Origin of the sequence: Neorhizobium sp. SHOUNA12A (assembly GCF_023006505.1) — a bacterium.
Classification (GTDB): Bacteria; Pseudomonadota; Alphaproteobacteria; order Rhizobiales; family Rhizobiaceae; genus Neorhizobium.
On record NZ_JALBGV010000020.1, the window covers coordinates 1 to 57,671 of the forward strand.

48 protein-coding genes, 1 tRNA gene, 1 pseudogene and 2 riboswitches (1 of these 52 running past the window's edge) are annotated in these 57,671 nt (G+C 61.9%); of the genes and pseudogenes, 19 read left to right on the forward strand and 31 right to left on the reverse strand.

The features are described 5' to 3' along the window. Window positions 1-127: 127 nt before the first annotated feature. Window positions 128-466: a P-II family nitrogen regulator gene (locus tag MOV63_RS11690; protein ID WP_007773854.1), complete on the reverse strand. Its 339-nt coding sequence runs from the start codon at window positions 464-466 to the stop codon at window positions 128-130. A gap of 223 nt (window positions 467-689) precedes the next feature. Next, complete coding sequence (tesB, locus tag MOV63_RS11695) at window positions 690-1,574, reverse strand: acyl-CoA thioesterase II (protein ID WP_247033921.1); 885 nt, start codon at window positions 1,572-1,574, stop codon at window positions 690-692. Window positions 1,575-1,658: 84 nt separating this feature from the next. On the opposite strand from tesB, the pseudogene MOV63_RS11700 reads away from it, so the two are divergent. After that, window positions 1,659-2,876 (forward strand): annotated as a pseudogene (locus MOV63_RS11700) (ubiquinone biosynthesis hydroxylase); the annotation flags it as partial. 209 nt (window positions 2,877-3,085) lie between these two features. On the opposite strand, the gene MOV63_RS11705 reads toward MOV63_RS11700, so the two are convergent. The 4 genes from MOV63_RS11705 to MOV63_RS11720 all read right to left on the reverse strand — a co-directional run bounded on the left by MOV63_RS11705 (window position 3,086) and on the right by MOV63_RS11720 (window position 5,656). Next, on the reverse strand, window positions 3,086-3,274 hold the full coding sequence (locus MOV63_RS11705) for a Trm112 family protein (RefSeq protein WP_038546737.1): 189 nt from the start codon (window positions 3,272-3,274) through the stop codon (window positions 3,086-3,088). 11 nt (window positions 3,275-3,285) lie between these two features. Beyond that, window positions 3,286-3,963, reverse strand: a complete 678-nt coding sequence (locus tag MOV63_RS11710) for an LON peptidase substrate-binding domain-containing protein (protein WP_247033923.1) — start codon at window positions 3,961-3,963, stop codon at window positions 3,286-3,288. Between the two features lie 150 nt (window positions 3,964-4,113). Then, complete coding sequence (trxA, locus tag MOV63_RS11715) at window positions 4,114-5,088, reverse strand: thioredoxin (protein ID WP_247033924.1); 975 nt, start codon at window positions 5,086-5,088, stop codon at window positions 4,114-4,116. 58 nt (window positions 5,089-5,146) lie between these two features. Next, a complete protein-coding gene (locus tag MOV63_RS11720) occupies window positions 5,147-5,656 on the reverse strand; it encodes a prolyl-tRNA synthetase associated domain-containing protein (RefSeq protein ID WP_038546745.1) in 510 nt (169 codons plus the stop codon). 319 nt (window positions 5,657-5,975) lie between these two features. Between MOV63_RS11720 and MOV63_RS11725 the strand changes: the two genes are divergently transcribed. From MOV63_RS11725 to MOV63_RS11745, 5 genes are all read left to right on the forward strand, one after another. Continuing rightward, window positions 5,976-6,434 carry a (2Fe-2S)-binding protein gene (locus MOV63_RS11725; RefSeq protein ID WP_247033925.1) on the forward strand — a complete coding sequence of 153 codons (459 nt, stop codon included), beginning with the start codon at window positions 5,976-5,978 and terminating at the stop codon, window positions 6,432-6,434. A gap of 3 nt (window positions 6,435-6,437) precedes the next feature. Next, window positions 6,438-8,591: a xanthine dehydrogenase family protein molybdopterin-binding subunit gene (locus MOV63_RS11730; RefSeq protein ID WP_247033926.1), complete on the forward strand. Its 2,154-nt coding sequence runs from the start codon at window positions 6,438-6,440 to the stop codon at window positions 8,589-8,591. A 13-nt stretch (window positions 8,592-8,604) separates the two neighbouring features. Continuing rightward, complete coding sequence (locus tag MOV63_RS11735; RefSeq protein WP_247033927.1) at window positions 8,605-9,258, forward strand: Isoquinoline 1-oxidoreductase subunit; 654 nt, start codon at window positions 8,605-8,607, stop codon at window positions 9,256-9,258. Between the two features lie 193 nt (window positions 9,259-9,451). Further along, window positions 9,452-9,526, forward strand: a tRNA-Gly gene (locus tag MOV63_RS11740). Between the two features lie 228 nt (window positions 9,527-9,754). Continuing rightward, window positions 9,755-11,560, forward strand: coding sequence for a PAS domain S-box protein (locus tag MOV63_RS11745; protein WP_247033928.1), 1,806 nt, complete (start codon window positions 9,755-9,757; stop codon window positions 11,558-11,560). Window positions 11,561-11,615: 55 nt separating this feature from the next. Here the strand turns inward: MOV63_RS11745 and MOV63_RS11750 are convergent, their stop codons facing one another. The 5 genes from MOV63_RS11750 to MOV63_RS11770 form a co-directional block, all read right to left on the reverse strand. Continuing rightward, on the reverse strand, window positions 11,616-13,742 hold the full coding sequence (locus tag MOV63_RS11750; RefSeq protein WP_247033930.1) for a methyl-accepting chemotaxis protein: 2,127 nt from the start codon (window positions 13,740-13,742) through the stop codon (window positions 11,616-11,618). Between the two features lie 289 nt (window positions 13,743-14,031). Further along, complete coding sequence (locus tag MOV63_RS11755; RefSeq protein WP_247033932.1) at window positions 14,032-15,054, reverse strand: aldose epimerase family protein; 1,023 nt, start codon at window positions 15,052-15,054, stop codon at window positions 14,032-14,034. An 83-nt stretch (window positions 15,055-15,137) separates the two neighbouring features. Then, window positions 15,138-16,316: a VWA domain-containing protein gene (locus MOV63_RS11760; protein WP_247033934.1), complete on the reverse strand. Its 1,179-nt coding sequence runs from the start codon at window positions 16,314-16,316 to the stop codon at window positions 15,138-15,140. Between the two features lie 12 nt (window positions 16,317-16,328). Next, entirely contained in the window at window positions 16,329-17,249 is a 921-nt protein-coding gene (gene metA, locus MOV63_RS11765; protein ID WP_247033936.1) for a homoserine O-succinyltransferase, read from the reverse strand. A gap of 58 nt (window positions 17,250-17,307) precedes the next feature. Continuing rightward, window positions 17,308-17,385: riboswitch (SAM riboswitch) on the reverse strand. A 53-nt stretch (window positions 17,386-17,438) separates the two neighbouring features. Continuing rightward, window positions 17,439-18,278 (reverse strand): MoxR family ATPase, encoded by an 840-nt coding sequence (locus tag MOV63_RS11770; RefSeq protein ID WP_247033938.1) that lies wholly within the window; start codon window positions 18,276-18,278, stop codon window positions 17,439-17,441. A 94-nt stretch (window positions 18,279-18,372) separates the two neighbouring features. Between MOV63_RS11770 and MOV63_RS11775 the strand changes: the two genes are divergently transcribed. The 6 genes from MOV63_RS11775 (at window position 18,373) to MOV63_RS11800 (ending at window position 25,042) form a co-directional block, all read left to right on the forward strand. After that, on the forward strand, window positions 18,373-19,029 hold the full coding sequence (locus tag MOV63_RS11775) for a thiamine diphosphokinase (RefSeq protein ID WP_247033977.1): 657 nt from the start codon (window positions 18,373-18,375) through the stop codon (window positions 19,027-19,029). 3 nt (window positions 19,030-19,032) lie between these two features. Continuing rightward, window positions 19,033-20,856 (forward strand): ABC-F family ATP-binding cassette domain-containing protein, encoded by a 1,824-nt coding sequence (locus MOV63_RS11780; RefSeq protein WP_247033940.1) that lies wholly within the window; start codon window positions 19,033-19,035, stop codon window positions 20,854-20,856. 159 nt (window positions 20,857-21,015) lie between these two features. Then, window positions 21,016-21,465: a response regulator gene (locus tag MOV63_RS11785; RefSeq protein WP_038546776.1), complete on the forward strand. Its 450-nt coding sequence runs from the start codon at window positions 21,016-21,018 to the stop codon at window positions 21,463-21,465. A gap of 95 nt (window positions 21,466-21,560) precedes the next feature. Beyond that, window positions 21,561-21,668: riboswitch (TPP riboswitch) on the forward strand. 39 nt (window positions 21,669-21,707) lie between these two features. Next, a complete protein-coding gene (gene thiB, locus MOV63_RS11790) occupies window positions 21,708-22,718 on the forward strand; it encodes a thiamine ABC transporter substrate binding subunit (protein WP_247033942.1) in 1,011 nt (336 codons plus the stop codon). A gap of 4 nt (window positions 22,719-22,722) precedes the next feature. Then, complete coding sequence (thiP, locus tag MOV63_RS11795) at window positions 22,723-24,342, forward strand: thiamine/thiamine pyrophosphate ABC transporter permease ThiP (RefSeq protein ID WP_247033944.1); 1,620 nt, start codon at window positions 22,723-22,725, stop codon at window positions 24,340-24,342. Beyond that, window positions 24,335-25,042 (forward strand): ATP-binding cassette domain-containing protein, encoded by a 708-nt coding sequence (locus MOV63_RS11800; RefSeq protein WP_247033946.1) that lies wholly within the window; start codon window positions 24,335-24,337, stop codon window positions 25,040-25,042. The genes thiP and MOV63_RS11800 overlap by 8 nt, the downstream gene beginning before the upstream one ends. Here MOV63_RS11800 and MOV63_RS11805 read toward each other — a convergent pair whose 3' ends face one another. Continuing rightward, window positions 25,043-26,458: an MATE family efflux transporter gene (locus MOV63_RS11805; RefSeq protein ID WP_247033947.1), complete on the reverse strand. Its 1,416-nt coding sequence runs from the start codon at window positions 26,456-26,458 to the stop codon at window positions 25,043-25,045. Continuing rightward, entirely contained in the window at window positions 26,455-26,967 is a 513-nt protein-coding gene (locus tag MOV63_RS11810; protein WP_247033948.1) for a helix-turn-helix domain-containing protein, read from the reverse strand. The genes MOV63_RS11805 and MOV63_RS11810 overlap by 4 nt, the downstream gene beginning before the upstream one ends. Before the next feature lie 324 nt (window positions 26,968-27,291). Here MOV63_RS11810 and MOV63_RS11815 point away from each other — a divergent pair, with 324 nt between their 5' ends. Further along, complete coding sequence (locus MOV63_RS11815) at window positions 27,292-28,806, forward strand: M48 family metalloprotease (protein WP_080719295.1); 1,515 nt, start codon at window positions 27,292-27,294, stop codon at window positions 28,804-28,806. 15 nt (window positions 28,807-28,821) lie between these two features. Here the strand turns inward: MOV63_RS11815 and MOV63_RS11820 are convergent, their stop codons facing one another. From MOV63_RS11820 to MOV63_RS11840, 5 genes are all read right to left on the reverse strand, one after another. Continuing rightward, complete coding sequence (locus tag MOV63_RS11820; RefSeq protein ID WP_007771992.1) at window positions 28,822-29,688, reverse strand: RNA polymerase factor sigma-32; 867 nt, start codon at window positions 29,686-29,688, stop codon at window positions 28,822-28,824. Window positions 29,689-29,993: 305 nt separating this feature from the next. Further along, window positions 29,994-30,566 (reverse strand): CarD family transcriptional regulator, encoded by a 573-nt coding sequence (locus MOV63_RS11825; RefSeq protein WP_038546790.1) that lies wholly within the window; start codon window positions 30,564-30,566, stop codon window positions 29,994-29,996. 386 nt (window positions 30,567-30,952) lie between these two features. Continuing rightward, window positions 30,953-31,291 (reverse strand): ferredoxin FdxA, encoded by a 339-nt coding sequence (gene fdxA / locus MOV63_RS11830; protein ID WP_038549803.1) that lies wholly within the window; start codon window positions 31,289-31,291, stop codon window positions 30,953-30,955. A 204-nt stretch (window positions 31,292-31,495) separates the two neighbouring features. After that, window positions 31,496-31,909, reverse strand: a complete 414-nt coding sequence (locus tag MOV63_RS11835) for an RNA-binding S4 domain-containing protein (protein WP_038546793.1) — start codon at window positions 31,907-31,909, stop codon at window positions 31,496-31,498. A gap of 5 nt (window positions 31,910-31,914) precedes the next feature. Next, window positions 31,915-35,136, reverse strand: a complete 3,222-nt coding sequence (locus tag MOV63_RS11840; protein ID WP_247033978.1) for a helicase-related protein — start codon at window positions 35,134-35,136, stop codon at window positions 31,915-31,917. A gap of 724 nt (window positions 35,137-35,860) precedes the next feature. On the opposite strand from MOV63_RS11840, the gene MOV63_RS11845 reads away from it, so the two are divergent. Both MOV63_RS11845 and MOV63_RS11850 read left to right on the forward strand, forming a co-directional pair. Continuing rightward, complete coding sequence (locus MOV63_RS11845) at window positions 35,861-36,016, forward strand: DUF3309 family protein (RefSeq protein WP_007775119.1); 156 nt, start codon at window positions 35,861-35,863, stop codon at window positions 36,014-36,016. 41 nt (window positions 36,017-36,057) lie between these two features. Further along, window positions 36,058-36,315: a YMGG-like glycine zipper-containing protein gene (locus tag MOV63_RS11850; protein ID WP_038546799.1), complete on the forward strand. Its 258-nt coding sequence runs from the start codon at window positions 36,058-36,060 to the stop codon at window positions 36,313-36,315. A 252-nt stretch (window positions 36,316-36,567) separates the two neighbouring features. Here MOV63_RS11850 and MOV63_RS11855 read toward each other — a convergent pair whose 3' ends face one another. Both MOV63_RS11855 and MOV63_RS11860 read right to left on the reverse strand, forming a co-directional pair. After that, on the reverse strand, window positions 36,568-37,296 hold the full coding sequence (locus MOV63_RS11855; protein ID WP_247033949.1) for a beta-ketoacyl-ACP reductase: 729 nt from the start codon (window positions 37,294-37,296) through the stop codon (window positions 36,568-36,570). A gap of 139 nt (window positions 37,297-37,435) precedes the next feature. Continuing rightward, window positions 37,436-38,617, reverse strand: coding sequence for an acetyl-CoA C-acetyltransferase (locus MOV63_RS11860; protein WP_247033950.1), 1,182 nt, complete (start codon window positions 38,615-38,617; stop codon window positions 37,436-37,438). A 260-nt stretch (window positions 38,618-38,877) separates the two neighbouring features. Here MOV63_RS11860 and phaR point away from each other — a divergent pair, with 260 nt between their 5' ends. Continuing rightward, window positions 38,878-39,453: a polyhydroxyalkanoate synthesis repressor PhaR gene (gene phaR, locus MOV63_RS11865; protein WP_038546804.1), complete on the forward strand. Its 576-nt coding sequence runs from the start codon at window positions 38,878-38,880 to the stop codon at window positions 39,451-39,453. Window positions 39,454-39,468: 15 nt separating this feature from the next. On the opposite strand, the gene MOV63_RS11870 is transcribed toward phaR, so the two are convergent. The 4 genes from MOV63_RS11870 to mtgA form a co-directional block, all read right to left on the reverse strand. Further along, window positions 39,469-39,876, reverse strand: a complete 408-nt coding sequence (locus MOV63_RS11870) for a hypothetical protein (protein WP_038546806.1) — start codon at window positions 39,874-39,876, stop codon at window positions 39,469-39,471. Between the two features lie 138 nt (window positions 39,877-40,014). Then, on the reverse strand, window positions 40,015-40,200 hold the full coding sequence (rpmF, locus tag MOV63_RS11875) for a 50S ribosomal protein L32 (protein ID WP_038546808.1): 186 nt from the start codon (window positions 40,198-40,200) through the stop codon (window positions 40,015-40,017). Window positions 40,201-40,347: 147 nt separating this feature from the next. After that, on the reverse strand, window positions 40,348-40,995 hold the full coding sequence (locus MOV63_RS11880) for a glutathione S-transferase family protein (RefSeq protein ID WP_247033951.1): 648 nt from the start codon (window positions 40,993-40,995) through the stop codon (window positions 40,348-40,350). Window positions 40,996-41,067: 72 nt separating this feature from the next. Further along, complete coding sequence (gene mtgA / locus MOV63_RS11885; RefSeq protein WP_405029325.1) at window positions 41,068-41,814, reverse strand: monofunctional biosynthetic peptidoglycan transglycosylase; 747 nt, start codon at window positions 41,812-41,814, stop codon at window positions 41,068-41,070. A 130-nt stretch (window positions 41,815-41,944) separates the two neighbouring features. Between mtgA and MOV63_RS11890 the strand changes: the two genes are divergently transcribed. Both MOV63_RS11890 and MOV63_RS11895 read left to right on the forward strand, forming a co-directional pair. Continuing rightward, entirely contained in the window at window positions 41,945-42,859 is a 915-nt protein-coding gene (locus tag MOV63_RS11890) for a polyprenyl synthetase family protein (protein WP_247033952.1), read from the forward strand. 19 nt (window positions 42,860-42,878) lie between these two features. After that, window positions 42,879-43,520 (forward strand): LysE family translocator, encoded by a 642-nt coding sequence (locus MOV63_RS11895; protein WP_247033954.1) that lies wholly within the window; start codon window positions 42,879-42,881, stop codon window positions 43,518-43,520. A 28-nt stretch (window positions 43,521-43,548) separates the two neighbouring features. Here MOV63_RS11895 and MOV63_RS11900 read toward each other — a convergent pair whose 3' ends face one another. The 6 genes from MOV63_RS11900 to MOV63_RS11925 form a co-directional block, all read right to left on the reverse strand. Continuing rightward, complete coding sequence (locus tag MOV63_RS11900; RefSeq protein ID WP_247033956.1) at window positions 43,549-44,208, reverse strand: OmpA family protein; 660 nt, start codon at window positions 44,206-44,208, stop codon at window positions 43,549-43,551. Between the two features lie 164 nt (window positions 44,209-44,372). Continuing rightward, window positions 44,373-45,437 (reverse strand): histidinol-phosphate transaminase, encoded by a 1,065-nt coding sequence (gene hisC, locus MOV63_RS11905; RefSeq protein WP_247033958.1) that lies wholly within the window; start codon window positions 45,435-45,437, stop codon window positions 44,373-44,375. Window positions 45,438-45,440: 3 nt separating this feature from the next. Continuing rightward, a complete protein-coding gene (ispG, locus tag MOV63_RS11910; RefSeq protein ID WP_247033960.1) occupies window positions 45,441-46,691 on the reverse strand; it encodes a flavodoxin-dependent (E)-4-hydroxy-3-methylbut-2-enyl-diphosphate synthase in 1,251 nt (416 codons plus the stop codon). Between the two features lie 126 nt (window positions 46,692-46,817). After that, window positions 46,818-48,008 carry an MFS transporter gene (locus tag MOV63_RS11915; RefSeq protein ID WP_247033961.1) on the reverse strand — a complete coding sequence of 397 codons (1,191 nt, stop codon included), beginning with the start codon at window positions 48,006-48,008 and terminating at the stop codon, window positions 46,818-46,820. Window positions 48,009-48,248: 240 nt separating this feature from the next. Continuing rightward, a complete protein-coding gene (gene pyc, locus MOV63_RS11920; RefSeq protein WP_247033962.1) occupies window positions 48,249-51,710 on the reverse strand; it encodes a pyruvate carboxylase in 3,462 nt (1,153 codons plus the stop codon). 130 nt (window positions 51,711-51,840) lie between these two features. Then, entirely contained in the window at window positions 51,841-52,581 is a 741-nt protein-coding gene (locus MOV63_RS11925) for a LuxR family transcriptional regulator (RefSeq protein WP_038546828.1), read from the reverse strand. A 310-nt stretch (window positions 52,582-52,891) separates the two neighbouring features. Here MOV63_RS11925 and MOV63_RS11930 point away from each other — a divergent pair, with 310 nt between their 5' ends. Beyond that, window positions 52,892-54,661, forward strand: coding sequence for a glucan ABC transporter ATP-binding protein/ permease (locus MOV63_RS11930; protein WP_247033963.1), 1,770 nt, complete (start codon window positions 52,892-52,894; stop codon window positions 54,659-54,661). A 104-nt stretch (window positions 54,662-54,765) separates the two neighbouring features. On the opposite strand, the gene MOV63_RS11935 is transcribed toward MOV63_RS11930, so the two are convergent. Continuing rightward, window positions 54,766-57,671: the end of a GH36-type glycosyl hydrolase domain-containing protein gene (locus MOV63_RS11935; protein ID WP_247033964.1), read on the reverse strand. The gene runs 5,599 nt beyond the window's last position; only the last 2,906 of its 8,505 coding nucleotides appear in the window; its start codon lies off the right edge, out of view; its stop codon occupies window positions 54,766-54,768.

Genomic DNA, 57,671 nt, shown 5'->3' on the forward strand with positions numbered 1-57,671 from the left:
GGTGCGGCGGCCGTCTGCGCAAAAGCGACGGCGGGCGCAAGAAGCGCCGCGGCGGCGGCACCCACGCGTCCCAGAGTGGAAATCCTATTAAATTGCATAGCTAAAAAACTCCCCTGTCAACCGTGCTTCAAAGCGCTTCAGTGTTGGTTTCGCCGGTACGGATGCGCACGGCCTGCTCGATCGAATAGACGAAGATCTTGCCATCGCCGATCTGGCCGGTCTTGGCGGCCGAAGCGATCGCATCCACGGCCTTTTCGACGAGGTCGGAGGGGACTGCGATTTCGATCTTCAGTTTTGGCAGAAAACTTACGGCATATTCGGTACCGCGATAGATTTCGGTATGTCCCTTTTGGCGTCCGTAACCTTTGACTTCGGTTACGGTCAGGCCCTGGATACCGACAGCCGTGAGGGCTTCGCGCACCTCATCCAGCTTGAACGGCTTGATAATGGCCATCACGATTTTCATCTGGCTTTCCCATCCTTTGTTTGTCCTCGGCCAAGGCCGACTCTCCTCATCGACGTCAGATCATGACAGCGACTGGCCAGATACATTCAAGGGGCGTGCCAGTTTCGAGACACCCTACAAGTTATTGAAATGTAAAGAACTAAACAGCCGGTCTCAAAAAACGGGCATTTGGATGGCGCAATCACGTCCAAAACTTGTGCAAATTTGAAAAATTGCACAACTATTAATCATTTGCCTTTTTCCGAATCAATCCTTCCTGGGCCACCGAGGCGATCAGTGTGCCAGAACGGGTGTAAATGCTGCCGCGGGTCATTCCGCGGGCGCCGGAGGCGCTGGGACTGTCCTGCGTGTAGAGGAGCCAGTCGTCAAATGTGACGGGCCGATGAAACCACATCGCATGGTCGAGGCTCGCCGCCTGAAGTGTCGGATCGAAGATCGACGTGCCGTGCGGATAGAGCGATGCGTCGAGCAGCGTCATGTCGGAGAGATAGGCGAGCACGGCCGCCTGATAGTGACGGTCGGACGGCACCTGCCCGACGGTACGAACCCAGATGTCCTGCCGCGGTTCGAGCTTGTCCCTGGTGAGATAGTGCACGAGCGAGGTCGGGCGCACCTCTATCGGCCGCTCCCGGCTCCAGTAGCGACGCACATTCTCCGGCGCTTTCTTGAGGAAGAGTTCCTTGAACTCCTTTTCCCCCATCAGATCTTCCGCCTGCGTCACCGAAGGCATATCGATCTGGTGATCATAACCGCCCTCCTCCACCTGGAACGAGGCCGACATGGCGAAGATCGCCTTGCCGTGCTGCACCGCCACCGCCCGCCGAGTGGTGAAGCTTGACCCGTCGCGGATGCGCTCCACCTGATAGAGGATCGGAACGGAAGGATCGCCGGGACGCATGAAATAGGCATGCAGCGAATGCACGAAACGATCGGCCGCGACGGTCCGCTGGGTGGCCATCAGGGCCTGGGCGATCACTTGTCCGCCGAACACCCGCTGCCACCCGACATCGGGACTGGTGCCGCGATAGATGTTCTCCTCGAGCTTTTCGAGGTCGAGAGTCGCGATCAGCTGTTCCATGGCGGAGGGGGATTCGGTCTGGCGCGACATTATGACGAACTCCGGCGATAGGAAGCGGCTGTCGGATGATCTATATCCACCACATGATATTCTCAAGTCTCACGGGAGTTTAGGCAAATGCTGGACATGCTGGTTGTAGGAGGCGGTTATGTGGGTCTCGCCGCCGCTGTCGCGGTCAAGCAGGCAGCGCCGCATCTGCAGGTCGAGGTGATCGAGGCGGCTCCTGCCGGCGTCTGGGAAAAGGACGAGCGAGCCTCCGCCATCATCGCCGCCGCAACCCGCATGCTGGACGTCATCGGCGTCTGGAACGAGATTGCCGTGGACGCTCAGCCGATCAACCGGATGGTTGTCACCGACAGCCGCACGTCCGATCCGGTGCGCCCGGTCTTCCTCACCTTCGACGGCGAAATCGAGGAAGGCAGGCCGTTCGCCCATATGGTGCCGAACGTCGCCATGGTGCGGGCACTGCGCGGCGCCGCCGAACGCCTCGGGATTGCCATCCGCCACGGACTTTCCGCCACCGGCTTCCAGTCCGGCAGCACCCGCTGCACCGTGTCGCTCTCCGACGGTTCGGCCGTCGAAACCCGCCTTCTGGTCGCCTGCGACGGCGTGCGCTCCAAACTGCGCGACATGGCCGGCATCAAGACCGTCACCTGGGATTACGGCCAGTCGGGCATCGTCGCGACGGTTGCTCACGAGCGGCCGCATGAAGGTGTGGCGGAAGAACATTTCCTGCCGTCCGGCCCGTTTGCCATCCTGCCGCTCACCAACAACCGCTCCTCGCTCGTCTGGACGGAGCGCACGGACGAGGCCAACCGGCTGGTTGCCTCCGACGACCTGGTGTTCGAGGAGGAGCTGCAGCGCCGCTTCGGCCACAAGCTCGGCGAACTGACGGTGGTCGGCGACAAACGCGCCTTCCCGCTCGGCCTGACGCTTGCCCGCGCTTTCGTGGCGCCGCGCATTGCCCTTGCCGGCGATGCGGCGCACGGCATCCACCCGATTTCCGGCCAAGGCCTCAATCTCGGCTTCAAGGACGTCGCGGCGCTTGCCGAAACGGTGGTCGAAGCCGATCGTCTCGGCCTCGATATCGGCGCACTCAACGTGCTGGAGCGTTACCAGTCCTGGCGGCGTTTCGACACGTTCCGCATGGGTGTGACGACTGACGTGCTGAACCGGCTGTTCTCCAACGACATCACGCCCATCCGCATCGCCCGCGACTTCGGGTTGGGCATTGTCGAACGAATGCCGAAGCTGAAAAGCTTCTTCATCGACCAAGCGGCGGGAAAGAGCGGCGAAGACGGCCCGAAGCTGCTGGCGGGCGAGGCGATTTAAGCACGCGCCCACAGCCCCTCATCCCGCTGCCGCGACCTTCTCCCCGCAAGCGGGGCGAAGGGGTTATGCCGCGCCGGCCTCCTCAAGGAACGATCTTAAGCGGCTTGTGGCGACGTCGGAAACAGAGCGGGAAGTTCGCCGCGTTCCTCCTTCGCCCCGCAAGCGGGGAGAAGGTGCCGGCAGGCGGATGAGGGGCAACAGCCAGCCTGTTAGTCCTCGATCTTGCGCGCCTCGGAAATCAGCATGATCGGAATACCGTCACGGATCGGGTAGGCGAGCTGCGCCTTCTGGGAGATGAGCTCGTTGGTCTCTCGGTTGAAGGACAGCCGGCTCTTGGAGAGCGGGCAGACGAGCAGGTCGAGCAGTTTGGGATCGACCTTGCTGAGTTTCTCGTCCATGGACTTGGGCCTTACTGCAGGACAGTGTCGGAATCGCCAAAATCGCGCGCCAGCAGGATTTCCGTGATCGCGATCAGCGTTTCGGCGCGGGTCCGCAGGTCCGGCGCTTCGAGGAGAGCCTGTTTCTCCGCAGGTCCGAAGGGCGACATCATCGACAGGGAGTTGACGAGCGTGCGGTTGCCGGCGCGCTCGACGCTTTCCCAATCCGCCTCCAGCTTGTTGGCGTCGAGATAAGCGCGGAAGACGCGCAACAGTTCGGCGCGGTCGACCGTGCTCTCATCGTCCTCGGTGGAGAGGTCCGTCATCATCGGGGCGATCTTGAAGGTGCGATAGGGATGGCCGTGGCCCACCTCTTCGATGAGCCGGAACCGGCAGATGCCGCTGATGGAGGTGATGTACCGGCCATCGCCGGTTTCGGCAAACGATGTGATGCGGCCGATGCAGCCGACCGTCGAGAGCGGAGCATGCGGGCCTTCGGCCGACTCGCCGGATTCGAGCAGCGACGGCTGTACGATACCGATCAGCCGGTTACCTGCAAGCGCCGCGTCGAACATCGCAAGATAACGCGGCTCGAAGATGTTGAGCGGCAGCTGTCCGCCCGGCAGAAGCAATGCGCCGGTAAGAGGAAAGACAGGGACCGTTTCCGGCAGATCCTCGCGCTTCAGATATCTCGCATTTCCCACATGCATGGGTCCGATACCTCCCAGACAACCACCGGCTCAGACCAAAGATTCGCTGATTAAAGTAATGTGGGGCACCCACCGGAGAACGCAAGGCCAATCCTTGAGGATCGGCCTTGCTTGCGAACACAGGCCCGTGTTCACGAAAACGGGCTCTGTCTACGAAAACAGGATGGAGGACAGGCGGCGGCGGGCGGCGATCGTCGCCGGATCCTTCGGTCCCCAGACATCAAAGAACGCCAGGAGCTGACGGCGGGCACCGTCGTCGTCGAACGTGCGGTCCTTTCGCATGATCGTCAGCAGGTGCTCGGCGGCCTTGTCCCGTTCGCCCTGAACGTTGAGGATCTTGGCGAGCTTCAGGCGGGCGTCGTGGTCGTCCGGGTTGTCGTCGAGCTGGCGCTCGAGAGCCACCGGATCGCCGAGCTTACGGGCTTCCTCGATCTGCTCGATCTTCTTGGCGACCGCCTGGATCGCCGGATCCTTGGCAAGCTCTTCGGGGAGGGAGGCGAGCATCTGGCTGGCACGCGCCGTCTCGCCCGTGGCGATCAGGCACTGCATCATGCCGGCGGCAGCCTTGGCATTCTCCGGATCGGCCTGCAGGACGGCGCTGTAAAGCTGGGCCGCGTCCTGGATATCGCCAGCGACCATGAAGGCCTCCGCTTCGGCGAGCGCCCCTTCAATCTCGGCCGCATCTTCTGCGCCGGGAGGTCCGGCAAGCTTATCGATGAACTGGCGCACCTGGCTTTCCGGCACCGCGCCCATGAAACCGTCGACCGGGCGGCCGTCGACAAAGGCGATGACCGCCGGGATCGACTGGATACCGAGCTGGCCCGGGATCGACGGATGATCGTCGATATTCATCTTGACGAGCTTGACCCGGCCCTGGCCTTCGTTGACGACCTTTTCGAGAACCGGCGTCAGCTGCTTGCAGGGACCGCACCACGGCGCCCAGAAATCGACGAGAACCGGCTGGCGGCGCGATTCTTCGAGGACGTCTTTAGTGAAACCGGCCGTGCTCGTATCGGACACGTAACTCCCTGCAGGCGCCGACGTGGCGGGTGCCGCGCCAAAACTCGCCGAGGCGGTCATCTGTCCGCCGTAAGAACCGCCATAGGGGTTATTGCTGCCGCTCATGAATGTTCTCCCGGGAACGCTTTCGCATCTTTGCCATATAGGCTGCAAAGATCGTATGTCAGTCTGTCACTTTCAAGACAAGCGGCGGATGGCCGGTCGCTTCCAGAAAACGGATGAGATCGTCGCGCCCGATCGACGTGGTGGCATCGTTCGACAGCGGATGGCCGTTGATGATGTCGTGCTTCATCAGGTCTTCGTCGAGCACGAAGGTGACATTGCGTCCCGTATCGTTGAAGGCACCGAATACCGTCACCGAGCCAGGAACCACGCCGAGATAGTCCAGGAGCATTTCGGGCCGCCCGAACGAGACGCGGCTCGACGCTCCGATCACCTTGTGCACGGTCTTCAGGTCGACCGTCGCGCGTTCCTCGACCGTCAGGACGAAATACTGGTCCTTCTTGTCCTTCACGAACAGGTTCTTGGTGTGGCCGCCGGGGATCTCGTCACGCAGGCTTTCAGACTCGGCAACCGTGAAGACCGGCGGGTGCGTCTTGGTCGAATGCGCAATGTTCAGGCTGTCGAGGAAACGGAAAAGATCCTCGGCGGTTTTCGGCTCTGTCTCGGTCATGCTAATGGATTGGCTCTGTTGGCGGGCGGTTGAGACGCAACCATAACCACAATGTTGCCCTCGGCCAAGGGAAGCGCACACGATCTCGTGAAGCGCTTGACCCAGAATGATGGGCGACCATTTAAACAGACATGGAGAACCGGCCTCCGACTATTCGGTCGGCGGCCTGTAGCCAATTGATAAATAATAACTACTCCAGTTAACTCAAGTTTATTCCGCGCGGCTTTTCGCGCCTCTCGATACCGGCCCCGGCCAATAACTGCCGCTCAATCTCCAGTGCCGGCGCAGCGCCCGGCTTCTTAACGGAAAGGTCTGCCTCATGGTCACCTTCACGCTCAACGGACAGGAAAGAACGTTCGACGGCGACCCCGACACTCCGCTTCTCTGGGTCATCCGCGATTTCGAGAAGCTCACCGGCACCAAATACGGCTGCGGCGTCGCCCAGTGCGGCGCCTGCACGGTGCATCTCGATGGCACGCCGCGACGCTCCTGCGTAACCCCGATCTCGACGATCGAGGGTTCGGAGGTCGTCACGATCGAAGGCGTTTCCGGCACGGAAGCCGATGCGGTCAAGACCGCCTGGACCGGCCTCGACGTGCCGCAATGCGGCTACTGTCAGTCCGGACAGATCATGTCGGCGGTCGCCCTGCTGCAGATGGTGCCGAAGCCGACGGATGCCGATATCGACGGCGCTATGGCCGGAAATATCTGTCGATGCGCCACCTACCATCGCATCCGTGCGGCGATCCACAATGCCGCCAGTTCGATGGAGGGCTGAGCCATGACCATCCAGGACATCAACGCCACCCGCCGCGGTTTCCTTGCCGGCTCGGGCCTCGTCATCGGCGTCGCCATCGCGCCGAAGATGCTTTCCGCTGCACCGACCGGCGTGCATGCCGGCGGCGATCCGGCGCTGGCCCCGATGAATGCCTTCGTCAAGGTCGGCACCGACGACACGGTAACCGTGCTCGCCAAGCACATCGAATTCGGCCAGGGCCCGTTCACCGGCCTCGCGACGCTGGTCGCCGAAGAACTCGACGCCGACTGGAGCCAGATGCGCGCGGTCCACTCGCCGACCGACAACAAGGTCTATGCCAACCTGATGTTCGGCCTGCAGGGAACCGGCGGTTCGAGCTCCATCGCCAACTCCTATGAGCAGATGCGCAAGGCCGGCGCCACCGCACGGGCAATGCTGGTTGCGGCAGCCGCCGAGGACTGGAAGGTGCCTGCCTCCGAGATCACCGTCCAGAAAGGCCGAATCAAGCACACCGCTTCCGGCAGGGAGAGCGGTTTTGGCGCATTTGCCGAAAAGGCGGCCCGCCAGACGCCGCCCGCGGAGCCGAAACTCAAGGACCCTAGGGATTTCGTGCTGATCGGCACCGAACTGCCGAAACTCGACACCCATGGCAAGACCAACGGCACCGCGATCTTCACGCTCGACATCACGCCTGACAACCTGCTGATCGCCGTCGTTGCCCATCCGGAACATTTCGGTGCGACGGTGAAGAGCTTCAACGATACAGAAGCCCGCAAGGTGCAGGGTGTGGTCGACGTGAAACAGGTGCCGTCGGGCGTCGCCGTTTATGCGGACAACACGTTCGCCGCGCTCAAGGGCCGCGATGCGCTGAGCATCGAATGGGATCTCTCCAAGGCCGAGACCCGCTCGTCGGAGGAGCTCGCAGCCGACTACCGAAAGCTCTTCGGCGAAAAGGGGCTGGACGCGGCCAACAACGGCAATGTCGACGACGCCTTCAAGGCCTCCGGCCTGCAGACAGTGGAAGCCGAGATCGTCTTCCCATTCCTCGCGCATGCGCCGATGGAACCGCTCGACGCGGTTTTCATCAAGGCGGACGACGGATCGGTCGATATCTATAACGGCGCGCAGTTCCCGGGCATGGACCAGTCGGTCGCCGCCAAGATCCTCGGGCTCGACGAAACGAAGGTCAGGGTGAACACCCAGCTCGCCGGCGGCAGCTTCGGCCGCAAAGCGCAGTTCGGCTCGCCCTACATACAGGAAGCGGCAGCCGTCTATGCCGCAACGGATCGCAGCCGTCCCTTGAAGCACATGTGGACCCGCGAGGACGACATCCGCGGCGGTTATTACCGCCCGATGTATGCCCACAGGATGCGCGGCGCCATCAATGCGCAGGGCCAGATCACGGCCTGGGAACAGGTGATCGTCGGACAATCGATCATGGGCAAGGCCGATCTCGACGAGACCTCGGTCGAAGGCGCCTCCAACCTGCCCTACACGATCCCGAACCTGAAGGTCAGCGCCCACAACGTCCAGCTCTCCATCCCGCCGCTCTGGTGGCGGTCGGTCGGCCACACCCATACCGGCTTTGCAGTCGAGACCTTCGTGGATGAGCTGTTCCAGAAGATCGGCAAGGATCCGGTCGAGGGGCGTCTTGCGCTGCTCGGCGAAAAGCCACGCCATGCGGGCGTGCTGAAGAAGGCTGCCGAAATGGCGAACTGGGGCTCGCCTCTGCCGGAAGGCCGCGCCCGCGGCGTTGCGGTGGTCGAAAGCTTCAACACTTTCGTTGGCCAGATCGTCGAAATTTCGGTCGGGCCGGAAGGCGCACCGCGTGTCCACAAGGTCTGGTGTGCGGTCGATTGCGGCGTTGCCGTCAATCCGAACGTCATCAAGGCGCAGATGGAAGGCGGCATCGGCTACGGCCTCGGCGCAGTCCTCTTCGATGCGGTGACGCTCGCCAAGGGCGGCAAGATCGTGCAGTCGAACTTCCACGACTACCGGTCGATCCGCATCAACGAGATGCCGGATGTGGCGGTGGAGATCATCAAGTCGAGCGAAAAGCCGAGCGGCGTCGGCGAACCCGGCGTACCGCCCGTCGGCCCGGCGGTTGCCAATGCCTGGCGGCGCCTGACCGGCGCGCCGGTCCGGCAGCTGCCTATCGTCAACATCGTTTCGGCCTGAGGATCAAACCCCGATGAATTGGAAACTCGCTATCACCGGCGTCGCGACACTCTGTCTTTTCGTGGGCGCCGGCACGCTTCTGTCGCCCGCCTCTGTCGCCCAGGACGCCAAGATCGACGCCAAGACGCTGAAGCCCGCCGCTTCCTTCCAGTCGATCGCCAACGAGCGGGAACGCTCCGTGGCGCTCTTCCAGGAGGCGGGCAAGGTCATCCAGCACCCGCGCTGCGTCAACTGTCACCCGGCGACCGACCGGCCGCTGCAGGGCGTCAACATGCACCCGCACCAGCCGCCGGTCTTCCGCGGCGATGGCGGCATGGGCCTGCCCGGCATGCAGTGCACCACCTGCCACAGCGCGGAAAACACCCCGGTTGTCGGCCAGGCCGATACGATCAAGAGCATACCGGGCAATCCCGCCTGGCATCTGGCGCCGATCGAGATGGCCTGGGTCGGCAAGTCGCTCGCCCAGATCTGCCAGCAGATCAAGGACCCGGCCCGCAACGGCGGCAAGACCATGGATCAGATCGTCGAGCACATGGCGCATGACGAACTGGTCGGCTGGGGCTGGAAGCCGGGTGCAGGGCGCGAACCGGTGCCGGGCACGCAGGCCCAGTTCGGCGAGCTGATCAGCGCCTGGGTGAAGTCCGGAGCGGCCTGCCCGGCCTCCTGAGAATGAAGCGGCCGCCGGTTCCGGCCGGAACCGGCGGTTTGCAAGGGCTTTGACGGGATCGCAATTTTTCTTGGCGCCAATCGTCATTTCCCTGTTGCATTTGAAAAAGGACTGGGCCATATAGCGCCCGTCGCCGGCAACGAGCCACGACGCCACGGTCAAGCTTTACTACCACGGACCGATGGATTGATGAGCGGGTGTAGCTCAGTGGTAGAGCACAACCTTGCCAAGGTTGGGGTCGAGGGTTCGAATCCCTTCGCCCGCTCCAAATTCCCCTTTTTTGAGACTATACTCTACCAGCCCGGCCACAGGGTCGAGACGCTCGACAGCGTCGCCCCGTTCGCAAATGCAAAGCGGGCGCTTCCCCTCCATTACCCTTTCCCCATGAATTTAATGATTCTCGCATGTTCACCGAATGCGCGAGATGGCATATTGGCTGCAACCGCCCATGCGATATCGCACCAGCGATTCGGCGGTTGAATGGAGATGTGCCGTCATGGAATCTCGCCCACACCACCAGAAACTGAGCCAGAAAACCGCCGTTGAAACCATGCAACGGCTCGAGGGCATCGTCGCCTCTGCCATGGACGGGATCATCACCATCGATGACGAGCAACGGGTCATCCTGTTCAATCCGGCCGCCGAGCGCATGTTCGGCCTGCCGGCCAACGAGGCACTTGGTCAGCACATCTCCCGTTTCATGCCGGAACGCCATCGCCCGACCCATGCGGCACATATTCATCGTTTCACCGAAACCGGCGTGACCACCCGCCAGATGGGATCGCTCGGTGCGATCAGCGGTCTGCGCGCCGACGGCGAGGAATTTCCGATCGAGGCGTCGATCTCGCAGGTCGAGATCGGCGGCGAGCGCCTGGCCACCGTTATCCTGCGCGACATCACCGAGCGAAAGGCCGCCGAGGATGCTCTGCTGGAAAGCCGGCGGCGCATGGAGGGGATTGTGGAATCGGCGATGGACGCGCTGATCACCGTCGACGGGGGTCAGCGGATCGTGCTGTTCAACCCGGCCGCCGAGCGCATGTTCGGCGTCGCCGGCAAAGATGCGATCGGCTCACCGATCGAACGTTTCATCCCCGAACGGTTTCGGCATGGACATGGCGAACATATCCGCCTCTTCAAGGAGACCGGCGTTACCAACCGCCGGATGGGCGCATTGGGGGCGATCAGCGGCCTGCGCGCCAATGGCGAGGAATTCCCCGTCGAGGCGTCGATTTCGCAGGTCCAGATTGGCGATGGAAAGCTGGCAACGGTCATCTTGCGCGACATTACCGAACGCAAGGCCAACGAGGATTCCCGCCAGCTATTGGCCCGCGAGGTCGATCACCGGGCCAAGAACGCCCTGGCTGTGGTGCAGGCCCTGGTCTCCCTGACCCGTGCCGAAACCAAGGAGGCTTTCATCGTTGCAGTTCGGGGCCGCGTTTCCGCGCTGAGCCGCGCCCATTCGTTGCTCGCCCAGAACCGGTGGGAGGGCGGAGATCTCGCAGCGGTCCTCACCGAGGAAACCCGGGCCTATCAAAGCGTCAGCCAGTTGATGATCGGCGGGCCTTCAGTCACACTCACCCCCAATACCGTGCAGCCGGTCAGCCTCCTCATTCACGAGCTTGCCACCAACGCCGTCAAATACGGGGCATTGTCGGTCGCAGAAGGCCGGGTCGATGTCTCCTGGCGCATCCTGCCGTCTTTCGAACTGGAGCTTCGCTGGACCGAGACCGGCGGCCCGGCGGTGCAGAAGCCGGAATCCAGGGGCTTCGGCTCGACCTTGGTAATGGAAGTCGCCACCCGTCAATTAGCGGGCGAACTCGACATCAGCTGGCCGCCAACCGGTATGTGCCTGGTCGCGACGCTGCCCCGATCCGTCTATCGGCCCGACATTTCGGCCGGCTCGGTTCCCGGCGAGGGGGTCGCGCTCAAGGCGTCGGAGGCCGGCTCGGCGGGGCGGATACTTGTCGTGGAGGACGAGACCCTTATCGCCATGGAGCTCTGCAGCGAACTTGAGTCGCGCGGCTGGGAAGTCGTCGGGCCGGCCACAACTACCGATGAAGCCATGCGCCTGATCGGTGGCTCGCAACTTCCCGACGTCGCCGTCCTCGATGTCAACCTCGGGGGAAACCCCGTCTATCCGTTCGCGGAATGGCTGCAGACCCATGGCGTGCCCTTCCTGTTCTGCACCGGATACGAGCAGCTCGACGATCACCACGGCTTCAAAAACCGGACGACCATCCGAAAACCAGTGAACATGACGCTGCTGGAAGGTGAACTGCGCCGCATCCGTCAACCGACGTGACCGGAAAACGCCGCCGGCTTTTGGGTCAGCGGCGGCGTCAACTCGGAAAGCCCGATCAGGCCGCACGCGAGCGATAACCGCCGGAAGCATAGGTCTGGGAGGGTGCGCCGCCATTCGTCTTGAAGCGCGCCATCATGTCGGCGAGGCTGTCGGTTTCCTGCGTCAGGCTCTGGGCAGCGGCGGTGGTTTCTTCCACCATCGCGGCGTTCTGCTGGGTCACCTTGTCCATCTGGTCGGCGGAGGCCGCCACTTCGCGCAGGCTCATCGCCTGTTCGCTGGTGCTCGAGCTGATCGTGTTGACGAAGGTGCTCATCTGCGCGACTTCGCCGACGATGTCGTCGAGCGATTTGCCGGAAGCGGTGACGAGCTCGACGCCCTGCTTGACCTGCGCGGACGATGTCGAGATCAGCGTCTTGATCTCCTTGGCGGCATCGGCCGAACGCTGGGCGAGCCCGCGGACTTCCTGGGCGACGACTGCGAACCCGCGACCGGCCTCGCCGGCGCGGGCGGCTTCGACCCCTGCGTTGAGGGCGAGAAGGTTGGTCTGGAAGGCGATGTCGTCGATCACGCCGATGATCCGGCTGATCTGCTCGGCCGAGCCTTCGATGGCAGCCATGGCGGCGACCGCACTGGCGACGATCTCGCCGCCGCGCTGGGCCTTCTGCTGCGCAAGCGATGCGACACCCTGGGCGCGGCTTGCGCCGCTGGCGCTGTCGTTGACAGCCGAGGTCACCTGGCCGAGAGCGGCAACCGTCTCTTCAAGGCTTGCGGCCTGCTGTTCCGTGCGCTTGGCGAGGTCGTTGGAGGCGATCGAGATTTCCTGCAGACCCGCGCGGATCGTGCCGACGGCTCCGACGACCGAGCCGATCGCCTCCTCGAGATTGCCGACCGAACTGTTGAACTTGGCGCGGATCGGCTCGAATTCTTCGGCGACGGCACCGTCCATGCGGACCGTCAGATCGCCGCCGGCAAGCCGGTTGAAGCCCTCCTCGATCGCATGGACGAAAGCGCGCAGATCCTCGCCCTTGGCACTGTCGATCGCCGACTGGCGCTGGCGCTGATGTTCCTGCGCCTCGCGGGCCTCAGATGCCTGCTGCTCCAGCCGGACATTCTCCTCGGCGGATGCCTTGAAGACCTGGACGGCACGCGCCATGGCGCCGATCTCGTCCTGGCGCTCCTGGCCTTCCACCTTGGCGCCGAGATCGCCGCCGGCAAGCTTCGTCATTGTCACGGTCAAGCGACGGACCGTGCCTCCGAGCGAGCGGGCAAAGATCAGGAAGCCGATTAGCGACAGGATCGAAACGATGACGGTGCCGAGTGCGGTCATCCACAGCGCCGTCTCGCTGGCCGTGACCAGCGGCGTGATATCAGAGGCGATTTCGAGAACGCCGACCTTCGTTCCCGAGAAGTCGAGGAGCGGCACGGCCTCGACGGCATAATGCTTGCCGCCGATATCCGCATAACGCCGCACGGAACCCTTATCATAGGCCTCCTGAAGCTCGGCGCCGCTCAGGATCGGATTGCCGCCATAGGTGGACGCCTGCTTGTCGAACTTGTCGGCGCCCTTGGTGTAGAGCGTGACATAAGCGTTCGCTTTCTTGGTCAGACGGGAGAAATAGGCATCGACGAGCTTCAGCCCGACATCCACCACGCCGACGACCTTGCCGTCCGTGACGACCGGGGCGGTTGCAAACAGGCTGACGGCGGTGCGGCCGGTCTCGATGCCAACCACCAGTTTCTTGTCGCTCAGCGAAGTCGCCACCATCTTGCGGCGCGCCTTGATATTGTCGCCGAAGACATCCGGATCATGCACGCGGGCAATCGCATCGGCCGCTGCGGAGCTGAAGGTGATCATTTCAAGCCCGCTCGCGTCCTTGATGCTCTTCAGACTGGCGAAGCGGGAGAGCAGGCTCTGCCGATCGTTGGCGAGAATGAGCGGGGAGGTTTCCGGCAGGGAAGCGATCGTCAGCGCCAGCGCGGAGGCGGCACGCCCCTGGGCGGCCATATCGTCCTGGATGACCGCGAGATCGCTATCAAGCTCCGTCTGCAGCGCCTGCTCGGTCATGCTCGACTGGCGCTCCCATGCAAGCCAGCCGATTACCACGCTCGCGAAAAGCACCGCTGCAAAACCGAAGAAGGTAAGCCGTCTCGACAATGGCTTCCTGATGCTGATCTCGTTCATATGTCCCTCGAAATTGCGCCCTGCAAAAGCAGAGGGCAGCCGCCCGGCGGGCGGCAATGCCAATCCTGAAGAAAACTATGTCGAAATCGGTTGAAATTTAACTAATGTCAAAATCCCATTGCGTTCCACAATGTAAAACGAGAAGCAATAACTTTGCTTCGGCGTGCGCCGCGGTAGAGTTACAACTGGACTCACCGATTTTACATGGAGACCGAAGCAAGCCCGTCTGAACGCCGGGAATTATTTTGACATGGAGGCGCGAGCTGGGCTCCGGCGCCGCCCACTGTCGTCATTGCTTTGAAAAAACATAGTCCGTTTCCTGCAGCAGGACCTCGCCCGGCCGCAGCACCGCATTCGGGAAGTTGGCGTGGTTGATGGCATCCGGCCAGACCTGGGTTTCCAGGCAGAACCCGGCAAAAGCCCCATAGCGGCGGCCATCGAGGCCCGGCACCGGGATCTGCGACAGCTTGAAAGCGGCATAAAGCTGCACGCCGGGCTCGGTGGTGCGAACTTCCAGCGACACGCCGGAATGGATGCTGCGCGCCAAAGCCACCGCACGCTTGGCCGTTCGCTCCGGCGACAGGCAGAAGTTATGATCGAACAGGACCTGAGCCTCGCCGTCGAACCGCTTCATCGGCCCCATATCGCGCAGGTCAAAAGGCGTGCCCGCGACGGGCATCAATTCGCCGGTCGGCACCTGATTGTCGTCAAAGACGAGCACATGGTCGGCTGCGATCATGATGTCATGGCCGAGCGCATCCTCGTGGCCGTCGAGGTTGAAATAGGTATGCTGGCAGATATTGGCGAGCGTCGGCTGATCCGTGGTGGATTGGTAGACGACGGAAAGAACGCCGTCATTCTTGAGTTGGTAGGTTGCCGTGATCGTGCAGTTTCCCGGATAACCGGCACGGCCGTCGGGATCGGTGATCCGCAGCACCACCTTGTCGGCAGTATGCTCGACGATCGTCCAATTGCTGCGGCCGATGCCGTCCGAGCCGCCATGGAGGTGGGTGACGCCCCGTTCGTTCAGTTCCAGCTGATATTGCTTCCCATCCAGCGTGAAACGGCCACCGCCGATACGGTTGGACGAACGGCCGGGCGTCGCGCCGAAATATGGGGAATGGTTCAGGTAATCCTCAAACCGCTCGAAACCGAGCACGAGCGGCGGCTGATGACCGTCGAGCCTGAGGTCCTGGATCACCGCACCCCAGGTGATGACGTTAGCGGTGAGTCCGCCGCCGGAGATCCGGACACGATAGACGGTTTCGCCCTTTTCCGTGGTGCCGAAAACTTCGAAATTCTGGTCCGCCATGAGATTGCTCCTCCACCGATATGTTTGCGGCAACCTGCGCGATTTGGCGGCGGCCCGCAACGTCGCGGAGAAGAAAAAAGGCTCTATCGCGTGAGCGCGCGCGTCGCCTGTTCCAATCCACCGAGCGTCAGCGGGAACATGCGCTCGGTCATCAGTTGCCGCATGACGCCGATCGAGGTCGTATGGCTCCAATGATCCTGCGGCACCGGATTGAGCCAGACGCAGCGGCGGAAATGCTCGGTGACGCGCCTCATCCAGGACTCGCCGGGCTCCTGGTTCCAGTGCTCCACCGAACCGCCCGCATGGGTGATCTCGTAGGGGCTCATCGACGCATCGCCGACGAAGATCACCTTGTAGTCGGCGCCATAGCTGCGGATCAGATCGAGCGTCGGCGTCCGCTCCGACCGGCCGTTTTCCTTCCACACGCCTTCATAGAGGCAGTTGTGGAAGTAGAAATGCTCCATATGCTTGAACTCGGCGCGGGCGGCCGAGAACAGTTCTTCGACCACCCGGATATGGTCGTCCATCGAGCCTCCGACATCGAAGAACATCAGCAGCTTCACCGCGTTGCGCCGTTCCGGCCGGGTCTGGACGTCGAGATAACCGTGCTCGGCAGTAGAGCGGATCGTGCCCGGCAGATCGAACTCCTCGACCGCCCCTTCCCGCACCCAGCGGCGCAGCCGCTTCAGAGCCAGCTTGATGTTGCGGGTGCCGAGCTCAACCTTGTCGTCGAAATCGGCAAACTCCCGCTTGTCCCACACTTTTACCGCCCGGCGGTGGCGGGACTGGTCCTGGCCGATCCGCACGCCTTCCGGATTATAGCCATAAGCGCCGAAAGGTGACGTGCCGCCGGTGCCGATCCATTTCGAGCCGCCCTGATGCCGACCCTTCTGCTCCTCGAGCCGCTGGCGCAGGGTCTCCATCAGCTTCTCGAACCCGCCGAGCGACTCGACGAGCTTCTTCTCTTCGTCGGTCAGATGCTTTTCGGTGAGCTTGCGCAGCCATTCTTCAGGGATGCTGGCGACATCCACGCCAGGCTCTCCGGAGACCATTTCCAGCCCGCGGAAATAGGACGAAAAGACCCGGTCGAACTTGTCGATATGCCGCTCGTCCTTCACCAGCGCCGTGCGGGCGAGGAAATAGAAGGCCTCCACATCGAAATCCGCGATCCCTTCTTCCACCCCTTCCAGAAGGTCGAGGAATTCCCGGAGTGTTACCGGGATCTTCGCTTCTTTGAGGTGAAGGAAGAAGGGAATGAACATCGCGTCGAAAACCTACTCAGTACCGATCTTCTCCGGATCATAGGGGGTGGTCTGGTAGATCTCGTTGATCCAGTTGCCGAACAGAAGATGTGCATGGCTGCGCCAACGGTTCAAGGGCGTCAGCGTGTCGTCGTTATGCGGGAAGTAGTTATGCGGCATCCTGATCGGTACGCCGGCATTGACGTCCCGGAAATACTCGTCAGCCAGCGAGGTGGAGTCGTATTCCACATGGTTGAACATATAGAGCCGCTTGCCGGCCTTCTCGTGCACCAGGCAGATACCCATTTCCTCGGATTCCATCAGGATTTCGAGGTTGGAGTTCTTCTCGATGTCGGCGCGGCGGACTTCCGTCCAGCGCGACACGGGAACTTGAAAATCGTCCGAAAATCCGTTGAGATAGATCGAGGACGGCACGAGATTGCGGTGGCGATAGACGCCGAACGCCTTTTCCTTGAGCTCGTATTTCGGCACGCCATGGAAATGATAGATCGCCGCCATCGCGCCCCAGCACACATTCATGGTCGAATGCACGTTGGTCGCGGTCCAGTCGAGGATTTGCCTCATCTCGTCCCAATAGGTGACGTCCTCGAAAGGAAGCGTCTCGATCGGCGCACCGGTGATGATGAAACCGTCGAACTTGCGGTGCTTCACCTCTTCCCAGGTCTCGTAGAAGGAAAGAAGATGATCCTCCGACGTGTTCTTTGCCTTGTGGCCGCCGACGCGGATCAGCGAGAATTCGACCTGCAGCGGCGAGGCGCCGACGAGGCGCGCCATCTGCAGCTCGGTTTTGATCTTGTTCGGCATGAGGTTGAGCAGCCCGATCTGCAGCGGACGAATGTCCTGCCGCACCGCCATGGTTTCGGTCATCACCCGGACGCCCTCGGAAACGAGGGTGCTATATGCGGGCAGCGTATCGGGAATCTTGATCGGCATGTCTCAACCCAGCAAAAATAAAACCGGCGGCAAAATAAATCGCGACCGGTCCGTGGGAAGACATCTTCTCGCGGCCCTTTAGCGACTTTTTTAACGTGGCTGCAAGCCGGCCGGCCAAATCACCACGAATTCTCGAGAGTTCAAATACGCCTTGCTACGACCGTCGTCAATGGGAGCATAATCTTCCGCTCATCTCTCCCGCCGCGCCAGGAAGGCCATCCGCTCGAAGAGATGCACGTCCTGCTCGTTCTTGAGGAGAGCGCCATGCAGCTTCGGCAGCGCGGTCTTGACGTCGCCGCGCAGGTCCGACGGATCGACATCGTCGGAGACCAGTAGCCGGATCCAGTCGAGCGCTTCGGAGGTCGAAGGCTTTTTCTTCAGACCCGGCATCTCGCGGATCTCGTAGAATTGGGTGAGCGCGTTGCGCACCAGCGTCTGCTTGATGCCGGGATAATGGACCTCGACGATGCGGGCGAGCGTATCCACGTCCGGGAAGCGGATATAGTGGAAGAAACAGCGGCGCAGGAAGGCGTCCGGCAGTTCCTTTTCGTTGTTGGAGGTGATGATCACGATCGGCCGGACCTTGGCGCGCACCATTTCATCGGTCTCGTAGACATGGAATTCCATGCGGTCGAGTTCCTGCAGCAGGTCGTTCGGGAACTCGATATCGGCCTTGTCGATCTCGTCAATCAACAGGACGAGCTTCGTGTCGGCGGCAAAGGCCTGCCACAGCTTGCCGCGGCGGATATAGTTGGCCACGTCGTGGACGCGCTCATCGCCGAGCTGGCTGTCGCGCAGCCGCGAGACGGCATCGTATTCGTAGAGCCCCTGCTGCGCCTTGGTGGTGGACTTGATGTTCCACTCGATCAGATCGAGCCCGAGGGCGGCAGCCACCTGCCGCGCAAGCTCGGTCTTGCCGGTGCCGGGCTCGCCTTTCACCAGCAGCGGACGTTCGAGCCGGATCGCAGCGTTGACGGCCACCATCAGATCCTTGTCGGCAATATAGTCCGCTGTACCCTGAAACTGCATCTCGTGATCCTGATCGGTAAACGCGCCGCAAACTAAAAGCTCACCCGTGGCGGTGCAACAGCTTTCCCTTTCCACCGGCTTTGCGCTATGGGCAATGCACATGACCCATTCGACCTTTACCATTCTGCTCGGCGGCAATTTGCGCGTCACCGACCGCCTGCGGGACACGATCGCCGGCAGCCGCTTCATCGCGGCAGATAGCGGCATGCGCCATGCGGCAGCACTCGGCGTGAAGCCGGAACTCTGGGTCGGTGATTTCGACTCCTCCGACGCCGCGCTGATCGCGCAGTTCCCGCAGGTCGAGCGGCAGGCCTTTCCGCCGGCCAAGAACGAGACGGACGGCGAGATCGCGACGGCGGAAGCGATCGAACGCGGCGCGACGAGGCTGATCCTTGCCGGCGCGCTCGGTGGCGAGCGCAGCGACCATGCGCTTCAGCATCTCTTTCACGCCATGAGCCTGGCCGAACGCGACCTCGACATCCTGCTGACGTCGGGTGACGAGGAGGCCGTGCCGCTGCTGCCGGGCACAAGGACACTGGACCTGCCGAAGGGTTCGCTGTTTTCGGTCATCGGTTTTTCCGACCTGGAAGGACTCGATATCATCGGCGCGCGTTATCCGCTCGACAACTTCTCACTCCCCTTCGGCTCCTCGCGCACCGTCTCGAACGTTGCAGAAGGCCGGGTGGAATTCCATTTGAGGAAGGGCAAGGCCATGATCCTTGCCCGCCCCCACGACTTTACAGGAGCCTGACTGTTGGCGCCCCCAATTCTGAAACTTGACGATATTTTCCTGAGCTTCGGCGGCGCGCCGCTTCTCGCCGGCGCCGGCATGCAGGTGGAGCCGGGCGACCGCATCTGCCTCGTCGGCCGCAACGGTTCCGGCAAATCGACGCTGATGAAGATCGCCGCGGGCATGGTCGAGCCCCAGTCGGGCGAGGTGTTCCGCCATCCCTCCTCGACCATCCGCTATCTCGAACAGGCGCCGGATTTCGCCGATTATTCGACGGTGCAGGCCTATGCCGAAGCGGGCCTCGGCCCGGGCGACGATCCCTATCGCGTCACCTATCTGCTCGAACATCTGGGCCTCACCGGCCAGGAACACCCGAACACGCTTTCCGGCGGCGAAGCCCGCCGCGCAGCACTTGCCCGCGTCATGGCGCCCGAGCCGGACATCCTGATGCTCGACGAGCCGACCAACCATCTCGACCTGCCGACCATCGAATGGCTGGAAGACGAGTTGCGCAAGACGAGAAGCGCGCTCGTGGTGATCTCGCACGATAGGCGCTTCCTCGAAAAAGTCTCGAATGCCACCGTCTGGCTCGATCGCGGTACATCACGACGCCTCAACCGCGGTTTCGGCGAATTCGAAGCCTGGCGCGACGAGGTATTGGAGGCGGAAGAGCTGGAGCAGCACAAGCTCGGCAAGGCGATCGAGCGCGAGGAACACTGGCTGCGCTACGGCGTGACCGCCCGCCGCAAGCGCAACATGCGCCGCCTCGGCGAGTTGCAGACGATGCGCGGCAATTACCGCGGCCACAAGGGACCGCAGGGCACGGTGCAGGCGAGCGTCAGCGAAGGCCGTGAATCCGGCAAGCTGGTCATCGAGGCCGAAAACATCACCAAGAGCTACGACGAGCGGATCATCGTCGCGCCGTTCTCGATCCGCGTGCATCGCGGCGACTGCATCGGTCTCGTCGGCCCGAACGGCGCCGGCAAGACGACGCTTCTGAAGATGCTGACCGGCCAGCTGGCGCCCGACACCGGCACCGTCAAGCTCGGCACCAACTTGGAAATCGCCACGCTCGACCAGAAGCGCGAAGACCTGGACCCCGAGGACACCCTGTCCCACTATCTGACGGATGGCCGCGGCGAGACGCTGCTTGTCAACGGCGAGCAGCGGCATGTCGCAGGTTACATGAAGGACTTCCTGTTCCAGCCGGAGCAGATCAGGACGCCGATCAAGAACCTGTCGGGCGGCGAGCGCGCCCGGCTGATGCTCGCCCGCATCATGGCGCGGCCTTCCAACCTACTGATACTGGACGAACCGACCAACGACCTCGACATCGAGACGCTGGACCTGCTGCAGGAAATCGTCGCCGGCTATTCCGGCACCGTCATCCTCGTCAGCCACGACCGCGACTTCCTCGACCGCACCGTGACCTCAACCATCGCCCCCGCAAATCCGGACGCACCGGACGGCCGCTGGATCGAATATGCCGGCGGCTACACGGATATGCTGGCGCAGCGGAAGGGTGCGTTGGAGGAAAGGCGCCGCACGGAAAAAGCTGACAGGGCAAAAGCCGATACCGCGGCATCGGTTCCCGGCACCCCCAAGGGCAAAGGCAAGCTTTCCTTCAAGCAGAAATTCGCGCTCGAGAACCTGCCTAAGGAAATGGCGAAGGCCGAGGCCGAGATCGCCGCCCGCGAGAAGAAAATGGCCGATCCCAACCTCTTCACCAAGGATCCAGCCGCCTTCAACACGCTGGCTGCGGAGATGGAAAAGCTGCGCCAAAGCATCAGCAAAATGGAAGAAGAATGGCTGGAACTCGAAATGCTGCGTGAGGAAATTGAAGGCTGATTTGCGATTTATTAAGCTTAACAGATAGTTAGCTAAAAAAATATTTGTCGCGGAGCGGAACATATGATGTCCCGAGACGTTCTGGGTGTGAACATCGGTCGAAATGTCCCGGGGACGGATCGGCCTGCCCGGAACCGATCAACCGAATGGGGACATCCAATGCTGACAAATGTTACGCGTCGTCGGCTGGCCACTGAGGCGATGAATCAAAGAGTTATGATTGTCGAAGACGAGTTTCTGATCGCGCTCGATGTTGCCGAGACGATCGAAGCCATGGGCCTGAAAGTCGCTGGTTTTGCCAATGCCCGCAAACACGCCCTGGCGCTCGCCGCCTATGCCGATATCGCCCTGGTCGATGTCAATCTTTCGGACGGCCGGACTGGCCCGGAGATCGGCCGGGAGCTTGCCGAGCAATATGGCATCACCGTCGTCTTCATGACCGGTAATCCGGAGGATGTGGAGGACGGTGTCAAAGGCTCGCTCGGCGTTCTCACCAAACCGGTCATGCCCGATGTGGTCGAGAAGACGATCGACTACGCCGTCGCCAACCGGCTCGGCGGCATGGCGATCGTTCCGCGTGAACTGAAAGTGTTTCCGCAAAACCACTGAGAATGAAACACTGAGCCATGTTGCTCCCGCCGAATGCGCTTGAGCCGGCCGCAGTCCGCCTCTTGCCAGCCATTCGCCTCGCCGCTAAATCTGATCCTGCTCTAACGGGGTGCCGCGCGTTTGCGTGCGGCTGAGAGGCCTCTGGCCAACCCGCGGAACCTGATCCGGTTAACACCGGCGGAGGGATTAGACGGCTCTTCATCAGCGCCTATCCCCTTTGTCACCAAAACGAGGAGACGCTGATGCGCAGCACCATTCTTTCCATATTCGCGGCCGCTGCCGCCCTTTCCCTTTCTGCGCCGGCCGAAGCACAGCAAAAGACGCTGACCGTCTACACCTATGAGAGCTTCATCTCCGATTGGGGTCCAGGGCCCAAGGTCAAGGAAACCTTCGAGAAGACCTGCGCCTGCAAGCTCAATTTCGTCGGCGTCGCCGATGGCGTGGCGCTTCTGACCCGCCTGAAACTGGAAGGCAAAGGCACCGACGCCGATATCGCGCTCGGCCTCGATACCAACCTGATCTCCGAGGCGAAGGCGACCGGTCTGTTCGAGCCGCACGGGCTCGACGTCTCGGCCGCCAAGGTCCCCGGCAATTACAGCGACGACACGTTCATCCCCTACGATTACGGCCATTTCGCCGTTGTCTACGATACGCAGGCGATGAAGAACCCGCCGAAAAGCCTCAAGGAACTGGTGGACGGCGATCCGGCGCAGAAGATCGCCATCGAGGACCCGCGCACCTCGACCCCCGGTCTCGGCCTGCTGCTGTGGGTGAAATCGGTCTATGGTGACCAGGCGCCAGAGGCTTGGGCGAAGCTCAGGAAACGCGTGCTCACCGTCACGCCCGGCTGGTCGGAGGCCTATGGCCTGTTCACCAAGGGCGAAGTGCCGATGGTATTTTCCTACACGACCTCGCCCGCCTATCACATGGTCGAGGAGAAGACGGACCGCTATCAGGCCACCTCCTTCTCCGAAGGCCACTATATCCAGATCGAGGTCGCCGGCATGCTGAAGGGGGCGAATGAAAAGGACCTGGCGAAACAGTTCCTGAAGTTCATGGTTTCGCCGGCCTTCCAGGACATCATCCCGACCACCAACTGGATGATGCCGGCCGTCAAGACCTCCCAGCCGCTCCCCGACGCGTTCAACAAGCTGGTGCAGCCGACGAAAACTTTCCTGATGGGGTCGGACGAGGTGGCCAAGAACCGGCAGGCCTGGATCGACGAATGGCTGACCGCCATGAGCCTGAACTGATCCCATGCTGACGAGGGCCGAGCGAAGACGCGGGATAGGCTGGGGGCTGCTGAGCATCGCCGGCATCGCCCTCTTCGTCGGCATCGCGGTTGCCGCCCTTCTCTCCTGGGACACCGGCAACACCCAAAGCCGGCTGTTCACCGCCTATACCTGGCGGATCCTGCGTTTCACCCTGCTGCAGGCGGTTCTTTCGACGCTGCTGTCGGTCGTCTTCGCCCTTCCCGTCGCACTCGCGCTTGCCCGCCGCCCGCGCTTTCCGGGCCGTGTATGGTTCATCCGGCTGATGGCATTGCCGATGGGCCTGCCGGTGCTGATCGGCGCGCTCGGCCTGATCGGTATCTGGGGGCGGCAGGGGGTAATGAACAGCCTGCTATTGAAGCTTGGCCTCGAACAGCCGGTCAGCATTTATGGGCTTTCCGGCATCCTGCTGGCCCATGTGTTCTTCAACCTGCCGCTCGCCGCGAGACTGCTGCTTGCGGCGCTGGAGCGCCTGCCGGCGGAATATTGGCTGCTCTCCTCCAGCCTCGGGATGAAGCCATTATCCGTCTTCCGCTTCATTGAATGGCCCGTAGCCCGCCGCGTCATCCCCGGCATTGCCGGCCTGATCTTCATGTTGTGCGCCACGAGTTTCACGCTCGTCCTGGTGCTCGGCGGCGGGCCGGCTGCGACCACGCTCGAAGTGGCGATCTACCAGTCGCTGCGTTTCGATTTCGATCCGCCGCGCGCCATAGCGCTGTCGCTGCTGCAGATCGGCATGACGGCGCTGATCCTGATTGCGATTTCGCTTTTTCCAACCCCTGACGACGCTGGCATCACGGCCGGTCGGGCGACACGCCGGTTCGATGGCCGGACGTTGCCCGCACGGCTTTGGGATGTGCTGGCTATCCTGCTTGCCACGACATTCCTGATCCTGCCGCTCACCTCGATCGTCGTTGCCGGCGCCCAGGCTAATCTCTGGAACCTCGCCACCAGCCCCGCTTTCCTGCGCGCCGCCTGGACCAGTTTTACGATCGCGCTTTCCGCCGGCTTGCTGGCCGTGCTGACCTCCCTGGCTATCATTGCCGGGCGCGGCGCAATTGTAGACATGAAGAGGCCCGGCGGAACCGCCAGGGCGTTTTCCGTTTCCTTGGGCGGAATGTCCTCGCTGGTGCTGCTCATTCCGCCGGTCGTGCTCGGGACCGGTTGGTTCCTGATGCTGCGCCCGTTCGGCGATGTGGCGCGCTTCGCCCCGGCGCTGGTGGCGATCATCAACATGCTGATGGCGCTTCCCTTCGTGATGCGCGTTTTGGCCCCGGCCGTCGAAACGCACCGCAAGCGGACAGGCAGGCTGTCGGCAAGCCTCGGCGTCTCCGGCTTTTCACGCGTATGGAGGATCGATCTGCCGGTTCTGGCAAGGCCGCTGCTGACGGCACTGTCCTTCGCCATGGCGCTGTCGCTCGGCGACCTCGGCGCGGTAGCGCTGTTCGGCTCCAATGACCTCACCACCCTGCCATGGCTTGTCTATAGCCGGCTATCCAGCTACCGCACCAACGATGCGGATGGGTTGGCGCTTATCCTCGGCATCATCTGCCTGGCGCTGACGGTGATCGGCACGGCTGGCCGCAAGGAAACGAGCCATGACTGACGGCATCACGCTCAACAAGGTTGAACTGAAGCTCGGCACCAAGGAATTCCGCTTCGACTGCGCTTTGCCGGCCGGCGCCGTGACGGCGATTACCGGCCCATCCGGCTCCGGCAAATCGACCTTCCTCAACCTCGTTGCCGGCTTCGAGACGCCCGATCGCGGCCGTATCCTGATCGCCGGCGAGGACGTGACGGAAAAACATCCCTCCGAGCGTCCCGTATCGCTGGTCTTTCAGGATAATAACCTCTTCGCCCATCTGAACCTCGCCACCAATATCGGCCTCGGTATCAGCCCGTCGCTGAAGCTTTCCGGCAGTGACCGGGCCGCGATATCGCAGGCGCTGGAACGCGTGGGCTTGAGCGGCTTTGAAAAACGGACGCCGGGGACGCTTTCCGGCGGCGAAAGGCAGCGTGCCGCGTTCGCCCGGGCTCTGGTGCGCAAAAAGCCGGTTCTGCTGATGGATGAGCCGTTCGCGGCCCTCGATCCCGGGCTCAGGCTTTCGATGGCCAGCCTGCTCATCGAGCTGCATCGCGAGACGGGCAATACGGTGCTGGTCGTGACCCACGATCCGGATGAGGTCGGCCGGTTGGCCAACCATGCGATCTTCATCGACCACGGCCAGATCCTGCTGCAGGCGCCGGCCGAGGAATTCCTCGCCCGACGCGATATTCCGACACTCGCCGAATTTCTTTCCGGCTGATCAGGCAGCCTTTCCGCGGAACCAGACGCCGGAGCGGATGGCGAGGAACAGGATCCCGCCATAGGCGACCAGACCAACTGCCAGCGCGAAGAACAAACCGTTGAGCGATCCGGTAAATTCCAGCGCCAGCCAGCCCCCGAGACCTGCAATGGCGAGTCTCAGAAAACCGCAGGCAAGCGGCCAGAGTAGCTGGCCCGCGCCTTGAGAGGCGAAATAGAGCGCCAGCCCGCCGCCGAAGAAACCATAAACCGGCCCGACGATCTGCAAATAGGCAACGCCCGCATCGATCGCTCCATGCTCCTCGCTGAACAGCGAAATCCACGCGACCGGGAAGATCGCCGCGATCAGGCCGATCACCTCGGTGATGACGAAAGCGATCGCAGCACCGGTGAACGCGATGCGCATCGCCCGGTCTTTCTGGCCGGCGCCCATGTTGGTGCCAACAAGCGCCACCATCGGCGCACCGATGCCGAAGATCACCGGGATCAGCAGATATTCGAGCCTCGCGCCGGTACCGAACCCAGCCACTGCCGAAACACCCGCCTTGGTCGCGACCAGAGCCGTGGCGATGCCGATGGTCACATTGGTGAGAACGGAATTGATCGCCGCGGCAGCGCCGAGGCGGACGATATCCCGGAACATCGTCCAGCGGAGCGGACCGACGCCGAAGCGCACGAGATTGCGGCCGGAGAGGATGTACCAGGCAAGCACCGCGGTGCTGCCGAAACTGTAGAGCACCAGGGCCAGACCGCCGCCGGCGATGCCGAGCCCCTGGAACGGACCGAAGCCGAAAATGAGAAGCGGCGATACGGGCACGAGGAGTGCGGCACCGACACAGGTAACCAGCGCCGGGAACAGCATATTGCCCGTGCCGCGCACCACGCTCGCCAGGCCGTTCATCAGCCAGACGAAGATCATGCCGCCGAATACCACGTTGGAATAGATGAGGGCCGCCTCGAGTTCCGGCCCCTCGCCGCCGAGCGCCCGATAGATCGGCCGGCCATAGGCGAGCATGATCGCCGAAAACAGCAGTCCGAGCAGGACATTGACGACGACGGCATGCCAGGCAAGCAGGTCGGCATCCCCGCGCCGGCCGCTGCCGAGCGCACGGGCGATGGCAGACGAGATCGCCCCGCCGAAACCGCCGGCAGACATCATCTGCATCAGCATCACGGCCGGAAAGACGAGGGCCATGCCCGCCAGCGCCGCGGTGCCCATATGCGAAACCCACCAGGTTTCGATGAGGCCGGTCGAGGCCTGGGCGAGCATGATCAGGATGTTCGGCCATGCGAGCCGGATCAGCATCGGCAGGATCGGATCCTGCAGCAGCTGCCGGGTCCGCGGATTGATCGGCGCCGCGGTGGCGTCGTCAAAGGTAGGCGCCGCCTCGACGGCTTCGGTGGTCACGGCACTCATCGATCAGCCTCTCTATGTGGCAATAACTGGTTCACGGATGGATAACGGCGGCGGATGCGTTCGCTCGCAGCCGGACCGGCCGCGCTGGTGAAGACCGGATCGCTCAGCGGCCGGCCGCTGCGGCGGTCGATCATCACCGGTTCGGCCTGCTCGCCGGTCTCCCTGTTGACGATCACCACGCTTTCGCCCTCCGGCGCGAAATGCTGGTTTCCGAAGGCAAGCAGCGCCTGCACCACAGGCTTGAAGTCGCGGCCGCGCTGCGTGAGGTGGTATTCGTCCCGCGGCGGCCGTTCGGAATAGCGCCGGCGTTCCATCAGCCCGGATTCGACGAGCGACTTCAGCCGGCTGGTCAGGATGTTCGGGGCAATATCGAGGTTGCGCTGGAATTCGTCGAAACGTGTTGCACCTGCCAGTGCATCGCGCAGGATCAGGAAGCTCCAGACCTCGCCGACGTGTTTGAGACTGCGCAACACCGGGCATCCGGTATCGATAGGACCTGTTCGTTTCATGGGTTTCTTCCCCGGCGAGACGCAGCCTTGTGGCATATGTAACTTGCAATTTGCAAGTCACTATTTTCGTGATCACGTTTGGCGACGAGCGCTGCCGGACCGTTATAGAACTCGCCACAATTTGGACGTGCCACGATGGCATCGCGGAAAGGCAGCGGGGATTTTCATTGCAAACGCACCAGCAAGGCATATTTCAATAAGAGCATCTGTGCATTCAACGCGAAAATCGCTAAGCGACATAGAGAAGGAGCCAGCTTGGATCGAGAGGACCTCAGCCAAGCTGGATGGCGGACCTTGGGAATGATGGTGCGGAAGACGAGGACGATGAGGCGCGACACGGCGATCCCGGCTGTCTGGACGATTGTTCGTGCGCTGCCCGGTTGGCGGACCGTGGGTGCCCTGCTGTTCAGCGGTGCGGTCCTTTCCGGTTGCCAGTCGCTCTTCGATCAGGCCTATACCCCGAATGTTTCTCCCTCCGACTCGCCGCAGATCGTCGACGAGGTGCAGAAGAACGATCCGCGGGCACAGATGGGCGCGCGCGAGCATCCGCGCATCGTCGCAAGCTACGGCGGCGAATATCGCGACGCAAAGACCGAGCGGCTGGTCGCCCGCATTGCCGGCGCGCTGACGGCAGTTTCGGAAAACCCCAACCAGTCCTTCCGCATCACCATCCTGAATTCGCCGGCGATCAACGCTTTCGCGCTGCCGGGCGGTTATCTCTACGTGACGCGCGGCCTTCTGGCGCTTGCCAATGATGCATCGGAAGTCGCAGCCGTGCTTTCCCATGAGATGGGCCACGTCACTGCAAACCATGGCATCGAACGCCAGCGCCGCGAAGAGGCGGAAGTGATTGCGAGCCGCGTCGTCGCCGAAGTCCTCTCCAGCGATCTTGCCGGGAAACAGGCGCTTGCCCGCGGCAAGCTCAGGCTCGCAGCCTTCTCGCGCCAGCAGGAACTGCAGGCCGACGTGATCGGCGTGCGGATGCTCGGCGAAGCCGGTTACGACCCCTATGCCGCGGCACGCTTCCTCGATTCGATGGCGGCCTATGCCCGCTATTCAGCGGTCGACCCGGACAACGACCAGAGCCTCGACTTCCTGTCGAGCCATCCGAACTCCGCCCAGCGCGTTGATCTTGCCCGCCGCCATGCCCGTAATTTCGGCCAGGAAGGCACAGTCGGCGACAAGGGCCGGGATTATTACATCGCCGGCATCGATGGCCTGCTCTACGGCGACAGCCCGCAGGAAGGCTATGTCCGCGGCCAGACTTTTATGCACGGTAACCTTGGCATCCGTTTCGACGTGCCGCCGGACTTCCGCATCGACAACAAGGTGGAAGCAGTGCTCGCGACCGGCCCTGGCGAGACGGCGATCCGTTTCGACGGCGTCGCCGCCGGCGATAACGATAACCTGTCGAATTATCTGACGAGCGGCTGGGTCGCCGGCCTGCAGCCGGAAACGGTGCGCGAGATCCAGGTGAATGGCATGCCCGCGGCGACCGCGCGGGCTTCCGCCGAACGCTGGGATTTCGACGTGACCGTTATCCGCGTCGACACACAGATTTTCCGTTTCCTGACGGCAGTACCGAAAGGAAGCCCGGCACTCGCGACGGCCGCCGAAACGTTGCGCTCGACCTTCCGCAAAATGACACCTCAGGAAATAGCAGCATTGAAGCCGCTGAGGATACGGATCGTCACAGCGACCAAGGACGATACTGTCGCTTCGCTTTCGGCCCGCATGATGGGTACGGATCGCAAGCTCGATCTTTTCAAGCTGATTAATGCATTGCCGGTCGGCGCGACGATCTCGCCCGGCCAGAAGTTCAAGATCATCGCGGAATGAGGGTGAGAGGTCGCCTTAGCAGGCGGCCGCAGCCATCTGCGGATTGGCTGAAACCAGCGCCGACTTGAGTTTTTCGATCGCCCGGCTTTCGATCTGCCGCACGCGCTCCTTGGAGATGCCGAGCTCCGCCCCTAACGCTTCGAGCGTCGCGCCATCGTCGGTCAGGCGCCGGGCGCGGATAATCTTCTTCTCCCTGTCGTTGAGCTTGGTGAGCGCGCCCTGCAACCATTTCAGGCGGCGCTCGCCGTCGATCATCCCGGAGACCTGTTCGTCCGGCAGCGGCTCGGCGCTAGCAAGCATGTCGAGCCGTTCGCCGCTATCCGCATCGCCGGCGATCGACGGCGCCTGCAGCGAAGAATCATTGCCGGAAAGCCGGGCATCCATGGTCTGGACATCGGCGACGCTGACGCCGAGCGCCACTGCGATCTCTTCATGAATGGCACGGGCAGTGAGATTGGAATCGCCGCGGGCGAGCTTGGCGCGCAGCCGGCGAAGATTGAAGAACAGCGCTTTCTGCGCCGAACTGGTGCCGCCCCGAACAATCGACCAGTTCCGGAGAATATAATCCTGCATCGAAGCGCGGATCCACCAGCTGGCATAAGTGGAAAAACGCACATCGCGAGCCGGTTCAAACCTTGCCGCCGCTTCGAGCAGCCCTACATAGCCTTCCTGTACGAGGTCGCTCATCGGCAAACCGAAGCCACGAAACTTCGAAGCCATGGCGATGACCAGACGCATATGCGCAAGGGCAATCTGGTTTCGGGCATCCTGGTCCTGATCGTCCTTCCAGCGGACCGCCAGATCGCGCTCCTCCTCCCGGGCGAGATATGGAGCGGACATTGCTATCTTGATCATCGTGCGGTCTGCGGACATGGCTGTCATGGTGTTCTCCGTGAACGGTCTGATCCGACAAAGACAGCGAGGCACAAACCGAAAACACCGTGCACGCGACAAGCCCGAACGATGATGGGTGAGATTCCTGCCGCCTTTGCTCCCCTCGTCTTGAGTTCTGCCGGGGATTCACATCGGCTCGATAGACCGATCTTCCGCCCCGCACTTAGCTGTCCGAACGCAAACCGACGCACATCAGTTCGCCGTTCCGGCGGGTTAACGCGGAGGCAGGCAAAAAGTTCCAATAAAAAACCCGGCTCGAAGGCCGGGTTTTTGAGAGAATTATGGTGGGATGATCAGGCCGCTTCTTCCTGCGCCTCATCTTCCTCGACGTTCTTGCCGCGCTTGGGGCCCTTGGCGAGATTGACCTCGATAAGGCGGACGGCTTCAGTTTCGGACATCTTGTTCACGGCAGCGATTTCACGAGCCATGCGGTCGAGGGCAGCTTCGTAAAGCTGGCGCTCGGAATAGGATTGTTCCGGCTGGTTTTCGGCGCGATAGAGGTCGCGAACCACTTCCGCGATCGAAATCAGATCGCCGGAATTGATCTTTGCATCATATTCCTGGGCGCGGCGCGACCACATGGTGCGCTTCACGCGGGCCTTGCCTTGAACAACCTTGAGAGCGCGTTCGACAAAATCCGTTTCGGACAGCTTGCGCATGCCGATGCTGACGGCCTTTGCGACCGGCACCTTGAGGCGCATCTTGTCCTTTTCGAAATCGATTACGAAAAGCTCGAGCTTCATGCCGGCAACTTCCTGCTCTTCAATCGCAGAGATAGTGCCTACGCCATGAGCGGGGTATACAATCGATTCACCAGTCTTGAAGCCCTGGCGTGCGGGAGAAGTCTTTTTCTGCTGAGTCGTCATTCGTTTCACAAACTCCCTGTTACTCACCCGTTGTCGGGTCGGGGGAACCGGGTCTGTCAGGCCCGGATGAGACGGGGGAAACCGTCGGGTCACTCCATACTGGTCCGACCAACGCGAGCGAAAAAACACCCCTTCGCGAACTGCGACCGACAACATTCAAGCGTTGCAATGTCACGGAAACCGCGCTTTGGGTGGTCTGTTGCTTTCGTGATGTTTTTTGGGCACACACGTGCCGCCTTGTGGAACAGTTCTTGTTGTCTACCACAAAAAAGTGCGGAAATCAATAATTTGCTTTTGCACGTGCACAGAGCGCTTCATCCACGCTCTGCCCAACAAAAAGGCAAAGCGATTCGAAACGGCTCCGAGCCATGCCGTCACGGCAAATCTCAATCGCCCTTGCCGGGTTCGGCTGAGAAATACTGCTCGTATTTGTTGGCAACCCCATCCATCTCTTTGGCCTCGGGCAGCGCGTCGCGCTTGACCGTAATGTTGGGCCACATCTGAGCGAATTCGGTATTGATCTTGAGCCATTTGTCGAGACCCGGTTCCGTATCCGGCTTGATCGCCTCGGCAGGACATTCCGGTTCGCAGACGCCGCAGTCGATGCACTCGTCGGGATGGATGACGAGGAAGTTTTCACCTTCATAAAAACAGTCGACCGGGCAGACCTCGACGCAGTCGGTATATTTGCAGCGGATACAATTGTCGGTCACGACATACGTCATGCGGCACTCCAGGAACCATCGCGGATCAGCGGCACGTCGACGGATGAGGAGCGCCGGCACACCGGAAAGCCGGGAGAGGCGAAAACCCAACTGCGAAAATGACAGGAGGTAGGCGATCCGGCTTTTCGACAGTCAGGTAAAGCCTTTGGCTTTGCTTAGCAAGGATATCCGTGCTGAAAACCCAAACGTAGCGGGTCGTTTTTTCTAATCTAGGTCCGCGTCGATCCCCGGAAACAGCCGATCGGTCTCCCGGCGCTCCTTCTTGGTCGGTCGCCCGCTTCCCTGCGCGCGCTGCGCCTGTTCGAACAGCGTCAGCCTTTTGGTCTCTTCGGGAGGAGGACTGAGATCTTCATAGAGCAGCCGAGCCTCCTCGAAAGGCCCTCGCCTCTCCCCGCCGGTCTTCACCACCAGCACGAGATCGCGACGCTCAAGCTTGAGATCGATGCGGTCACCCGGCTTCACCTGGGAGCTCGGCTGGGACACCAGATCGCCGTTCACCCGCACGTGGTTGGAGCGGATGAGATCCTGGGCGATCGACCGGGACTTCGCCATGCGGGCAAAAAACAGCCACTTGTCGATGCGCTGGCGCGAACCGGATTGTGGCTGTTTTTCCGTCATGGGCCTTACTTCTTCATCTGCTCCTTGAGAGCTGCAAGCTTTGCAAAGGGCGAATCCGGATCGAGCGGCTTTTCCTTGCGTGGCGGCTTTGCCTCGAAGCGAGCCGGCTGCGGCCCTTTGCCGCGGTCGTTGCGGTCCGGGCGAGGACCGCCTTCGTGGCGCTCCCCACGGTTCGGGCGATCGCCCCCGCGGTTATTGTTATTGCTGCTGTTGTTATTGTTGTCCGGCCGGCGATTGTTGTCGCGGTTCGGCTTGCTGCCGTCCCTGCGGTCACCCCCGCTGCGTTCGCCGTTCGGACGTGCCTCACGCCGCTCGCCGCCGTTGTCGCGACGGTCATCGCGACGACCCTGGGCCGGCTGACCTGCCTCGCCAGGGGCGTTATTGCGTTGGCCGCCGTGACCACGACGATCGCCGTGTTGCGGACGTCCGCCACGCTGGTTGTTTTCACGGCCGCCGCCCGGGCGCCACAACAGGACCGGCTTCGGCTCTCCAGCCTCGGCAGACTTTGTCTCGTCGGTCACGTCGCCAGCCGGAGCCTGCTCCGCGGGAGCTTCTTCCGAAGCAACCGGTTCTGCAGTAGCCGTCTCAGCCGGCCCAGCCTCGGCCACGGCCTCGATGGGAGCTGTTTCCGTCGCATTTTCGGCCGGAGCGGCTTCCGTTGCAGTCTCAACCGGAGCGTCACTCGCATCGGCGTCATCTGTTTCGGAGACTTCCGGTGCATCTCCTGCCGAAGCCGGAGCAGCCGCGGCGTTCACGGAACTTGCATCGTGGCCTGCGAGGAATGCCTGCGCCTCTTCCGCCTTCACGGCGTCGGCCCGATACCCGAGACCCTTGAGGATTTCTTCCATATCGTCCGGCGTAGCGCCGAGAATGGAGAGCATGGCGGTCGTGGCCGTGAAGCGGCGCCCGTCATACGCGCCTTCCGGACGCGGCGTCGAGCCAGGTTTCCACTGCAGGAGCGGACGGATGAGATCGGCAAGGCGCTCCAGGATGTCGATACGCACGGCGCGCTTGCCGAGGAAACGGAAACCCGCGAGTTTGTAGAACATCCTCTCGAATGTCGGATCGGCGACGACCGACGTGCGCCCCGCGGCCAGAGCCGGAATGAGATCGCCATAGCCGGGCTTGTCGAGACCGTCGTTCCCCAGCGCCCAGAGCAGCGTGATGAGCTCGGCCGGTGCCGGCTTCAGAAGCAGGGGCATGAACACGTGATAGGCGCCGAAACGGATGCCGTAGCGACGCATCGAAGCGCGCGCATCCTGATCGAGCGACTTCACGTCGTCGGCCACGTCGCGCCTGAACAGCACGCCGAGGTTTTCGACGAGCTGGAAGGCGAGCCCCTTGGCGAGGCCCTGAAGGTCTTCGGCACGGGACAGATCGTCGAGCGGCTTCAAAACCGTCGCGATGTGATGATTGACGAAGCGCTCGAGACGGGCGAGCACATGTTCGCGGGCATGACCGGTCAGCTGCTCGTCGGCAAGCAGGATGACGCGCGGACGCATGACATGATCGCTCGCCGCAAGACGGGCGATAGGCTCGCCGAGCCAGCGCACGAAACCATCGGATCCGACCGCCAGGTCGTTATTGCCCGATGCATAAAGCCTTGCCGCCCGCGCCTCGAATTCGAGCGCCAGCGCTTTCTGGGCGGCACCTTGCACCGCCTTGGCGTCGGGCCCCTCGGTTCCCGAAACGGGCGTGAACCGGAAACCGGCCAATTGCCCGACGTGATGTCCCTCTACAAAGACATCGCCATTCACACTGATTTCAGCTTCCAGCATCGCATTCTCTCTCAGGCGCTTCATGAGCACAGATGTCCTGCGATCAACAAAGCGTTTCGTCAACCTTTCATGTAGCGCGTCCGATAACCTATCCTCTATTTCCCGTGTCTTTTCTTGCCAGTGTGTCGGATCGGCAAGCCAACCAGGGCGATTAGAGACGTAGGTCCAGGTCCGGATCTGCGCTATGCGGGCCGACAATGTGTCGATTTCACCATCGGTGCGGTCGGCGCGGCGGACCTGTTCCGCCATGAATTCTTCGTTCACCGTCCCGAAGCGCACAAGATCGGAAAAAAGAGTCGAAATAAGGTCGGCGTGCTGCGCCGGCGCAATTCGTCGGTAGTCTGGCAGGGCACAGGCCTCCCAGAGTTTTTCGACCCGCTGCGGGGTGGTCGCTATGTCCTTGATTTCGGGATAACGCGAAAGATAATCAAAGGCTTGGCTGTCGGTCGCAGGAAGCGCCCGCGTCAAGCCCAGAAGGGTCGGCGCGGCATCCAGGCTTTCCCGCAGGGCTTTGAGCGACGAAAAATCGAGGTTTTTCGACCGCCACTGCAGCACTTTGACCGGATCGAAGTGGTGGCTTTCGATTCGCTCGACCAACTCGTCTTCGAAAGGCGCGACCTGGCCGGTCACGCCGAATGTCCCATCCCGCACATGCCGCCCGGCGCGTCCGGCGATCTGCGCAAGCTCGGCCGGATTGAGGCTGCGGAACTGGTAACCGTCGAATTTGCGATCCTGGGCGAACGCCACGTGATCGACATCGAGGTTGAGACCCATGCCGATCGCATCCGTCGCGACGAGATATTCCACGTCGCCGGACTGGTAGAGGCCGACCTGCGCATTGCGGGTGCGGGGGCTGAGTGCCCCGAGCACCACCGCCGCGCCGCCGCGCTGACGGCGAATGAGCTCGGCGATCGCATAAACCTCGTCGGCCGAAAACGCCACGATCGCAGAACGCTGCGGCAGGCGGGTGATCTTTTTCTGGCCCGCATAAAAAAGCTGCGAGAGGCGCGGCCGCTCGACGATGGTTATTCCCGGCAGAAGCCTCTCGAGGATCGGCCGCATGGTCGCAGCCCCCAGGAGCAGCGTTTCATCGCGCCCGCGCAGGTGCAGGATTCGGTCGGTGAAGATATGACCGCGCTCGAGATCGCCGGCGAGCTGCACTTCGTCGATCGCCACGAAAGAGGCTTTCGTCTCGCGCGGCATGGCCTCGACGGTGCAGACGGAGAAGCGTGCATTCGGCGGAGTGATCTTTTCCTCGCCGGTGACCAGCGCCACCTGGGAGACGCCAACCTTCTCGACAAGACGCGTGTAGACCTCGCGCGCCAGCAGCCGGAGCGGCAAGCCGATCACGCCGGTACCATGCGCCACCATTCGCTCAATGGCATAATGGGTCTTGCCGGTATTGGTGGGTCCGAGGACGGCGGTGACGCCGCGCCCGCTGAGGATCATGGGCTGGAAATTCAAAGCCTGGTTCCATGCATCACATAAGGCTCGGAGTTTGGCGTCTTCACCCAAAACTCCGAGCCACGCAACACATGGCGATCTCGGCGTGCAAACGCAAGCCTCAAGAATGGCTTTTGCGGCCGAAGGACGATCGCTGAAGGCGGCAAATCGAGGCTCGGCGATTCGAATTTTAAATGCAAAGGAACAGACGCGAACGAATCGGAGACGAATCGCAGACTCAAGAAGATTCAGCTTTTGTTCACCGCTATATGTTGATGCGACTCTCGCCTTCCCCACGACATCCTGAATCTGCATCAGGATTGGGTGCATGCAACCGAAGGATTCATCCCGAAGCTGCGCTTTCACGAAGAATCGGAAGAGTCAATCCATTGATATGGTTAACGTTTTATCAATCGATTCAGGCCGTCCCACGCTCCTTCGAGCACGGAATTAAGATTCAGGCCAAAGGCGGAACGAATCACCGACGAATCACAGACATCCATGTCTTCGCCATTTGTTCTCACAAGATATGGTAGGTGTCACCGCGAGAGACCCGCAAGAAAATCGTCGTGGTAGAAACCTCAAAAGCGAATCGTTCAGGTGCCATTAACATTGGCTAACGCACTTTAACCACATGTGAGAGCACACGTTTGCAAGCCATGGAACAAAAATCGCGGCGCTACGTTTCCTCGCCAAATCCATCTCGGATTGTCTAGCGGAGTAGAAGATCATGCTCGGAACCGTATTGCTCGTTATCCTCATTCTGCTGCTCATTGGCGCCTTGCCGAATTGGGGGTATAGCCGGGGCTGGGGCTATGGTCCGTCGGGCGGATTGGGCCTTGTAGTCCTTATCATCATTATCCTGCTGCTGATGGGCAGGATTTAAAAGCGGCGTAGCCGTGTGTACCAAGGGAAGGGAAAACTAACATGATGAAGAAGATCTTGATTGCGGGCTGCATGATCGGCACGCTCGCCTCCTGCACCGCGACTGAACGCGGCACGGCGATCGGTGCCGGCACCGGCGCCGTCATCGGTGGCGCAGTGTCGAACAGCTGGGGTGGCGCAGCAGTCGGCGCAGTCGCCGGCGGCCTTGTCGGCGCTGCAATCGGTCACTCCTCGGAGCGCCGCGGATACTGCATCTATCGCGATCGTTACGGCCGCCGCTACGAGGCTCGTTGCCGCTAATCGCTGGCAACAATCCAGTCCCTCAGGACCGGCGCCCGAGTGATCGGCGCCGGTTTTGTTTTGCCTCCAGGAGACTGTCGGCGTTAACCTTTGGCCAAAGGCGGAACGAATCGCCGACGAATCGGCGACATCGCCTGTTTCCCGCTTTGTTCACCGCAACATCTCGTGGAAAAACAACTCGTTAACCATATGGATAAGCTGTTTCGGCGCAGCATTAGGCGCCGAAACCCGCTCAAAAGTTAATGCCGCCGGTCAGCTGGCGAAGAACTGGCCGCCATTCGCTGTCAGCGTCGAGCCGGTGATGAAACCGGCATCATCGGAGGCAAGGAAGACGACGCAGCGGGCAATCTCTTCCGGTTCGCCGAGGCGCCCGACCGGGATCAGTGGAATGATCCGCTCGTTCAGCACCTTTTCCGGCACCGCCCGCACCATTTCGGTGGCGATATAGCCGGGGCAGATGGCGTTGACGGTGATGTTCTTCGCAGCACCTTCCTGGGCCAGTGCCTTGGTAAAGCCGAGATCGCCGGCCTTGGCCGCCGAATAGTTCACCTGGCCCATCTGGCCCTTCTGGCCGTTGATGGACGAAATGTTGACCACCCGGCCGAACCCGCGGTCTCGCATGCCATTCCAGATGGGATGGGTCATGTTGAACAGGCCGGTCAGGTTGGTCCCGATCACTTCGTTCCACTGTTCGGGCGTCATCTTATGGAACATACCGTCACGGGTGATGCCCGCATTGTTGACGAGCACCTCGATGGGACCGATCTCGGCCTCCACTTTTGCGATGCCATCGACGCAGGCCTGATAGCTGGAGACATCCCATTTGAACACCGGAATCCCGGTCTCGTCGTGGAAGGCTTTCGCCTTTTCCTCATTGCCAGCAAAATTTGCGGCGACACGATAACCTGCCGCCTTCAACGCGATGGAGATGGCTGCCCCGATCCCACGCGTTCCTCCCGAAACCAATGCAACCCTGCTCATGCGGCCGTCCCCTTTGCGTTGTGATCCGATCCTTCTGTGTGACCGGATACTTACCTATTTTGACATGCTTTCATCGGGGAGATAGTCCCGCCACGAAGTTTTGCAACGCCGGCGGGATTATCCACAATCTTCTAAAATATCACATGGCCTCAAGGCACATGGCGACGCCCATGCCGCCGCCGATGCACAGAGTAGCAAGACCCTTCTTGGCGCCGCGGCGCTTCATCTCGAAGAGGAGCGTGTTGAGGATGCGGGCACCCGACGCGCCGATCGGATGGCCGATCGCGATTGCGCCGCCATTGACGTTGACGATCGACGAATCGAAACCCAGATCCTTGACGACGGCGCAGGATTGCGCAGCAAAGGCTTCATTGGCCTCGATGAGATCGAGATCGCCGACCTTCCAGCCTGCCTTTTCGAGCGCCTTGCGGGAAGCCGGGATCGGGCCGGTGCCCATGATCTGCGGATCGACGCCGGCGGTCGCCCAGGAAACGATGCGAACCATCGGCGTGATGCCGCGGCGGGCGGCTTCGGCTTCCGTCATCAGCACGGCAGCCGCCGCGCCGTCGTTGAGGCCGGACGCATTGCCGGCGGTCACGGTGCCTTCCTTGTCAAAGGCGGGACGCAGCTTGGCCATCGAATCGAGCGTCGCGCCGGCACGGATGTATTCGTCGTTCTCGACGGTCACGTCACCCTTTCGTGTCTGGATGATGTAGGGGATGATCTCGTCCTTGAACCGACCTGCGTTCTGCGCAGCTTCCGCCTTGTTCTGGGAAGAGACCGCGAACTGGTCCTGCTCCTCGCGGGAGAGCTGCCACTGGCGGGCGATGTTTTCCGCCGTGATGCCCATGTGGTAGCCGTAGAACGCGTCGGTCAGGCCGTCCTTGATCATCGTGTCGATCATCTTGAAGTCGCCCATCTTCACGCCGCCGCGAAGATGCGCGCAATGCGGCGCCATGGACATCGATTCCTGGCCGCCGGCAACGATGATCTTGGCGTCGCCAAGCGCGATCTGCTGCATGCCGAGCGCAACGGCGCGCAGGCCCGATCCGCAGAGCTGGTTGACGCCCCAGGCGGTCGCTTCCTTCGGCACACCGGCCTTCATGGCCGCCTGGCGGGCCGGGTTCTGGCCCTCGCCGGCCGGCAGGACCTGGCCGAGGATCACCTCGTCCACTTCCGCCGCCTCGACGCCGGCGCGCGCGAGCGCACCCTTGATCGCCGCCGCACCCAGCTCATGCGCCGGCACATTGGCAAAGCCGCCGTTGAAGGAGCCAACCGCGGTACGGCCGGCGGCTGCGATCACGATAGATGGATTGGTCATGGACGTTTCCTCTTATCCGTTATTTGTCTGCGAGACTGGCAAAGCTTGAGCCGAGAGTCAAACGGCAGCCGAACGCCGCTGCCAACCCGTCGGGCGTTTCGAAAATGCCCGTTAGATTTCACGGGTTTGCTGCGCAACAAAGCAATCATCGCGCCGCACAAATCGTTTGTAAGTCCTCGTCATTTAGGCTTACATTCCTGTCGGGAGAAGCATGCCAATCGATAATGACCAAACCATATTGACGGGAGCAGGAGGCAATCATGGCGAAGACCGAAGGCGAAATCATAATCAAGAAATATGCCAACAGGCGCCTCTACAACACGGGCACCAGCACCTACGTGACGCTGGAAGACCTGGCGAAGATGGTGAAGAAGGGCGAGGAATTCACCGTTCAGGACGCCAAGAGCGGCGATGACATCACCCATTCGGTTCTGACGCAGATCATTTTCGAGCAGGAGTCCAAGACCGGCAACACGCTGCTGCCGATTTCCTTCCTGCGACAGCTGATTTCCTACTACGGCGACCAGATGCAGATGGTGGTGCCGACCTTCCTCGAACACTCGATGAAGGCCTTTACCGACCAGCAGGTTCAGATGCGCGAACAGATGACCCGCGCCTTCGGCGATACGCCGCTCAGCAAGAACCTGCAGATGCCGATCCAGATGATGGAAGAACAAGTGCGCCGCAACACGGACATGTTCCGTCAGGCCATGCAGATGTTCTCGCCGTTTGCGGGCCAGCCCCAGGCACCTGCCGCCAAGAAGACCGACGCCAAGGACATCGACGAGTTGAAGGAACAGCTCCGCAACCTGCAGAGCCGCCTCGACAATCTTTAAAATCTGGATGGGCCGTCAGAGCCCGATCGACACGTCGCGGCCGGCCGAACGGATTGCTACCGCAAAGCCGCCGATGACGTCGACGAAGGTGATCGTCATCAGGATGAAGAAGATCTGCGTCGCGGCATCCCGCACCAGCAGAAATTCGACCAGATAAGCGATGAAAACCAGCATCGACAGCATGTGGTTGATCAGCGAGCCGCGGCCATTGCGGCTGGCTTTCAGGATTTCCACGAACAGGAAGACCAGCGAGACGACGATGATCACGTCGCCGAGCGTCATGGTCCAGACGGCACCCGACAGCATCTGAAGCGAGCTGATGACGGTGCCGAGCGACGCAACCCCGCCGCCGCCCAGAATGCCGAGCATGGCGAGATTGTAGAGAATGAACGGGATGATCATCAGCGGCAATGCGGCAAGCATGGTCCAGAACTCCAGTCAACGTGGCCGGACTGTACGTGCTTGCCCTGCTTTCGCAAGTCTTCGCGCAACAAAACAAGTTTTTGCGCAACAAAAAAGGCCGGCAGAGCCGGCCTTCGATGCAATAGAACCTAGCAACGCTTATGCGCTTTCCTTCGGCGTCAGAACCTGACGACCGCGATACATGCCAGTCTTCAGATCGACATGGTGCGGACGGCGCAGTTCGCCGGAGTTCTTGTCTTCGATATAGGTCGGAGCCTTGAGTGCGTCTGCGGAGCGGCGCATACCGCGCTTCGACGGGCTCGTTTTTCTCTTCGGTACAGCCATTTTCGTTACTCCACTTGCGTGCAAAACATAATCCCCGGCCGGAACTGAGGCCGATTGGACATGTCTCGATCTCGGAAATTTGGGCGGCTTATACATGCCCCCCAGGGCTTTGACCAGTCCCCAAGCCTATTTTTTCGGAATTCCCGCTCAAACTTCGTCTTCCGGCACGATCCAGGTTTCGGCAAGGGCTGCGTCCTGCCACTTGAGCCAAGCCGGATGGGATTTCATTGCCGCGACATAGGCGAGCGTTTCCGGATCCGTCGTGAGATCGTAGACGTCAAAACGGCTGACGACCGGCGCGAACATCGCATCCGCTCCGGAGAATACACCGAACAGGAAGGGGCCGCCGGATTTTGCCCGGAGCTCGCGCCAGATCGTCTCGATGCGAGCGACATCGTCCATCACACCGTCGGCGATAGCGAGCCTCGCCTTCGGACGGCGCATGTTCATCGGGCAGGCGTTGCGCAGCGCGCCGAAGCCGGAAATCATCTCCGTCGAAACGGAACGCGCCACCGCGCGGTCGGCGGCAGCTTTCGGCCAGATGCCCCTGTCCGGAAAAAGCTCAGCAGCGTATTCGATGATCGAAAGCGATTCCCAAACGCGAATATCGCCCTGGTGCAGCACCGGCACCTTGCCGGTCGGCGAGATCGTCTTGAATTTCGGATTGCCGGCCGGGAAGTCGAAGGGGATCAGCACTTCCTCGAAAGGAATGCCGGCCGCCGTCAGCGCAATCCAGGGGCGGAAGGACCAGGAAGAATAATTCTTGTTGCCGATATAAAGGGTAAGCTTTTCCATGGGCCACTCTCCGGTTGGTTTATGAGCCTCATAATGGCCTTGCCAGGAGACGACCAATGAAATCGATAGACCTCAATCATAAATGCATTTGATGTAATCGCCGGATCCCCGCGCCCGGCGCTCGACGAGCACGGCCAGTTGCTGAACGCCGCGGCTCGGTTTGCTGGCGACCCGCGTGATCGGATTGGGAAGTGCTACGGCCAGAAGTGCCGCCTGCCGGGCGCTCAGTTTCGAGGCCGGCACCTTGAAATGATATTGCGCCGCCGCTTCCGCACCATAGATGCCCGGCCCCCATTCGGCGATATTGAGATAAATCTCCATCATCCGGCGTTTCGACCAGACTAGGTCTGCGCCGAGCGCCAGCGGCAGCTCCAGCCCCTTTCGGATGAACGAGCGGCCGTTCCAGAGGAACAGGTTCTTGGCGGTCTGCATCGGAATGGTGCTTGCGCCCCGTGTCGCCTCGCCGTCGAGTGCATCCTCGACCACGCCGCGCATCTGGTTCCAGTCCACGCCACCATGAAAACAGAACTGGCCGTCTTCCGACATCATCACCGAACGGACGAGATTGGGCGAAATCTGGTCGAGGCTCACCCAGCGCCGGTCGTATCCACGAAACAGCGCCAGTTCCGATAGCATCAGTGTCGAAACGGGGCGGGTGAACGGAAGCGCGTAGACGAAGATCAACAGATAGGGCAACACCACCAGCGCGATCGCGATCAGCACGATCCGGCGGATCAGATTGCCCGAAACCGGGCGCCGTCTCCAGCCGGCCCTCACGGGCTCCTCCTCCTGCACCTGCTGTTCGGGTGTGAAGTCCAATATCCCACTCGTCCCTCGTTTTGAGTTTCATAACCGCTCAACGTGGCCAAGGCGAGTCCGGCGCCGAAAACTTCGCATGTCTGGGTGAATCGCCGTTGCCAGCCAACCATCGGCATGCCAAACAGCGGCCATGACGGACGCGAAAACGGCATTCGAAATACGCCTGCGGCAGAGCGCCGCCGAGACGGGAGCACTGCTTTCGTCTCTCCTGTCCGATACCCCTCTTTCCGACGAGACGACCCGCCCGGCGCATCTGATGGCCGCCATGCGGCACGGATCGCTGAACGGCGGGAAACGGCTGAGGCCCTTTCTCGTCCGCGAGAGTGCGGCCCTGCTTGGTGGCCCGGCCGATGTGGCACTTCGGGTCGGCGTTGCGCTCGAGTGCCTGCATTGTTATTCGCTGATCCACGACGACCTGCCCGCCATGGACGACGACGACCTGCGCCGTGGCCAGCCGACCGTCCACAAGGCTTTCGACGAAGCGACCGCCATCCTCGCCGGCGACAGCCTGCTGACCTACGCCTTCGACATCATCGCCGCACCGGAGACGGTGCTCGCCGACGGGCTGAAAACGGAACTCGTCCTGTCGCTTGCCCGCGCCGCAGGTCCCGGCGGCATGGCGGGTGGCCAGGCGCTCGATCTCGCCGCGGAAAAATCGCCGCCCGACGAGGCCGGGATCACCACATTGCAGGCGATGAAAACAGGTGCGCTGCTGCGGTTTGCCTGCGAGGCGGGCGCGATCATCGCCGGCTCTGAACCACAGCATCGCCAACGGCTGCGGCTCTTCGGCCAGAAGATCGGTCTTGCCTTCCAGCTCGCCGACGATCTGCTCGACCTGACTTCGGATGCCGAAACCATGGGCAAGGCGACCGGCAAGGATGCCGGCCGCGGCAAGGGCACACTCGTGGCCCTGCGTGGCATAACCTGGGCGGAGGACCGGCTGGATGCTTTGACGGCCGAAGCCGTGGAACTGCTTGCGCCCTACGGTGAGAAGGCATTCATTCTGCAGGAGACGGCGCGCTTCATCGCCAGCCGGGAAAACTAAACAGGGATAGGAAACGAGAATGCCGGACGCCCTCAGCTATCTGCCCTACATGTGGCCGGCCTATGTCGCCTATGTCATCAACGTCGCGAGCCCCGGCCCGGCCAATTTCGCGATCATCGGCACCTCGATCTCCCAAGGCCGCCGCGCCGGCCTGATCACCGCGCTCGGCATCGCCAGCGGCTCGCTGACCTGGGCGACGGCGGCAGCTCTCGGTCTCGCGGCCTTGCTGCGCAACTATGCGATCGCGCTGGAGATCATGAAGGTGCTCGGCGGCCTCTACCTGATCTACCTGGCCTGGAAGGCTTACAAGTCCGCACGCCTGCCGGATTCCAAGGTCGCTCTCGGCAATGCGAAAACCAACTACACCGCCCGCCAGCTCTGGCTGCGCGGCTACGCGGTCCACGTTACCAATCCGAAGGCGATCTTTGCCTGGCTGGCGATCATTTCGCTCGGCCTGCCGGAAAATGCACCGACCTCTGCGATCCTTTTGATCATCGCCGTCTGCATGAGTTCGAGTCTGCTGATCTTCACCACCTACGCGATGGTGTTTTCCACATCCCACGCGCTGCGCGGCTACAAGGCCGCACGACGCTGGGTCGAAGGCACGATGGCGGTGTTCTACAGCGTCGCCGGCCTGAAGCTGCTAACGAGCCGCATCTGAGCGGCTCGCTTTCGTCAGATTTTTATGATCAGCCCTGGGTGATCGGCGCGATTGCCACTTCGACGCGGCGGTTCTGGGCGCGGCCGTCCGGGCTCGCGTTCGTGGCGACCGGCTGCGACGGTCCAAAACCCATCGTTGACATGCGGCGCTGGTCCACGCCACGGCTGCCGAGATAGTTGGCAACGGAAGCGGCGCGACGCTCGGAAAGAGCCTGGTTATGCTGCAAGCTGCCGGTCGAGTCCGTATGGCCGTTGACGTCGATCAGAGTGCGGTTGAACTTGTTCAGCACGATCGCGACGGAATCCAGCGTCCGGTAGAAGGGCGGGATCACCTGGTCCTGGTCGGTGGCGAACGTGATGTTCGACGGCATGTTGAGGATGATGCGGTCGCCGACGCGGGTCACGGAAACACCGGTGCCCTGCAGCTGGGCGCGCAGTTCCGCTTCCTGATTGTCCATGTAGGCGCCGATGCCGCCACCGGCGAGCGCGCCGATACCGGCACCGATGAGCGCATTGCGGCCCGCATGGCGTCCGCCGGTCAAGCCGCCGGCAAGCGCGCCAAGGCCGGCACCTATGGCGGCGCCGCCGGTGGTGTTGGAAATCTTCTGTTCCCCGGTATAGGGGTCGGTCGTGGTGCAGGCGGAAAGATAGGTCGCGCAAAGTGCGACGATTGCAATTTTCTTGAGCATGTAAATCGATGTCCCCGTCGTCAGTGGTGCAACCTCATTTACCATGAATTGCGGCAATAGCGAGGAGGCCGGCATATCTTCGTCATTGACCACAAGGACGGCCGGAACCGGGCCGATCAAGACACCCCGCAAAGAGATCCGATGCAGCGAAAGAAGAGCCGCGATCAGCCGGCGGCGGGCAGGGTCTTCAAGACGTCCAGCAGCCGGTCACATTCGGCATCCGTGCCGATCGAGATGCGCAGATAGTCGTTTATGCGCGGCTTGTTCCAGTGGCGCACCAGCACGCCCTCGGCCCGCAAGGCCGAATAGACTGCGGCGCCCGATAGAGCCGGATGCCTGGCGAAGACGAAGTTCGCCTGCGACGGCAGTACATCGAAACCCATCGCCTGCAATTCGCCGCTGACGCGGTCGCGCGTCGCGATGATCTTCTGCCGGCAGGTCTCGAACCATGCGACATCCTTGATCGCAGCCGTCGCGGCAACCTGAGCCAGCCGGTCGAGTGGGTAGGAATTGAAACTGTCCTTCACCCGTTCCAGGGCATCGATCAGATGCCGCTGGCCGAGCGCGAAACCGATGCGCATCCCCGCCAGCGAACGGGATTTCGACAGCGTCTGGATGACCAGGAGATTTGGATAGCGGGCAATCAGGCTGGCAGCCGTCTCACCGCCGAAATCGATATAGGCCTCGTCCACCACGACCGGCACGTCGGGATGCGCGGCAACCAGGGCCTCGATATCCGGGAGGGCCAGGCCTATACCCGTAGGCGCATTCGGGTTCGGAATGATGATCGCGCCGCAGGGCCGGTCGTAGTCGGAAAGCTTGATCCGGAAGCCTTCATCGAGCGGGATTTCGACGACGTCGATATCGTAGAGCCGGCTATAGGTCGGATAGAAGCTGTAGGTGATGTCCGGATAGAGCAGCGGCTTGTCATGCTTCAAGAGCGCCTGGAACGTGTGCGCCAGCACCTCGTCCGAACCGTTGCCGACGAAAACCTGATCCGCCTGCACGCCGAAACGTGCAGCGATCGCTTCGCGCAATGCGGTCGCCGACGGATCCGGATAAAGCCGCAACGCAACGTCCGCCGCCGCCTGGACTGCGGCGATCGCCTTTGGAGATGGTCCGTAAGGGTTCTCGTTGGTGTTGAGCTTGACGAGGTTCTGGATACGAGGCTGCTCGCCCGCGACATAGGGTGAAAGCCGGCTGACGATCGGCGACCAGTATCGGCTCATGATTTATTCAGCGGCCGTGCGCTGGCCGAAACGCTGCTCGATATAGTCGATGACCAGCTTCTCGAAATCGGCGGCGATGTTCACGCCGCGCAGGGTGAGCGCCTTCTTGCCGTCGATGAACACAGGGGCAGCCGGCGTTTCCCCGGTACCCGGCAACGAAATGCCGATATCGGCATGTTTGCTCTCGCCCGGACCGTTGACGATGCAGCCCATCACCGCGACGTTGAGCGCTTCGACGCCCGGATATTTCTCGCGCCAGACCGGCATGTTCTTGCGCAGGTCGTTCTGGATGTTCTGGGCAAGCTCCTGGAACACTGTCGAGGTCGTCCGCCCGCAGCCCGGACAGGCGGCGACGACGGGAACGAACTGGCGGAAACCCATGACCTGCAGCAGTTCCTGCGCCACCTGCACTTCGCGGGTACGGTCTCCGTTCGGCTCCGGCGTCAGCGAAACGCGGATCGTGTCGCCGATCCCGTGCTGAAGCACATAACCCATGGCCGCCGAGGAGGCGACAATGCCCTTGGAGCCCATGCCGGCTTCAGTGAGGCCGAGATGCAGCGCATGGTTGGAGCGCTCTGTGAGCATCGAATAGACGGCGATCAGGTCCTGCACCTGGCTGACCTTGGCCGACAGGATGATGCGGTTGCGCGGCAGGCCGATCTGCTCGGCAAGCTCGGCGGAAATCAACGCAGACTGGACGATCGCCTCATGCATGACCTGGCGGGCCGACAGCGGTGAACCGTCAGCCGCGTTACGGTCCATCAGTGTGGTCAGCAGGTCCTGGTCGAGCGAACCCCAGTTGACGCCGATACGGACAGGCTTGTCGTAGCGGATCGCCATCTCGATGATGTCGGCGAACTGCTTGTCCTTCTTGTCCTTGAAACCGACATTGCCGGGATTGATGCGATATTTCGCCAGCGCCTCGGCGCAGGCCGGATGGTCGGCGAGCAGCTTATGGCCGATATAATGGAAGTCGCCGATCAGCGGCACGTCCATGCCGAGACGCAGCAGCCGCTCGCGGATTTTTGGCACCGCGGCGGCACTCTCGTCGCGGTCGACGGTGATGCGCACCAGCTCGGAGCCTGCCTTGTGGAGCGCCGCGACCTGGGCGACCGTTGCGTCGATATCGGCCGTGTCCGTATTGGTCATCGACTGCACGACGACAGGCGCACCTCCGCCGACGATGACCCCGCCGACATCGACGGCGACTGTGGCGCGGCGCGGTTTCGGATCGTAATCGATGGGTGCGGTCATCGGAAGTCTCGTCGCCTTGGGAATGAAGCGTCTTTCAGGTGGCGTATGGCTTGCGGCTTGTCAACCGCAGCGACACTCACTTTATCGCACCGGCCTTTCCCGTTCCAGCCCGGCAGGCTGACGCACCTAATGATGCGCCGTGTCGGCATGTCTGGCCAAGGGCGAGAGAACCAGCACCACGATGATGAGCGCCGAAAGGCCGGCAAAGATCGCCGCCAGCCCCGTGTGTTCGGCGATGAAGCCGATCGCCGATGGAGCGACCAGGATGCCGGAATAGCCCATGGTCGTGACCACCGAGAGGCCGACGCCGGCCGCCATTCCCGGCAGGTTGCCAGCTGCCGAAAACGCGATCGGCACGATATTGGAAATGCCGATGCCCGTCAGCGCAAAACCGGCGATCGCCATCGGCGCATTCTGGGCAAAGCCGATCAGCAGCAGCCCGAAGATCGAGATGACGGCGCAGACGCGCAGCGTCATCACCGCGCCGAAACGGTCGCGGATCAGGTCGCCGGCAAAACGCATCGCCGCCATGGTGAGCGAGAACGCAGCGAACGCGAAGCCGGAGAGGGTGACGGAAGCCGCCAACTCATTGCGGAGGTAAAGCGCACCCCAATCGAGGATCGCGCCTTCCGGGATCATGCAGAACAGCGCCATGATGCCGATCAGCCAGGGCAGCGGCGAAAGCGGCAGGCGGCTTCCGCCGTGCTTGGCTTCGTCCGGATGCGGAGCATCGTGCAAAACGGTCCGCCAGGCGGCAATGATCATCACCGCGGCCAGCACCGTGACCAGGATGGCATGCGCGGAAACGCCGATATGTTCGATCAGGAAACCGCCCGTCGACGAGCCGATCAAACCGCCGAGGCTCCAGAAGGCGTGGCAGGACGACATGATCGCCCGGCGCATGCTTTTCTCGACCGACACGGCATTGGCATTCATCGCCACGTCCATGGCCCCGATCAGGCCGCCGAACAGGAAGATTGCCACAGCGCCGGACCAGATGCTGCCGACCCAGGTGAGAAGCAGCAATGTCGGCGTCAAAAGCACCGAGGTGTATTTGGCGACCTGGCTCGATCCGAAGCGGGCGATCTGACTGCCGGCAAGCGGCATCATCAGCAGCGATCCGAGACCGAACGTCAGGATCATCAATCCGAGCGAGCTTTCGCTCAAGCCCAGGCGGCTCGCAAATTCCGGGATTTTCGGTGCCCAGGCGCCGATCATGAAGCCGTTCATCAGGAAGAGCAGCGACACGCCCGCTCTTTCGCGAGTGAAGAAAGCGCGGGAGGTGGAGGAGGCGTTTGAGGGTGCGCGACTGTCCATGGATAGGTCCTTTCGATCGCCGCGAACATATTTAAATCGATTGAATTTGCAACGTCGCGAAGAGACCCTCCCTCTCACAAATTGTATCGAGGCGAAACCTGCAACGTGAAAAATGTTCGCGGCCGTGCCACTCACCGCACGTCGGCACAGGCTCCGGCGCAATCCCGAACGATTGCGCCGGCCTAATGATCATTTTTGGGGAGGGCCGGAAGTCCGGGCCCTTAGGTATGGCAGCTGTACTCAGCCGCCATAAACGATCAGCAGATCCTTGGCGTCGATCTGGTCGCCGGCCTTGACGAGGACTTCGGCCACGGTGCCGTCTTTTTCCGCATGCAGCGCGGTTTCCATCTTCATCGCCTCGATGGAGAGCAGCACGTCGCCGGCTTTCACGGCCTGGCCGGTTGTCGCGAAGACGCGGGAAATGACGCCAGGCATCGGCGCGCCGAGATGAGCGGCATTGCCGATGTCCGCCTTGCGGCGCACCGCACTGCCGGAAGCGCCATGCGCCCTGTCCGGCACCTTGATGCGGCGCGGCTGGCCATTGAGTTCGAAGAACACGGTGACCATGCCTTGGGCATCCGTGCCGCTCATCGCCTGGTTGACGACAACCAGCGTCTTGCCGCGCTCGATGTCGGCAAACAGTTCCTCGCCGTCGTTGAGACCGTAGAAATAGGCGTGTGTCGGCAGAACGGAGACCGGGCCGTAAGTGTCCGAAGCCAGCGCAAAATCGGTAAAGACCTTCGGATACATCAGGTAGGAAGCGAACTCGAAATCGTCGATCTTGCGTTCCAGCTTGTCCTCGATGACCTTGCGCTCCGCAGCGAGATCAGCAGGCGGCAAAAGCGAGCCGGGCACGGCCGTGTAGGGCGTCTCGCCCTTCAGCGCCTTTTTCTGCAGCGCCTGCGGCCAGCCGCCGGGGGGCTGGCCGAGATCGCCCTTCAGCATCGACACGACCGAATCCGGGAAGGCGATATCCTTCGCCGGGTTTTCGACGTCGGCGACAGTGAGGTCCTGGGAGACCATCATTAGCGCCATGTCGCCGACCACCTTGGACGACGGCGTCACCTTGACGATGTCGCCGAACATCTGGTTGACGTCCGCATAGGTCTGGGCGACCTTGTGCCAGCGGGTTTCAAGCCCGAGCGAGCGGGCCTGTTCCTTGAGGTTGGTGAACTGGCCGCCCGGCATTTCATGCAGATAGACTTCCGAGGCCGGCCCCTTGAGGTCGCTTTCGAAGGCCGCATACTGGCCGCGCACCGCTTCCCAATAGAAGGAGATACGGCGGATCCACTCCGGATCAAGGCCCGGGTCGCGCTCGGAGCCGGACAGCGCTTCGACGATCGAGCCGAGGCAGGGCTGGGACGTATTGCCGGACACCGCATCCATTGCCGCATCGACCGCGTCGACGCCCGCGTCCACCGCGGCAAGCACGGTCGCGGCCGAGATGCCGGACGTATCATGGGTATGGAAATGGATCGGCAACGAGGTTGCCTCGCGCAGCGCCTTGAACAGCACCCGTGCGGCAGCCGGCTTCAGCAGGCCGGCCATGTCCTTCAGCGCGATGATATGGGCGCCCGCCTTCTCCAGCTCTTCGGCCAGGGAAACGTAATATTTGAGGTCGTATTTGGGGCGCGCCGAATTCAGGAGATCGCCCGTATAGCAGATCGCCGCCTCGCAGAGCCTGTTCTCTTCGTTGATCGCATCCATCGAGACGCGCATGTTCTCGACCCAGTTGAGGCAGTCGAAGACACGGAAGAGGTCGATACCGCCCTTGGCGGCCTGGGCAACGAAAAATTTGACGACGTTGTCGGGATAGTTCTTGTAGCCAACGCCGTTGGCGCCGCGCAGCAGCATCTGCAGAAGCAGGTTCGGCGCACCCTCGCGGATCATCGCCAGGCGTTCCCACGGATCTTCGGTGAGGAAGCGCATGGAGACGTCGAAGGTCGCGCCGCCCCAGCATTCCAGCGAGAACAGGTTCGGCAGCGCCCGCGCATAGACGCCGGCGACCCGCGCGATGTCATAGGTGCGCATGCGGGTGGCCAGCAGCGACTGATGACCGTCGCGCATCGTGGTGTCGGTCATCAGCACGCGCTTTTCGTTGCGCATCCATTCGCCGAACTTTTTCGGGCCGAGCGTGTCGAGAAGCTGCTTGGTCCCGTCCGGGACCGGGCCGTTGATATAAGGCAGCACCGGTTTGGCGCTATGTTCGGATGGCACCGGCCGGCCTTTGGTTTCCGGATGGCCGTTGACGGTGACGTCGGCGAGGTAGGTCAAGAGCTTGGTGGCACGGTCCTGCCGCTTCACCTGCTCGAACAGTTCCGGCGTCGTATCGATGAACCGCGTCGTATAGGTGTTGTCGCGGAATTTCGGGTGGCCGATGATCGCTTCGAGGAAGGTGAGATTGGTCGCCACGCCGCGGATGCGGAACTCGCGCAGCGCACGGTCCATCCGGCTGATAGCTTCCTGCGGCGTCGAGCCGGCGGCCGTCACCTTGACCAGCAGCGGATCGTAATAGCGGGTGATCACCGCGCCCGAATAGGCCGTGCCGCCGTCGAGACGGATGCCGAAACCGGCCGCCGAGCGGTAGGCGGTGATGCGGCCGTAATCCGGGATGAAATTGTGTTCCGGATCCTCGGTGGTGATCCGGCATTGCAGCGCGTGGCCATGGAGACGGATGTCAGCTTGAGCCGGCACACCGGATTCGGGCGTGCCGATCGCAAAACCTTCGAGGATATGGATCTGCGCCTTGACGATATCGATGCCGGTGACGACTTCGGTCACCGTGTGTTCGACCTGGATGCGCGGGTTCACCTCGATGAAGTAGAATTTGCCCGTATCGGCATCCATCAGGTACTCGACCGTGCCGGCACCGACATAATTGGTCGCCGCAGCGATCTTCAGCGAATAGGCGGCAAGCTCCGCCCGCTGCTCTTCCGAAAGATAGGGTGCGGGCGCGCGTTCGACGACCTTCTGGTTGCGGCGCTGGATCGAACAATCGCGCTCGAAGAGGTGCACGACATTTCCGTGCGTATCGCCGAGCACCTGGCTCTCCACGTGGCGGGCACGCTCGACCAGCTTTTCGAGATAGACTTCGTCCTTGCCGAAAGCGGCCATCGCCTCGCGTTTGGCTTCCACAACTTCCTTGGCCAGATCCTTCGGATCGCGGATGGCGCGCATGCCGCGCCCACCGCCGCCCCAGGACGCTTTCAGCATCACCGGATAACCGATTTCCTCGGCCATCTTCGCAACGACCGCCATATCGTCCGGCAGCGGCTCCGTTGCCGGCACCACCGGCACGCCGACCGAGATGGCGAGATTGCGGGCCGCAACCTTGTTGCCGAGCTGACGCATCGTATCCGGCCGCGGGCCGATGAAGATGATGCCTGCCTCGTTGCACGCCTCGACGAATTCCGGGCTTTCCGACAAAAGGCCGTATCCCGGATGGATGGCATCGGCGCCGGAAAGCTTGGCGACGCGGATGACTTCCGGAATGGACAGATAGCTCTCGATCGGCCCCATATCCTTGGAAAGATGCGGGCCGCGACCGACCTGATAACTCTCGTCGGCCTTGAACCGATGCAGCGAGAGCTTGTCCTCCTCCGCCCAGATCGCAACGGTTTTGATGCCAAGCTCGTTGGCGGCACGGAAGACGCGGATGGCGATCTCCGAGCGATTGGCAACCAGTATCTTCGAAATCGACAAGACGGATCTCCCCACGCGCCATCGAGAAAAATGCTGCACCGCAAAGAAATCAGTATCGTCTTAATCAAGCAAGTGCAATTTATCGGAAGGCCGGATGACAAATTTATGTCGGACGAATGGGGGCTGGTTTCTAGGTGACGAGACCGAGGCGGAACGTCGAAGCGACGACATGCTGGCGGTTCTTGGCGCGCAGCTTCTCCTGAAGCCCGTTGATGTACCAGTCGACCGTGTGGCTGGAGATATCGAGCGACTTTGCAATCTCGTTGGAGGTCAGGCCCTCGGCCAGCAGCACGATGACTTCCATCTCGCGGCGGGTAAGCTGGGTGTCGACTTTTGCGACAGCTTCCAGTTCTTCTGCCTGGCCGCGCAGCTCCAGAAAGCGCCAGAACGTCCTCTTGGCGGCGGCATCGAACAGCGCCGTTTCAGCAGGCGAAAGATCCACGGGCCGTCCGCCGATGGTCATGTTGCCGAGCAACCCGTTGCGGCCATGGATCGGAAACATATAGCCGTCCTGGAGACCGTAACGCATCCCCTCCTGCATCATCCGCTGCATGCGCTGCCGATGCGGATCGTTGCGGAGCCTGAGGACAGCGTCCCGCCAGCGGAAGTGTCTTTGCGCGATGCTGAGCATCCGGATGGTCGGATCGACCAGCACGTATTTGCGGCTCTCGTAGATTTCCTGCCAGCCTTCCGGCCAGCGTTCGGCGAGGGACAAGCCTGCCGGCCCCTGGTGAGAGCGTGGCCGGATAACCAGTCCGTAATATTCGAAACCATAGGCTTTCAGCAGGGATTCGAGCTGAGCCGTCAGCTCCGCCTCGGTCTTGACTTCCCCGACGAGTACCAAGAGTTGCACGACCAGCTGAATGTTCACGACTTGCTCCCGCCGCGCTCTTTCCGGGCGCTTCTTTTCTTTGTATTAAATTTCAGTGACTTCCCTTATTCACAATCGATTAGCATAGTTATCATTCGTTGAAGGTATACCGCGAAATCTAGCCCTTGACGGCTTTCTGTGAGAAGCTGTGAACTGGTTCGAGACACCGAATACGGGAAGTCTTGCTCTCCATGAAACATTTCTGGCAGAAGGGTATTATCTCCGGCATCCGTCGCGGAATTGCCGTTTACGATCATTAGATTACCGATGCCGCTGCCATGGCGGCTCCACATGAAAAAGGTTGCGCCAGTTGACGCTGTTCCAGGTTTACGCACGAGCCCTCAGATATCTGGCCAAGAACAAATGGCGCGTCGGTGCCGTCGTCGTCGCCAATATCGTGCTGGCCGTCATCACCATTGCCGAACCGATCCTGTTCGGCCGCATCATCGACGCCATTTCATCCGGCGGTACTGTTACTCCGGTCTTGATTTTATGGGCCGGTTTCGGCGTCTTCAATACCGTCGCCTACGTGCTTGTCTCCCGCGAGGCCGACAGGCTCGCCCATGGTCGACGCGCGTCGCTGCTGACCGAGGCTTTCGGACGCATCATCTCCATGCCGCTTGCCTGGCACCACACCCGCGGCACCTCCAATGCGCTGCATACCCTGCTGCGTGCCGCAGAGAGCCTGTTCGGCCTGTGGCTCGAATTCATGCGCACCCACCTCGCCACCGCAGTGGCGCTTGTTCTGCTGATCCCGACCGCAATCTCCATGGATTGGCGACTGAGCCTCGTCCTTTTGGTGCTGAGCATCCTCTACTGGATCATCGGCGTTACGGTAATGAACCGCACCAAGGAGGGCCAGGCCTCGGTCGAGAACCATTACCACACTGTCTTCTCGCATGTGAGCGACGCGATCAGCAACGTGTCGGTGCTGCACAGCTATAACCGCATCGAAGCCGAGACCCTGGCGCTCAAGGACTATACTAAAGATCTGCTCGCAGCCCAATATCCGGTGCTCGACTGGTGGGCCTTGGCGGGCGCGCTCAACCGTACTGCCTCGACGGTGTCCATGGGCGTCATCCTCGTCATCGGTACGCTTCTGGTCCAGCGGGGCGAAATCCGGGTCGGCGATGTCGTGGCCTTCATCGGCTTCGCCAACCTGCTGATCGGCCGTCTCGATCTGCTGCGCCAGTTCGCGACCCAGATTTTCGAAGCGCGCGCCAAGCTCGAAGACTTCTTCACCCTTGAGGATTCCGTCGAAGAGCGTGCCGAGCCGGCCGATGCCGCCGACCTCGGCGAGGTTCGCGGCGAGGTGGAATTCCGCGACGTCTCCTTCGGCTTCGCCAGTACGAGCCAGGGCGTCCACAACGTTTCCTTCACCGCAAAAGCCGGGGAGACGGTTGCCATCGTGGGCCCTACCGGTGCCGGCAAGACGACGCTTATCAACCTCCTGCAGCGTGTCTACGATCCCCAGGAAGGCAAGATCCTGATCGATGGCGTCGATATCGGCAAGGTGACGCGGAAATCACTGCGCCATTCCATCGCCACCGTCTTCCAGGATGCCGGTCTCCTGAACCGGTCGATCAGCGAAAACATCCGCCTCGGCCGCGAAGGGGCGAGCGAGGAGGAAATCGCCAAGGCGGCGGAAGCCGCCGCCGCCGCCGAGTTCATCGAAACCCGGTTGAACGGCTATGAGACGCCTGTCGGCGAGCGCGGCAACCGCTTGTCCGGCGGCGAGCGCCAGCGCATCGCCATTGCCCGCGCCATCCTCAAGAATGCACCGATCCTTGTCCTCGACGAGGCGACCAGTGCGCTGGACGTCGAGACCGAGGCTCGCGTCAAGACGGCCATCGACCGCCTTCGCGAGAACCGCACCACCTTCATCATCGCCCACCGGCTTTCGACCGTTCGCGATGCGAACAAGGTGATCTTCCTCGAGAACGGCCGCGTCGCCGAGATGGGCAGCTATGACGAACTCAGCGAGAGCGGCGGACGTTTTGCCTCGCTGCTGAAGGCAAGCGGCATCCTGACCGACGACGAAGCGAAGGATCACACGACACCGGAGGCGCAGCCCGCCTGACCAGGCGATCCCGAAGTCGGTCGATCCCGAAGCCCAACGAAAAAACCCGCCGCCATTCGCATGGCGGCGGGTTTTCTTTTGTCGGTTTCCGATGATCGGAGGTCTCAGCTATCGGCCGGTTCCGGCAGTCGCTTCGCAGCGGCTCCATCGAGGAGGAAACCTTCCGTCTCATTGACCGCCTGACCGTCGATCGTGACCTTGTCGCCTTCGACAGTGATCTTGTGCACCGTGTCGTCGATGGTCAGTTCGGCGGTGAAGCCATTCCAGTCGGTCGGCAGTGCCGGGTTGACGAACAGCCGGTCGCCTTGGCGGCGGATGCCGAGGATGCCCTCGGTGGCCGCACGATAGAGCCAGCCAGCAGAACCCGTATACCAAGTCCAGCCGCCGCGGCCGGTATGGGAACCGTGACCATAGACATCGGCCGCGACCACATAGGGTTCGACCCGATAGGTCTCGGCCGCGTCCTGGTCGAGCGCGTGGTTGATCGGGTTCAGCATCTGGAAGCACTTCCAGGCGTCGTCGCCCCGCTTCAGCGCTGCCAGCGCCAGCACGACCCAGATCGCCGCATGGGTATATTGGCCGCCGTTTTCACGAACACCCGGCGGATAGGCCTTGATATAGCCCGGGTCCTTGCGGGTATCCTGGAACGGCGGCGTGAAGAGGCGGATGATGCCGGCTTGGCCGTCGACCAGTTTTTCAAGCACCGCATCCATCGCCTGGGCGGCGCGTTCCGGATCACCTTCGCCCGAGAGCACGCTCCAGGACTGGGCAAGCGAGTCGATGCGGCATTCGTCGCTGGTGCTCGAGCCGAGCGCAGAACCATCGTCGAAATAACCGCGCCGGTAGTAGGTGCCGTCCCAGCCGGCCTTTTCGAGCGCCTGCTTCAGCGTTTCGATATGGTCGGTCCAGCGCTGGATGCGCTTCTTGTCCTTGCGTGCTTCCGCATAGGGCAGGAAGTTGCGCAGTGCCGCGGCCAGGAACCAGCCGAGCCAGACGCTCATGCCGCGGCCGCCGATGCCGACGCGGTTCATGCCGTCGTTCCAGTCGCCGCCGAGGATGAGCGGCAGGCCCTTGTCGCCGGTGCGCGTGATCGCCAGGTCCAGCGCCCTTGCCGCATGCTCGTAGACAGTTGCGGTATCGGTCGACACCGTCGGCTGGAAAAAGGAGTCGTGCTTGTTCTTTTCGAGCACTGGGCCGTCGATGAACGCCAGTTCCTCGTCGAGCAGCGATGCATCGCCGGTCACCGAGACATATTGGTGGATACCGTAGGCGAGCCAGACGACGTCGTCGGAGATCATCGTCCGGACACCGGCGCCGGAGCCGGGCAGCCACCAGTGCAGCACGTCGCCTTCCTTGAATTGCCGCGAGGCCGCGTTGACGATCTGGCGGCGGGCAAGCGACGGCTCGTGCACCAGGAAAGCCAAGGTGTCCTGCAGCTGGTCGCGGAAACCGAAGGCGCCGGATGCCTGGTAGAAGGCGGTGCGGGCCATGATGCGGCAGCCGAGCGCCTGGTAGGGCAGCCAGTGGTTGACCATGTTGTCGAGCGACTTGTCCGGCGTCGAGATCTTCAGGCGGCCGGTGAAGCCGGTCCAGAAGTCACGATTCGCCGCAAGAATCGGAGCGAACTCCTCGCCGCGCAGCTGGGCGACCAGCGCCTGAGCCTCTTCCTTGGTATCGGCGTCGCCGAGATAGAAGGTAACCGTCTTCTCTTCGCCCGGGGCAAGCTCGATGTCATAGGCAAGTGCCGCGCAGGGATCGCCATCGAGATCGAGGGCGTTGCTCAGCGCCGAAGCGGACATCACCGCCGCCGGCATCTGGACCGAACCGAAGCGCCCGATGAATTCGCGGCGGCTTGCCGTGAAGCCGACCGGCGTCTCCTTCATGCCCATGAAGGCAAAACGGCGGTAGTCGATGCTGTAGGAGTTGGTGGCGAAAAGTGTTCCCGTCTCCTCGTCCCGGCTGGAGAGGATGAACGGGATGGACCGGGCCGGATTGGCGCCGAGCAGCCATTCCACATAACCGTAGACGCGCAGCCTGCGTGTTTCCGAGCCGCCGTTATGGACGAGGATGGACGAGAGCTTTGCGGCCCGTGTCCGGTCGACCGTCTGGGTCAACTTGATCTTCAGGCCTTCCTCTTCGCTCGAGAAGACGGAGTAGCCAAGGCCGTGGCGGGTTTCAAACTTGACTTCCGGCTTGCGCGACAGAACCGCAAACGGGGTCATGACCGCACCACTGTCCCGGTCGGCGACGTAGAACGCCTCGCCGGGACGGTTGATGACCATGTCGTTGGTCCAGGTCGTCAGCTGATAGTCGCGGGAGTTCTTGGCCCAGGTGAAGCCTGAGCCTTCCGCCGAAATGTGGAAGCCGAACTTGTCGTTGGAGATGATGTTGATCCACGGCTGCGGCGTCGACTGGCCGCCGTGCAGGCGCACCACATATTCGCTGCCGTCCTTGGTGAAACCGCCGAAACCGTTCCAGAAGTCGAGATCCGCCGGTGCCTCGATCGGAGCCGGAGGCTGGAAGATCTCGCCGTTCAGCAGCGGACGACGATCGACTTCGATCTGCTGGTCCTTCGGCGGCGCGAAGATCGTCGCCGTGCGGTTGAGCTGGTCGCTGATCTTGCCGTTGCGGGCATGCAGAACCACGCGGGATGCGGCGATCAGGCCTTCCGAACCCTCGTCGTCCATGATGTCGCGGCGCAGCGAGAAGACGTGCTGGCGCTGGCCCTCCTGCTGGCTGAGGCGGCGGGAACTCTCTGAGAGATGTTCCAGCGCCTGCTGCATTTCCTGCGCATAGGAAGCCGCCCGCTCGTTGAAGATCACGAGGTCGGTGACGACGCCGCGCGAGCGCAGATATTCCTGGGCGCTCATCGCCTCCTTGGCGACCGGCATGTCGTTGTCGTCGTTGATGCGCAGCGTGAAGATCGGGAAGTCGCCGGAAACCGACGACGGCCAGAGCGACGACTGCGGCTGCATGCCCGCGTGTATGGTCGCCTGGTCGGCGCGAAGCT

Coding starts and splice junctions, on each gene's coding strand:
- MOV63_RS11690 (WP_007773854.1), bottom strand. CDS start 466: ATGAAAATCGTGATGGCCATTATCAAGCCGTTCAAGCTGGATGAGGTG.
- tesB (WP_247033921.1), bottom strand. CDS start 1,574: ATGTCGCGCCAGACCGAATCCCCCTCCGCCATGGAACAGCTGATCGCG.
- MOV63_RS11705 (WP_038546737.1), bottom strand. CDS start 3,274: ATGGACGAGAAACTCAGCAAGGTCGATCCCAAACTGCTCGACCTGCTC.
- MOV63_RS11710 (WP_247033923.1), bottom strand. CDS start 3,963: ATGCATGTGGGAAATGCGAGATATCTGAAGCGCGAGGATCTGCCGGAA.
- trxA (WP_247033924.1), bottom strand. CDS start 5,088: ATGAGCGGCAGCAATAACCCCTATGGCGGTTCTTACGGCGGACAGATG.
- MOV63_RS11720 (WP_038546745.1), bottom strand. CDS start 5,656: ATGACCGAGACAGAGCCGAAAACCGCCGAGGATCTTTTCCGTTTCCTC.
- MOV63_RS11725 (WP_247033925.1), top strand. CDS start 5,976: ATGGTCACCTTCACGCTCAACGGACAGGAAAGAACGTTCGACGGCGAC.
- MOV63_RS11730 (WP_247033926.1), top strand. CDS start 6,438: ATGACCATCCAGGACATCAACGCCACCCGCCGCGGTTTCCTTGCCGGC.
- MOV63_RS11735 (WP_247033927.1), top strand. CDS start 8,605: ATGAATTGGAAACTCGCTATCACCGGCGTCGCGACACTCTGTCTTTTC.
- MOV63_RS11745 (WP_247033928.1), top strand. CDS start 9,755: ATGGAATCTCGCCCACACCACCAGAAACTGAGCCAGAAAACCGCCGTT.
- MOV63_RS11750 (WP_247033930.1), bottom strand. CDS start 13,742: ATGAACGAGATCAGCATCAGGAAGCCATTGTCGAGACGGCTTACCTTC.
- MOV63_RS11755 (WP_247033932.1), bottom strand. CDS start 15,054: ATGGCGGACCAGAATTTCGAAGTTTTCGGCACCACGGAAAAGGGCGAA.
- MOV63_RS11760 (WP_247033934.1), bottom strand. CDS start 16,316: ATGTTCATTCCCTTCTTCCTTCACCTCAAAGAAGCGAAGATCCCGGTA.
- metA (WP_247033936.1), bottom strand. CDS start 17,249: ATGCCGATCAAGATTCCCGATACGCTGCCCGCATATAGCACCCTCGTT.
- MOV63_RS11770 (WP_247033938.1), bottom strand. CDS start 18,278: ATGCAGTTTCAGGGTACAGCGGACTATATTGCCGACAAGGATCTGATG.
- MOV63_RS11775 (WP_247033977.1), top strand. CDS start 18,373: ATGCACATGACCCATTCGACCTTTACCATTCTGCTCGGCGGCAATTTG.
- MOV63_RS11785 (WP_038546776.1), top strand. CDS start 21,016: ATGCTGACAAATGTTACGCGTCGTCGGCTGGCCACTGAGGCGATGAAT.
- thiB (WP_247033942.1), top strand. CDS start 21,708: ATGCGCAGCACCATTCTTTCCATATTCGCGGCCGCTGCCGCCCTTTCC.
- thiP (WP_247033944.1), top strand. CDS start 22,723: ATGCTGACGAGGGCCGAGCGAAGACGCGGGATAGGCTGGGGGCTGCTG.
- MOV63_RS11800 (WP_247033946.1), top strand. CDS start 24,335: ATGACTGACGGCATCACGCTCAACAAGGTTGAACTGAAGCTCGGCACC.
- MOV63_RS11805 (WP_247033947.1), bottom strand. CDS start 26,458: ATGAGTGCCGTGACCACCGAAGCCGTCGAGGCGGCGCCTACCTTTGAC.
- MOV63_RS11810 (WP_247033948.1), bottom strand. CDS start 26,967: ATGAAACGAACAGGTCCTATCGATACCGGATGCCCGGTGTTGCGCAGT.
- MOV63_RS11815 (WP_080719295.1), top strand. CDS start 27,292: ATGAGGCGCGACACGGCGATCCCGGCTGTCTGGACGATTGTTCGTGCG.
- MOV63_RS11820 (WP_007771992.1), bottom strand. CDS start 29,688: ATGACAGCCATGTCCGCAGACCGCACGATGATCAAGATAGCAATGTCC.
- MOV63_RS11825 (WP_038546790.1), bottom strand. CDS start 30,566: ATGACGACTCAGCAGAAAAAGACTTCTCCCGCACGCCAGGGCTTCAAG.
- fdxA (WP_038549803.1), bottom strand. CDS start 31,291: ATGACGTATGTCGTGACCGACAATTGTATCCGCTGCAAATATACCGAC.
- MOV63_RS11835 (WP_038546793.1), bottom strand. CDS start 31,909: ATGACGGAAAAACAGCCACAATCCGGTTCGCGCCAGCGCATCGACAAG.
- MOV63_RS11840 (WP_247033978.1), bottom strand. CDS start 35,136: ATGATCCTCAGCGGGCGCGGCGTCACCGCCGTCCTCGGACCCACCAAT.
- MOV63_RS11845 (WP_007775119.1), top strand. CDS start 35,861: ATGCTCGGAACCGTATTGCTCGTTATCCTCATTCTGCTGCTCATTGGC.
- MOV63_RS11850 (WP_038546799.1), top strand. CDS start 36,058: ATGATGAAGAAGATCTTGATTGCGGGCTGCATGATCGGCACGCTCGCC.
- MOV63_RS11855 (WP_247033949.1), bottom strand. CDS start 37,296: ATGAGCAGGGTTGCATTGGTTTCGGGAGGAACGCGTGGGATCGGGGCA.
- MOV63_RS11860 (WP_247033950.1), bottom strand. CDS start 38,617: ATGACCAATCCATCTATCGTGATCGCAGCCGCCGGCCGTACCGCGGTT.
- phaR (WP_038546804.1), top strand. CDS start 38,878: ATGGCGAAGACCGAAGGCGAAATCATAATCAAGAAATATGCCAACAGG.
- MOV63_RS11870 (WP_038546806.1), bottom strand. CDS start 39,876: ATGCTTGCCGCATTGCCGCTGATGATCATCCCGTTCATTCTCTACAAT.
- rpmF (WP_038546808.1), bottom strand. CDS start 40,200: ATGGCTGTACCGAAGAGAAAAACGAGCCCGTCGAAGCGCGGTATGCGC.
- MOV63_RS11880 (WP_247033951.1), bottom strand. CDS start 40,995: ATGGAAAAGCTTACCCTTTATATCGGCAACAAGAATTATTCTTCCTGG.
- MOV63_RS11890 (WP_247033952.1), top strand. CDS start 41,945: ATGACGGACGCGAAAACGGCATTCGAAATACGCCTGCGGCAGAGCGCC.
- MOV63_RS11895 (WP_247033954.1), top strand. CDS start 42,879: ATGCCGGACGCCCTCAGCTATCTGCCCTACATGTGGCCGGCCTATGTC.
- MOV63_RS11900 (WP_247033956.1), bottom strand. CDS start 44,208: ATGCTCAAGAAAATTGCAATCGTCGCACTTTGCGCGACCTATCTTTCC.
- hisC (WP_247033958.1), bottom strand. CDS start 45,437: ATGAGCCGATACTGGTCGCCGATCGTCAGCCGGCTTTCACCCTATGTC.
- ispG (WP_247033960.1), bottom strand. CDS start 46,691: ATGACCGCACCCATCGATTACGATCCGAAACCGCGCCGCGCCACAGTC.
- MOV63_RS11915 (WP_247033961.1), bottom strand. CDS start 48,008: ATGGACAGTCGCGCACCCTCAAACGCCTCCTCCACCTCCCGCGCTTTC.